The organism is Halorubrum sp. AD140 (genome assembly GCF_034497445.1).
GTDB lineage: Archaea > Halobacteriota > Halobacteria > Halobacteriales > Haloferacaceae > Halorubrum.
In genome coordinates this window covers 1-54,028 of sequence record NZ_JAXRUU010000017.1, presented here as the reverse complement: position 1 = coordinate 54,028, position 54,028 = coordinate 1, and the positions used below count along the sequence as shown (strand labels likewise).

59 protein-coding genes, 1 tRNA gene and 2 pseudogenes are annotated in these 54,028 nt (G+C 70.1%); 36 read left to right on the top strand and 26 right to left on the bottom strand.

Annotated elements, in window-relative coordinates; translation table 11 throughout:
- A pseudogene (locus U4E84_RS06545) lies at window positions 1-187 on the top strand (hypothetical protein); the annotation flags it as partial.
- A gap of 42 nt (window positions 188-229) precedes the next feature.
- Here the strand turns inward: U4E84_RS06545 and U4E84_RS06540 are convergent.
- Window positions 230-901, bottom strand: a complete 672-nt coding sequence (locus tag U4E84_RS06540) for a metallophosphoesterase family protein (protein WP_322531290.1) — start codon at window positions 899-901, stop codon at window positions 230-232.
- Window positions 902-1,035: 134 nt separating this feature from the next.
- Here U4E84_RS06540 and U4E84_RS06535 point away from each other — a divergent pair, with 134 nt between their 5' ends.
- Entirely contained in the window at window positions 1,036-2,712 is a 1,677-nt protein-coding gene (locus U4E84_RS06535) for a methylmalonyl-CoA mutase family protein (protein WP_322531289.1), read from the top strand.
- Between the two features lie 47 nt (window positions 2,713-2,759).
- On the opposite strand, the gene U4E84_RS06530 is transcribed toward U4E84_RS06535, so the two are convergent.
- Window positions 2,760-3,563 (bottom strand): formate/nitrite transporter family protein, encoded by an 804-nt coding sequence (locus tag U4E84_RS06530; RefSeq protein ID WP_322531288.1) that lies wholly within the window; start codon window positions 3,561-3,563, stop codon window positions 2,760-2,762.
- 118 nt (window positions 3,564-3,681) lie between these two features.
- Here U4E84_RS06530 and mce point away from each other — a divergent pair, with 118 nt between their 5' ends.
- The gene (mce, locus tag U4E84_RS06525) at window positions 3,682-4,068 is read left to right on the top strand and encodes a methylmalonyl-CoA epimerase (protein ID WP_322531287.1); all 387 of its coding nucleotides are present in this window, start codon (window positions 3,682-3,684) and stop codon (window positions 4,066-4,068) included.
- Between the two features lie 45 nt (window positions 4,069-4,113).
- Here mce and U4E84_RS06520 read toward each other — a convergent pair whose 3' ends face one another.
- Window positions 4,114-6,213, bottom strand: a complete 2,100-nt coding sequence (locus U4E84_RS06520) for a S9 family peptidase (RefSeq protein ID WP_322531286.1) — start codon at window positions 6,211-6,213, stop codon at window positions 4,114-4,116.
- Window positions 6,214-6,417: 204 nt separating this feature from the next.
- Here U4E84_RS06520 and U4E84_RS06515 point away from each other — a divergent pair, with 204 nt between their 5' ends.
- The 10 genes from U4E84_RS06515 (at window position 6,418) to U4E84_RS06470 (ending at window position 15,834) form a co-directional block, all read left to right on the top strand.
- A complete protein-coding gene (locus U4E84_RS06515; protein WP_322531285.1) occupies window positions 6,418-8,031 on the top strand; it encodes an ATP-binding protein in 1,614 nt (537 codons plus the stop codon).
- 124 nt (window positions 8,032-8,155) lie between these two features.
- On the top strand, window positions 8,156-8,884 hold the full coding sequence (locus tag U4E84_RS06510) for a cyclase family protein (RefSeq protein ID WP_322531284.1): 729 nt from the start codon (window positions 8,156-8,158) through the stop codon (window positions 8,882-8,884).
- 121 nt (window positions 8,885-9,005) lie between these two features.
- Complete coding sequence (locus U4E84_RS06505; protein ID WP_053771189.1) at window positions 9,006-9,287, top strand: 50S ribosomal protein L44e; 282 nt, start codon at window positions 9,006-9,008, stop codon at window positions 9,285-9,287.
- A 2-nt stretch (window positions 9,288-9,289) separates the two neighbouring features.
- Complete coding sequence (locus U4E84_RS06500) at window positions 9,290-9,463, top strand: 30S ribosomal protein S27e (protein WP_322531283.1); 174 nt, start codon at window positions 9,290-9,292, stop codon at window positions 9,461-9,463.
- Between the two features lie 18 nt (window positions 9,464-9,481).
- Window positions 9,482-10,282 carry a translation initiation factor IF-2 subunit alpha gene (locus U4E84_RS06495; RefSeq protein ID WP_322531282.1) on the top strand — a complete coding sequence of 267 codons (801 nt, stop codon included), beginning with the start codon at window positions 9,482-9,484 and terminating at the stop codon, window positions 10,280-10,282.
- A 39-nt stretch (window positions 10,283-10,321) separates the two neighbouring features.
- A complete protein-coding gene (locus tag U4E84_RS06490; RefSeq protein ID WP_322531281.1) occupies window positions 10,322-10,504 on the top strand; it encodes an RNA-protein complex protein Nop10 in 183 nt (60 codons plus the stop codon).
- Between the two features lie 90 nt (window positions 10,505-10,594).
- Window positions 10,595-11,347 carry a proteasome assembly chaperone family protein gene (locus tag U4E84_RS06485; RefSeq protein WP_322531280.1) on the top strand — a complete coding sequence of 251 codons (753 nt, stop codon included), beginning with the start codon at window positions 10,595-10,597 and terminating at the stop codon, window positions 11,345-11,347.
- Window positions 11,348-11,431: 84 nt separating this feature from the next.
- Window positions 11,432-12,577, top strand: a complete 1,146-nt coding sequence (locus tag U4E84_RS06480; RefSeq protein WP_322531279.1) for a beta-ketoacyl synthase N-terminal-like domain-containing protein — start codon at window positions 11,432-11,434, stop codon at window positions 12,575-12,577.
- Window positions 12,574-12,972, top strand: coding sequence for an OB-fold domain-containing protein (locus U4E84_RS06475; RefSeq protein WP_322531278.1), 399 nt, complete (start codon window positions 12,574-12,576; stop codon window positions 12,970-12,972). Before U4E84_RS06480 ends, U4E84_RS06475 begins: the two co-directional genes overlap by 4 nt.
- A gap of 138 nt (window positions 12,973-13,110) precedes the next feature.
- A complete protein-coding gene (locus tag U4E84_RS06470) occupies window positions 13,111-15,834 on the top strand; it encodes a PAS domain S-box protein (protein ID WP_322531277.1) in 2,724 nt (907 codons plus the stop codon).
- Between the two features lie 31 nt (window positions 15,835-15,865).
- Here U4E84_RS06470 and U4E84_RS06465 read toward each other — a convergent pair whose 3' ends face one another.
- On the bottom strand, window positions 15,866-16,633 hold the full coding sequence (locus tag U4E84_RS06465) for a VOC family protein (RefSeq protein ID WP_322531276.1): 768 nt from the start codon (window positions 16,631-16,633) through the stop codon (window positions 15,866-15,868).
- A gap of 197 nt (window positions 16,634-16,830) precedes the next feature.
- Here U4E84_RS06465 and U4E84_RS06460 point away from each other — a divergent pair, with 197 nt between their 5' ends.
- From U4E84_RS06460 to U4E84_RS06420, 9 genes are all read left to right on the top strand, one after another.
- Entirely contained in the window at window positions 16,831-17,886 is a 1,056-nt protein-coding gene (locus U4E84_RS06460) for a UbiA family prenyltransferase (RefSeq protein WP_322531275.1), read from the top strand.
- Window positions 17,887-17,970: 84 nt separating this feature from the next.
- The gene (locus tag U4E84_RS06455) at window positions 17,971-19,734 is read left to right on the top strand and encodes a histidine kinase N-terminal 7TM domain-containing protein (protein WP_322531274.1); all 1,764 of its coding nucleotides are present in this window, start codon (window positions 17,971-17,973) and stop codon (window positions 19,732-19,734) included.
- A gap of 30 nt (window positions 19,735-19,764) precedes the next feature.
- On the top strand, window positions 19,765-20,196 hold the full coding sequence (locus U4E84_RS06450; RefSeq protein WP_322531273.1) for an EamA family transporter: 432 nt from the start codon (window positions 19,765-19,767) through the stop codon (window positions 20,194-20,196).
- A gap of 107 nt (window positions 20,197-20,303) precedes the next feature.
- The gene (locus U4E84_RS06445; protein ID WP_322531272.1) at window positions 20,304-21,806 is read left to right on the top strand and encodes an MATE family efflux transporter; all 1,503 of its coding nucleotides are present in this window, start codon (window positions 20,304-20,306) and stop codon (window positions 21,804-21,806) included.
- A gap of 127 nt (window positions 21,807-21,933) precedes the next feature.
- Window positions 21,934-22,923 carry a class I SAM-dependent methyltransferase family protein gene (locus U4E84_RS06440; RefSeq protein ID WP_322531271.1) on the top strand — a complete coding sequence of 330 codons (990 nt, stop codon included), beginning with the start codon at window positions 21,934-21,936 and terminating at the stop codon, window positions 22,921-22,923.
- 113 nt (window positions 22,924-23,036) lie between these two features.
- Window positions 23,037-23,258, top strand: coding sequence for a hypothetical protein (locus U4E84_RS06435; RefSeq protein ID WP_322531270.1), 222 nt, complete (start codon window positions 23,037-23,039; stop codon window positions 23,256-23,258).
- Window positions 23,245-23,634, top strand: coding sequence for a peptide ABC transporter ATP-binding protein (locus tag U4E84_RS06430; RefSeq protein WP_322531269.1), 390 nt, complete (start codon window positions 23,245-23,247; stop codon window positions 23,632-23,634). The genes U4E84_RS06435 and U4E84_RS06430 overlap by 14 nt, the downstream gene beginning before the upstream one ends.
- A 592-nt stretch (window positions 23,635-24,226) precedes the next feature.
- Window positions 24,227-24,299: transfer RNA gene (locus tag U4E84_RS06425), tRNA-Thr, on the top strand.
- 223 nt (window positions 24,300-24,522) lie between these two features.
- Complete coding sequence (locus tag U4E84_RS06420; protein WP_322531268.1) at window positions 24,523-24,654, top strand: rubrerythrin-like domain-containing protein; 132 nt, start codon at window positions 24,523-24,525, stop codon at window positions 24,652-24,654.
- Between the two features lie 76 nt (window positions 24,655-24,730).
- On the opposite strand, the gene U4E84_RS06415 is transcribed toward U4E84_RS06420, so the two are convergent.
- The 3 genes from U4E84_RS06415 to proS all read right to left on the bottom strand — a co-directional run bounded on the left by U4E84_RS06415 (window position 24,731) and on the right by proS (window position 28,668).
- A complete protein-coding gene (locus U4E84_RS06415; RefSeq protein ID WP_322531267.1) occupies window positions 24,731-25,900 on the bottom strand; it encodes a hypothetical protein in 1,170 nt (389 codons plus the stop codon).
- A 111-nt stretch (window positions 25,901-26,011) separates the two neighbouring features.
- Entirely contained in the window at window positions 26,012-27,058 is a 1,047-nt protein-coding gene (locus U4E84_RS06410) for a hypothetical protein (RefSeq protein WP_322531266.1), read from the bottom strand.
- A 137-nt stretch (window positions 27,059-27,195) separates the two neighbouring features.
- Window positions 27,196-28,668, bottom strand: coding sequence for a proline--tRNA ligase (gene proS / locus U4E84_RS06405; RefSeq protein ID WP_322531265.1), 1,473 nt, complete (start codon window positions 28,666-28,668; stop codon window positions 27,196-27,198).
- Window positions 28,669-28,820: 152 nt separating this feature from the next.
- Here proS and U4E84_RS06400 point away from each other — a divergent pair, with 152 nt between their 5' ends.
- Together U4E84_RS06400 and U4E84_RS06395 are read left to right on the top strand one after the other, a co-directional pair.
- The gene (locus tag U4E84_RS06400) at window positions 28,821-29,423 is read left to right on the top strand and encodes a CoA pyrophosphatase (RefSeq protein ID WP_322531264.1); all 603 of its coding nucleotides are present in this window, start codon (window positions 28,821-28,823) and stop codon (window positions 29,421-29,423) included.
- Window positions 29,424-29,478: 55 nt separating this feature from the next.
- Complete coding sequence (locus U4E84_RS06395; RefSeq protein WP_322531263.1) at window positions 29,479-29,832, top strand: hypothetical protein; 354 nt, start codon at window positions 29,479-29,481, stop codon at window positions 29,830-29,832.
- A gap of 75 nt (window positions 29,833-29,907) precedes the next feature.
- Here U4E84_RS06395 and U4E84_RS06390 read toward each other — a convergent pair whose 3' ends face one another.
- Both U4E84_RS06390 and U4E84_RS06385 read right to left on the bottom strand, forming a co-directional pair.
- Window positions 29,908-30,459: a DUF371 domain-containing protein gene (locus tag U4E84_RS06390; protein WP_322531262.1), complete on the bottom strand. Its 552-nt coding sequence runs from the start codon at window positions 30,457-30,459 to the stop codon at window positions 29,908-29,910.
- A gap of 40 nt (window positions 30,460-30,499) precedes the next feature.
- Window positions 30,500-31,330, bottom strand: coding sequence for an amidohydrolase family protein (locus tag U4E84_RS06385; RefSeq protein WP_322531261.1), 831 nt, complete (start codon window positions 31,328-31,330; stop codon window positions 30,500-30,502).
- Window positions 31,331-31,455: 125 nt separating this feature from the next.
- Here U4E84_RS06385 and U4E84_RS06380 point away from each other — a divergent pair, with 125 nt between their 5' ends.
- On the top strand, window positions 31,456-31,923 hold the full coding sequence (locus U4E84_RS06380; protein ID WP_322531260.1) for a GNAT family N-acetyltransferase: 468 nt from the start codon (window positions 31,456-31,458) through the stop codon (window positions 31,921-31,923).
- Between the two features lie 30 nt (window positions 31,924-31,953).
- Here the strand turns inward: U4E84_RS06380 and U4E84_RS06375 are convergent, their stop codons facing one another.
- Window positions 31,954-33,141: a redox-regulated ATPase YchF gene (locus U4E84_RS06375; RefSeq protein WP_322531259.1), complete on the bottom strand. Its 1,188-nt coding sequence runs from the start codon at window positions 33,139-33,141 to the stop codon at window positions 31,954-31,956.
- 94 nt (window positions 33,142-33,235) lie between these two features.
- On the bottom strand, window positions 33,236-33,826 hold the full coding sequence (locus U4E84_RS06370) for a hypothetical protein (RefSeq protein ID WP_322531258.1): 591 nt from the start codon (window positions 33,824-33,826) through the stop codon (window positions 33,236-33,238).
- A gap of 146 nt (window positions 33,827-33,972) precedes the next feature.
- On the opposite strand from U4E84_RS06370, the gene U4E84_RS06365 reads away from it, so the two are divergent.
- The 3 genes from U4E84_RS06365 to U4E84_RS06355 all read left to right on the top strand — a co-directional run bounded on the left by U4E84_RS06365 (window position 33,973) and on the right by U4E84_RS06355 (window position 35,450).
- The gene (locus tag U4E84_RS06365) at window positions 33,973-34,485 is read left to right on the top strand and encodes a halocyanin domain-containing protein (protein WP_322531257.1); all 513 of its coding nucleotides are present in this window, start codon (window positions 33,973-33,975) and stop codon (window positions 34,483-34,485) included.
- Window positions 34,486-34,624: 139 nt separating this feature from the next.
- On the top strand, window positions 34,625-35,116 hold the full coding sequence (locus tag U4E84_RS06360; RefSeq protein WP_322531256.1) for an Lrp/AsnC family transcriptional regulator: 492 nt from the start codon (window positions 34,625-34,627) through the stop codon (window positions 35,114-35,116).
- Between the two features lie 79 nt (window positions 35,117-35,195).
- Window positions 35,196-35,450: a HalOD1 output domain-containing protein gene (locus U4E84_RS06355; RefSeq protein WP_322531255.1), complete on the top strand. Its 255-nt coding sequence runs from the start codon at window positions 35,196-35,198 to the stop codon at window positions 35,448-35,450.
- Between the two features lie 17 nt (window positions 35,451-35,467).
- Here U4E84_RS06355 and U4E84_RS06350 read toward each other — a convergent pair whose 3' ends face one another.
- Window positions 35,468-35,986: a hypothetical protein gene (locus U4E84_RS06350; protein ID WP_322531254.1), complete on the bottom strand. Its 519-nt coding sequence runs from the start codon at window positions 35,984-35,986 to the stop codon at window positions 35,468-35,470.
- 145 nt (window positions 35,987-36,131) lie between these two features.
- On the opposite strand from U4E84_RS06350, the gene U4E84_RS06345 reads away from it, so the two are divergent.
- Both U4E84_RS06345 and U4E84_RS06340 read left to right on the top strand, forming a co-directional pair.
- On the top strand, window positions 36,132-36,407 hold the full coding sequence (locus U4E84_RS06345) for a cytochrome C oxidase subunit IV family protein (protein ID WP_322531253.1): 276 nt from the start codon (window positions 36,132-36,134) through the stop codon (window positions 36,405-36,407).
- Window positions 36,408-36,464: 57 nt separating this feature from the next.
- Window positions 36,465-37,214, top strand: a complete 750-nt coding sequence (locus U4E84_RS06340; protein WP_322531252.1) for a GNAT family N-acetyltransferase — start codon at window positions 36,465-36,467, stop codon at window positions 37,212-37,214.
- Window positions 37,215-37,229: 15 nt separating this feature from the next.
- Here the strand turns inward: U4E84_RS06340 and U4E84_RS06335 are convergent, their stop codons facing one another.
- Window positions 37,230-38,222, bottom strand: coding sequence for an NAD-dependent epimerase/dehydratase family protein (locus U4E84_RS06335; RefSeq protein WP_322531251.1), 993 nt, complete (start codon window positions 38,220-38,222; stop codon window positions 37,230-37,232).
- Between the two features lie 58 nt (window positions 38,223-38,280).
- On the bottom strand, window positions 38,281-38,421 hold the full coding sequence (locus U4E84_RS06330) for a hypothetical protein (protein WP_322531250.1): 141 nt from the start codon (window positions 38,419-38,421) through the stop codon (window positions 38,281-38,283).
- Window positions 38,422-38,500: 79 nt separating this feature from the next.
- Here U4E84_RS06330 and U4E84_RS06325 point away from each other — a divergent pair, with 79 nt between their 5' ends.
- Entirely contained in the window at window positions 38,501-38,959 is a 459-nt protein-coding gene (locus U4E84_RS06325; protein ID WP_322531249.1) for a zinc ribbon domain-containing protein, read from the top strand.
- A gap of 77 nt (window positions 38,960-39,036) precedes the next feature.
- On the opposite strand, the gene U4E84_RS06320 is transcribed toward U4E84_RS06325, so the two are convergent.
- Both U4E84_RS06320 and coxB read right to left on the bottom strand, forming a co-directional pair.
- A complete protein-coding gene (locus U4E84_RS06320; RefSeq protein WP_322531248.1) occupies window positions 39,037-41,535 on the bottom strand; it encodes a cbb3-type cytochrome c oxidase subunit I in 2,499 nt (832 codons plus the stop codon).
- A complete protein-coding gene (coxB, locus tag U4E84_RS06315) occupies window positions 41,532-42,296 on the bottom strand; it encodes a cytochrome c oxidase subunit II (protein ID WP_322531247.1) in 765 nt (254 codons plus the stop codon). Before coxB ends, U4E84_RS06320 begins: the two co-directional genes overlap by 4 nt.
- A gap of 309 nt (window positions 42,297-42,605) precedes the next feature.
- On the opposite strand from coxB, the gene U4E84_RS06310 reads away from it, so the two are divergent.
- Window positions 42,606-43,061: a hypothetical protein gene (locus tag U4E84_RS06310; RefSeq protein WP_322531246.1), complete on the top strand. Its 456-nt coding sequence runs from the start codon at window positions 42,606-42,608 to the stop codon at window positions 43,059-43,061.
- A 63-nt stretch (window positions 43,062-43,124) separates the two neighbouring features.
- On the opposite strand, the gene U4E84_RS06305 is transcribed toward U4E84_RS06310, so the two are convergent.
- Entirely contained in the window at window positions 43,125-43,325 is a 201-nt protein-coding gene (locus U4E84_RS06305) for a hypothetical protein (RefSeq protein WP_322531245.1), read from the bottom strand.
- A 189-nt stretch (window positions 43,326-43,514) separates the two neighbouring features.
- Here U4E84_RS06305 and U4E84_RS06300 point away from each other — a divergent pair, with 189 nt between their 5' ends.
- Entirely contained in the window at window positions 43,515-44,624 is a 1,110-nt protein-coding gene (locus U4E84_RS06300) for a GTP-binding protein (RefSeq protein ID WP_322531244.1), read from the top strand.
- 30 nt (window positions 44,625-44,654) lie between these two features.
- Here U4E84_RS06300 and U4E84_RS06295 read toward each other — a convergent pair whose 3' ends face one another.
- A complete protein-coding gene (locus U4E84_RS06295; protein ID WP_322531243.1) occupies window positions 44,655-45,803 on the bottom strand; it encodes an acyl-CoA dehydrogenase family protein in 1,149 nt (382 codons plus the stop codon).
- A gap of 147 nt (window positions 45,804-45,950) precedes the next feature.
- Here U4E84_RS06295 and U4E84_RS06290 point away from each other — a divergent pair.
- Together U4E84_RS06290 and U4E84_RS06285 are read left to right on the top strand one after the other, a co-directional pair.
- Window positions 45,951-46,745: pseudogene (locus tag U4E84_RS06290) on the top strand (RIO1 family regulatory kinase/ATPase); the annotation flags it as partial.
- A 160-nt stretch (window positions 46,746-46,905) separates the two neighbouring features.
- Complete coding sequence (locus U4E84_RS06285; protein ID WP_322531242.1) at window positions 46,906-48,426, top strand: aldehyde dehydrogenase family protein; 1,521 nt, start codon at window positions 46,906-46,908, stop codon at window positions 48,424-48,426.
- A 36-nt stretch (window positions 48,427-48,462) separates the two neighbouring features.
- Here U4E84_RS06285 and U4E84_RS06280 read toward each other — a convergent pair whose 3' ends face one another.
- The 7 genes from U4E84_RS06280 to U4E84_RS06250 all read right to left on the bottom strand — a co-directional run bounded on the left by U4E84_RS06280 (window position 48,463) and on the right by U4E84_RS06250 (window position 52,434).
- Entirely contained in the window at window positions 48,463-49,425 is a 963-nt protein-coding gene (locus tag U4E84_RS06280; RefSeq protein ID WP_322531241.1) for a DUF5821 family protein, read from the bottom strand.
- A gap of 111 nt (window positions 49,426-49,536) precedes the next feature.
- Window positions 49,537-49,845, bottom strand: a complete 309-nt coding sequence (locus U4E84_RS06275) for a CGCGG family rSAM-modified RiPP protein (RefSeq protein WP_322531240.1) — start codon at window positions 49,843-49,845, stop codon at window positions 49,537-49,539.
- A gap of 10 nt (window positions 49,846-49,855) precedes the next feature.
- Window positions 49,856-50,524: a helix-turn-helix domain-containing protein gene (locus tag U4E84_RS06270; RefSeq protein WP_322531239.1), complete on the bottom strand. Its 669-nt coding sequence runs from the start codon at window positions 50,522-50,524 to the stop codon at window positions 49,856-49,858.
- A gap of 18 nt (window positions 50,525-50,542) precedes the next feature.
- A complete protein-coding gene (locus tag U4E84_RS06265; protein WP_322531238.1) occupies window positions 50,543-51,097 on the bottom strand; it encodes a halocyanin domain-containing protein in 555 nt (184 codons plus the stop codon).
- A gap of 127 nt (window positions 51,098-51,224) precedes the next feature.
- Window positions 51,225-51,446, bottom strand: a complete 222-nt coding sequence (locus U4E84_RS06260) for a DUF2249 domain-containing protein (RefSeq protein ID WP_322531237.1) — start codon at window positions 51,444-51,446, stop codon at window positions 51,225-51,227.
- Between the two features lie 158 nt (window positions 51,447-51,604).
- Window positions 51,605-52,123 carry a hypothetical protein gene (locus U4E84_RS06255; protein WP_322531236.1) on the bottom strand — a complete coding sequence of 173 codons (519 nt, stop codon included), beginning with the start codon at window positions 52,121-52,123 and terminating at the stop codon, window positions 51,605-51,607.
- Window positions 52,120-52,434 (bottom strand): DUF2249 domain-containing protein, encoded by a 315-nt coding sequence (locus U4E84_RS06250; protein WP_322531235.1) that lies wholly within the window; start codon window positions 52,432-52,434, stop codon window positions 52,120-52,122. Before U4E84_RS06250 ends, U4E84_RS06255 begins: the two co-directional genes overlap by 4 nt.
- Window positions 52,435-52,522: 88 nt before the next feature.
- Here U4E84_RS06250 and U4E84_RS06245 point away from each other — a divergent pair, with 88 nt between their 5' ends.
- On the top strand, window positions 52,523-53,917 hold the full coding sequence (locus U4E84_RS06245) for a hypothetical protein (RefSeq protein ID WP_322531234.1): 1,395 nt from the start codon (window positions 52,523-52,525) through the stop codon (window positions 53,915-53,917).
- 21 nt (window positions 53,918-53,938) lie between these two features.
- On the opposite strand, the gene U4E84_RS06240 is transcribed toward U4E84_RS06245, so the two are convergent.
- The coding region (locus tag U4E84_RS06240) for a DUF5779 family protein (RefSeq protein ID WP_322531291.1) at window positions 53,939-54,028 on the bottom strand (90 nt) is incomplete at its 5' end.

Sequence of the window (54,028 nt, the reverse complement as noted above, 5' to 3'; positions counted from 1 at the left end):
CGCGTTCGGGCTCGTCCCCGGAATGGTGCTCACGAAGGCGACCGGAATGGTCGTCATCGGGATTCCCGTCGCGGTCGCGGGCGGGACCCGACGGCTCGTCGCGACCCTGATGTGCGCCGGCGTGGGCGTGCTCTCGCTCGCGACCGCCGCGCGGAACCTCCTGCTCGTGACCGGCCTCTGGTCCTGAGCGGTCGGCTACGGCGCTTCCACACCGGACCCGGTCCCCCGCTCACTCGCCGACGTAGAGGCGTTCGGCCGTGCGCTCCGGGAGCCCCGCCTCGGCGACGGCCTCGCTCACGCGGTCGACGTCGTAGGACGCCCGGCGGAGGTCGACCTCGTCGGCCGCGGCGTCGAGGACCGCGTATCCGGCCCGGGGGTCGCCGTCGCGAGGCTGGCCGACGCTGCCGGGGTTGACGACGACGCCCCCCGCGACGGATCGCTTCCCCTGAACGTGGGTGTGCCCGAGGACGATCCCGTCGTACTCGCCCATGTGGCGGTCGAGCGTCGGGAACTCCTCGGGGAACACGTACGCGTCCTCGCGCTCGGGCGCCGGGTGCGAGTGGACCAGCAGGTACCGTCCGCCCGCGAGCGTCTCGGCGCGCGGGAGCCCCCGGAGCCAGTCGAGCTGGTCGTCCGACAGCGACGCCTTCGCGTGTTCGAGTCCGGCCTCGGCCATCCGGTTCGCGCGGTAGCGCCCGGGCGTCTCGACCGTGCGGTCGTGGTTCCCGCGAACGGTCTCGGCGGCGACTTCGCGCACGCGCTCGACGCACTCGGCCGGCCACGGGTTGTAGCCGATCACGTCGCCGGCGCAGACGATCCGGTCGACCGCGGGCATGTCGTCGAGGACCGCGTCGAGCGCCGGGAGGTTGGCGTGGACGTCCGAGATGAGCCCCACCTTCATCGGCTACCGGTTGGGCGTCGACGCCCGAATAGGTTCGGTCCGTGCGAGCGGGCGGCGAGCGCGTCGCCACCCTGCCCCGTCACCGGTCCCGTCCCCGAAAAGGGTTAAGTCGCGGTCGGCCGACTGAGTCACTAATGTACGATCCTGAGGAACTGGCCGCGATCCGGGAGGCCAAGGAGTCCTGGGAGGCGGGGACGTACGGCGAGACGGTCGACCGGTTCGGCGAGCGCAAGGAGACGTTCACCACCGACACCGGCGGGCAGGAGGTCGATCCGCTGTACACGCCGGCCGACGTCCCCGACCACGACTACCGCGAGGACCTGGGGAACCCGGGCGTGGAGCCGTACACGCGCGGCGTCTACTCGACGATGCACCGGGGCCGGCTCTGGACGATGCGACAGTACGCGGGGATGGGCACCGCCGCGGAGACCAACGAGCGGTTCAACTACCTCATCGACGAGGGGTCCTCGGGGCTCTCGATGGCGTTCGACCTCCCGACGCAGATGGGGTACGACTCCGACGCCGCGATGGCCGAGGGCGAGGTGGGTCGCTCGGGCGTCGCCATCGACACCCTGGACGACTTCGAGACGGTCTTCGACGGGATCCCCCTCGACGAGGTGTCCACCTCGATGACGATCAACGCCCCCGCGGCGGTCCTGCTCGCGATGTACGTCGCGATGGGGGACAAACAGGGCGTCCCGCGCGACCGACTGCGCGGCACGATCCAGAACGACATCATGAAGGAGTACGTCGCGCGCAACCTCTACATCTATCCGCCCGAGCACTCGATGCGGCTGATCACGGACGTCTTCGACTTCTGCGCCGCCGAGGTCCCGAACTTCAACACCATCTCCATCTCGGGGTACCACATCCGCGAGGCCGGCTCGACCGCCGCCCAGGAGGTCGCGTTCACGCTCGGCGACGGGATCGAGTACGTGCAGGCCGCGATCGACGCCGGCCTCGACGTGGACGAGTTCGCCCCGCAGCTCTCGTTCTTCTTCAACGCGCACAACAACGTGTTCGAGGAGGCCGCCAAGTTCCGCGCCGCCCGCCGGATGTGGGCCACGATCATGGCGGACCGTTTCGGCGCGGAGAACCCGAAATCGAAACAGCTCAAGTTCCACACCCAGACGGGCGGCTCCACCCTGACCGCCCAGCAGATCGAGAACAACGTCGTCCGGGTCGCCTACCAGGCGCTCGCGGCGGTGCTCGGCGGCACCCAGAGCCTCCACACCAACGGGAAGGACGAGGCGCTCGCGCTCCCCACCGAGAAGTCGGTCCGCACCGCGCTGCGCACCCAGCAGATCCTCGCGCACGAGTCGGGCGCGGCCGACACCATCGACCCGCTCGCCGGGTCGTACTACGTCGAGAGCCTCACCGACGGGATCGAGGAGGAGGCCTTCGAGATACTGGAGGAGGTCGATCGCCGCGGCGGGATGTTGGAGGCGGTCGAGAGCCAGTGGGTCCAGCGGCAGATCCAGGACGTCGCCTTCGAGCGCCAGCGAGAGATCGAGGCGGGCGAGCGGATCATCGTCGGCGTCAACGAGTTCGAGGTCGACGAGGAGCCGGAGATGGACCTCGAGGAGGTCGACCCGGAGCAGGAGCAGAACCAGCGCGATCGCCTGCAGGGGGTGAAAGACGACCGCGACGACGACGCGGTCGAGGACGCGCTCGCGTCGGTGCGCGAGGCCGCGCAGGGGTCCGAGAACGTGATGCCGCACATCGTCGACGCCGTGAAGGCGTACGCGACGGTCCAGGAGGTCTCGGACGTGTTCCGCGACGAGTTCGGGGAGTACAAGCCGGGGCGATAGGGCCGTCCGGGAGCCGGCTCGCGCCGTGGGTCGGTTCCGAGGCGCGGTCAGTTCGCGCCGCGGACGACGTGGCCGTACTTCAGCAGCGCGACGAACACCGCGCCGCCGAAGGCGTTGCCGACGGTCGCCAGCACGAGGAACGCGACGTAGTCGGCCACGGTGATCGCGGGCGAGACGAGTAGCCCGAACAGCACCTCGACGTTGCCCGCGATCGAGTGCGGGAGGTGGAGGAGGCCGATCGTCCCGGTGACGATCAACACGAGGAGGATCCGGCTCGTCGTGTCCTGAGCCGCCGTCACGAGCCACGCCAGCAGCCCCATCAGCCAGCCGGCGAAGACGCCGCCGATGAACAGCCAGGGGAGGTCGTGGTCGACGAGCTTCAGGGCGATGGTCTCGAAGGACTGCGGGTCGACGACGCCCAGTTCCGGCATCAACAGGGTCACGAGGAGGGTGAAACACAGTCCCCCGACGACGTTTCCGACGTACACCAGCCCCCAGAGCCGGCCCAGGTGTCGGAGCGACGCCTGCCGGTCGAGCACCGGGATCACCGCCAGCGTCGTGTGTTCGGTGAACAGCTCCGAGCGACCCAGGATCACGAACATGAAGCCGATGGAGTAGACGCCGGCGAGCAGCAGCTCGGTCGTGAGATCGCCGAAGCTCCCCGGCGAGAGCGTCAGAACCACCGCCATCATCAGCGGGCCGAAGCCGATGTCGAGCCCCGCCGACAGCCCCGAGAGCAGCAACCCGGAGCGCTCCCGATTCATCTCGTGGAGCCCGCTCTCGAGCAGCGAGTCGAGGACGTGGCGCGAGGACATCTGCTCCGTGGACGCGTCGGTCTGTGAGTCGCTCACTGGTGGTCTCGACCTCCGCTACTCCCGGCCGACACCCAAACCTTTGGGTCCCGGTGAGGAATCGGAGGGGCCCGCCCCCGCTCGGTCGTTATAAGTCAGCGGCGCTCGATCCGGGGATATGCGCTTCGACCACGTCGGCGTCGCGACCCGCGACACCGCCGACCTCGCCGACCTGTTCGACGGCCTGCTCGATGCGCCGGTCGCCCACGAGGAGACGTTCGACGGGATGACGGTCGTCTTCCTCGAACTCGACGGCGGCGGCTACTTCGAGCTCCTCGAACCCCGCGAGGGCGGCGCGATCGCCGACTACCTCGACCGCGAGGGACCGGGGATCCACCACGTCGCGCTCGCGACCGACGACCTCCCGGCGGCGCTCGCCCGCGCCCGCGAGCTCGGCGTCGACCTCGTCGACGAGGGGCCGCGCCCCGGCGCGTGGGGCCACGAGGTCGCCTTTTTGCACCCGCGCTCGACGGGCGGGGTGCTCGTGGAGTTCGTCGAGCACTGAGGGCGACGGGGCGCACCGCGACCCGGGTCGCCATCGGCGGCCCCCTCAGTCCTCGGCGTCGACCGCCGGATCGTGCGTCTCGTACCAGCCGAGGATCTTCTCCAGTCGGTGGATCGCGCGGTCGGGGTCCCCGATGTTGTGGTGCTCGTCGGGGTAGACGACGAGTTCGGCGTCGACGCCCTGCTTGCGGGCCGCGACGTACAGCTGCTCGGACTGGGAGGGGGGACAGCGCCAGTCCTCGCCGCCGGCCATCACGAGCAGGGGCGTCTCGACGTTTCCGGCGTCGAGGATCGCCGTCGCCGCGTCGTACGCCTCCGGGTTCTCCCACGGGAGGCCGTACTCCGCCTCGAACCACGTGTGCGTGTCGTCGGTGCCGAACGCCGACCGGAGGTCGTAGATCCCGTGTTCGGGCGCCGCGGCCGCGAAGAGGTCGGGCCGCTGCGTGACGAGGAACCCCTGAGCGATCCCCCCGTACGAGAAGCCGTGGCCGAACACGCGGTCGGGGTCGACCCAGCCGCGGTCCGCAAGCGACTCGACCCCGGCCGCGATGTCGTCGACCTCGGCGGTCCCCCACGCGCCGGTCAGCTCCGCGGTGAACTCCCGACCGCGGGAGGTGCCGCCGCGGTAGTTCGGGCGGAAGACGAGGTACCCCCGGCTCGTCAGCGCGGCGTGCGCGAAGCTGAACACGGGCTCGTCGTACGACATCGGCCCGCCGTGGATCGCTACCACGAGCGGGTGGTCGCCGTCCGCCGGGTCGACGTCGGGGTCGTGGTAGACGACGCCGTCGAGCGTCCAGCCGTCGGACTCCCACTCGACCCGCGTCGCCTCCGGCATCGCGAACTCGTCGATCAGCGACTCGTTGACGCGAGTGAGCCGCCGCAGGGAGTCGGGCTCGGTCGTCGAACCGAGGTCGGCGACGTCGACCGCGTACAGGTCGGTCCCCGCGGTCGGATCGGAGAGGACCGCCACCGCCGTCGACCCGTCGGCCGAGACGTCGAACCCGGCCAGCGCGCGGTCGCGGCCCTGCGCCGCGAAGACGCGCTCGGTGGTCCCGTCGGTCTCCACGCGAGCCAGCCGCGTGTGGCTCTCGTCCGCGATGGGGACGTAGACCGCCCCGTCGACCCAGACGGGGTCCCCGCCGCGCGCGACCGTCCGATCGAGGTCCGCGGTGAGCGAGACGGGGCCCCCTTCGCCGACGAGATAGACCTCTGCCGGTGCGGGCGGGTCGTCCGGATAGCCCGCGACGGTCGCCAGCTCGTCGGCGTCCGGACGCCAGGTCGGGGCGCCGTGCGAGAGGTCGCCGCCGGTGAGTCGCTCGGCGTCGCCTCCCTCGGGCGAGACCGCGTACACGTCGCGGACGGTGGTGTCGTCGGGCCGGTCGAGCCGGCAGGAGGTGAACGCGATTCGGCCGGCGTCGCCCCAGTGCGGTTCCATCCCGACGACGTCCTGGAACGCGCCGCCGCCGTACGCGTCGTCGAGCCGGCGCGGGTCGCTCTCGGGATCCTCGAGGTCGACGACGAAGAGGTACGGCGTCACGTCGTCGGTCCAGCCCACGCCGTTCAGCTTGTGCTGGAGGCGGGTGGTCTCGATCGGGCCGCCCTCCTCGCGCAGCCGGTCGAGATACTCGGACTCCTCGTCGGTCGGGTCGCGCGACTCGATCACCAGCCGGTCGCCGTCAGGCGACCAGTCGAAGCCGGCGACCCCCTCGTCGCGCTCGGTGACCTGTCGGGCGTCGCCGCCGAGCGCGAGGTCGAACAGCCACACCTGGGGCTTGGGCTCGTCGTCGCCGCCGGGGGACTCGTCGTCGTCTCCTCCCTCGTCGTCCTGGTCCGCCTCGCCGTCCTCGCCCTCCGCTTCCGGGTCCTGCCACCCGACGCGCCGCTCGACGTCGCGGTCGCGGGCGGCCAGGAAGGCGAGGCGGTCCCCGTCCGGTCCCCACGTCGGCGCGGAGGCGCCGGACGCGCTCGTCAGGCGGTGGGGTTCGCGGGGGCCGTCGGTCGGGGCGGCGAACAGCGAGGTGACGGCCTCCTCTTCGGCCTGGTCGTACTCGGTCGCGGTGAGGGCGACGCGGTCGCCGGTCGGGGAGACGGCGACCTCGCCGATCTGCGTCAGGTCGTAGTAGGCGTCGAGCGGCAGTTCCGACATGCACGCACCGAACGGCGGCCGGAGGAAATACGTTCGGGACGCGGAAGTCGGCGTCCGCGTGGGACCCGGAGCGCGACTCCTCGGTTCGAAAATGCACCGCGTGTACCGATGATATATTACTGCAATGGTTTGAAATATCTTCAATATAATGTATATGTATGAAAACGCTAGCCACACGTCCGCGGAACGGGCGCGACGGGTGCGATGGACCGCTCGACAGTGGGGGTGTCCGACCGCCGCGTTCTCTCGTCAGCGATGTCTGAGAGCGCCGATTCCGCCGGATACGTCGAGCCCGCGGAATCCGTCGAGAAAGCCAGACGCCGACTGTACGAGATCGTTCGGGGGCCCGATCCGTTCGAGGAGAAGGCGCGTGAGGCGCTCGCTCTCGGAGAGGAGTTTCTGCGCGTCGACAACGGCCATCTCACGCGCGTCGATCCGGAGACCGACCACTGGGAAGCGATGGTGAGTACGGACCCGCCCGACGGACCGTTTCCGCCCGGTCTGGAGCTCAGCCTCGGAGCCACGTACTGTCGGCGCACGCTCGATGCGGACGCTCCCGTCGCACTCTCAGACGCGCCGACCCAAGGCTGGGCCGACGACCCGGCGTACGAGTCCCACGGGCTCCGCTGTTATCACGGCACGACCCTCATCGTCGAGGGGGAACCGTACGGGACGGTCTGTTTCGTCGCTGAGGAGGCTCGAAGCGACGCGTTCAGCGACGCCGAGACGATGTTCGCCGAGCTGCTGACCCGGCTTCTCGAACGCGAACTCGAACGCGAGCACCACGAGGCCGAACTCACCAGACAGACCAACCTCGTGTCCGTCCTCAACCGCGTCCTGCGACACAACCTCAGGAACGACATCTCCGTCATCAGGGGGTTCACCCAACTCATAGCCGACGACAGGGAGGAGGACGAGTACAGCGAGATCGTCCTGACCAAAATCGACGACCTCATCGAGCTGAGCGAGAAAGCCCGCGAGTTGAATCGGATCGTCACCGCCGACGCCGAGCGCGAAAGCGTGGCGATAGGCGAGTTCATCGGCGAGGTCGTCGAGCCGCTCTCCGAGGCGTACCCGGCGGCGTCGATCGCGGTCGAACCCGCCGACGAGACGATCACTGTGGCCGTGCGCCCGAACTTCGAACAGGCCCTCGAGGAGCTGATCGAGAACGGGATAAAACACAGCGGCGACGGTCCGACGGTCACCGTAACGGTCGAACCCGTTCCGAACGCGGTTGAGATCCGAATCGCGGACGACGGGCCGGGGCTCGCGGACCACGAGGCCGACGTGATGGACGCGGGCACCGAGACGCCGCTCGTCCACGGGAGCGGGCTGGGCCTGTGGCTGGCACACTGGATCGTGACCAGCCACGGCGGATCCGTGGACGCAGCGGCCAGCGACGCCGGAACGACGATGACGATCTCGGTACCCCGGCGGCCTGCAACGGACGTACGAACGGAGTTGACGGACCTCACCCGGGCCCGCGACACGTATCGGGCGGCGTTCGAGGAGGCGTGCGACGCGATGGTGATCGTCGACGACGAGGCCCGAGTCGTCGATGCCAACGCGGAGACAGCGACGCTCTTCGGACCCGACCAGCGAGCGCTGCTCGGCCAACCGCTCCCGAGATTTCTCCCGGCGGGATTCGACTTCGAAGCCGAGTGGGAGCGGTTTCGACAGGCCGAACGGGTGCGCGACACGGTGACGCTCGTGGGTGCTGACGAGACGGAACATCCGGTCGAATACGCCGCGACGATGGACGTCGTCCCCGGACACCATCTCGTCGTCTATCGAGCGCTCGTCGACGGCTCGCGGTAGGACGCGTCACACGAGCTCACCACCGTCGCGTCCGGCCGCCGATCCGCGCGGCGCGCTCGCAGGCGGGCTCCGACGCGGCGGCGCGTCCCGCACGCTTAACCGCGGGCACGCCCCATCGCGACCCGTGTTCCGCGACCTCTCGCGACCGATCGAGACGGGGATGCCGACGTACCCGGGCGACCCCGAGGTGACGCTCGCGCCCGACGCGACCCACGAGGACGGCGGCTACGCGACGGGCGAGCTCCGGACCGGAACCCACGCCGGGACCCACGTCGACGCGCCGCGGCACGCGCTCCCCGACGGGGCGACGATCGACGAGATCGACCCGGGCCGGTTCGCCGTCGACGCCCGCCTCGTCGACCTCCGACCGCTGGAGCCGCGGGAGGCGATCACGGCCGACGCGCTCTCCGAGCGCCTCGGAGACGGAACGGACTCGATCGATCTCGCGGTCGACGCCCATGACCCCGCCGTCGACGCCCTCGACCCCGCGATCGATCTCCTCGTGTTGCACACCGGATGGGCGACCCGCTGGGGGACCGAGCGGTACCGCGACCACCCCTACCTGACCGCGTCGGCCGCGGTTTGGTGCCGGGAGTGGGGCGTCGGCGTCGGACTCGACGCCTTCGGACCGGACCCGACGCCGTCATCGGCCGAAACCGACGCGGCGGCCGCGGCAGACGAGCCCGACGGCTCCCCCGCCCACGACGTCCTCCTGGGCGCCGACCTCCCGATCGTCGAGAACCTCTGCGGGCTCGACGAGCTCCCGACGCGGTTCCGGCTGTACGCGTTCCCGCTCCGTCTTCGGGAGGGGGACGGATCCCCCGTCCGGGCGGTGGCGGAGTGGGAGGGGTGAGCGCGCGCCCGGAGACGACGGCGCGGGCCGCCCGGCGGTCGGTACGGCCGATCGCCGGCCGCGAGACAGACCAAACCCGTTTTAAGCGTCGGCGACGAACCGCGACTCAAGGTCGATATCCATGGAGATGCCACGTCGTTTCAACACGTACTGTCCACACTGTGACTCCCACCAGGAGCACGAAGTGGAGAAGGTTCGATCGGGTCGGGCGACCGGAATGAAGCGGGACGCGCGCCAGCGGCGCCGCGCGCTCGCGACGATCGGCAACGCCGGCGGATACTCGAAGGTGCCCGGTGGCGACAAGCCGACGAAGAAGACCCACCTGAAGTACCGCTGCGGCGACTGCGGCAAGGCCCACATGCGCGAGGGCTGGCGCGCCGGCCGGCTCACCTTCCAGGAGTGAGCATGGCGGGAGACTTCCACCGCGTCGCCTGCGGCGACTGCGAGAACGAACAGGTCGTCTTCGGCAAGGCCGCCTCGGTCGTGTCCTGTGCGGTCTGCGGCACGACGCTCGCGACGCCGACCGGCGGCGAGGCCGAGTTCCACGGCGAGATCGTCGAAACCGTTGAGGCACGGTAACCGCCTCGATACCCCGTTATGAAGTACAGCGGCTGGCCCGAACCCGGCGAGCTGGTGGTCGGCGAGGTAGACGAGATAGCCGACTTCGGCGTCTTCGTCGACCTCGACGAGTACGAGGACAAACGCGGCCTCTGTCACATCAGCGAGGTCGCCTCCGGCTGGATCAAGAACGTCCGCGACCACGTCCGCGAGGGACAGACCGTCGTCGCGAAGGTGCTCGACGTCGACGAGTCGTCGAGCCAGATCGACCTGTCGATCAAAGACGTCAACGAACACCAGCGCAAGGACAAGATACAGGCCTGGAAGAACGCCCAGAAGGCCGACAACTGGATGCTCATCGCGCTGGGCGAGGGCGTCGACGACGACCGCTACACCGCGGTCGCCAACGCGCTGCTCGTCGAGTACGACACCCTCTACGACGCCTTCGAGGCGGCGGCGATCAGCGGCGAGGAGGCGCTCGAGGGCGTCGACGTCGACGACGAGGCCCGCGAGTCGATCGTCGCGGCCGCCCGCGACAACGTCTCGGTGCCGTACGTCGACGTGACGGGCTACGTCGACCTCGAATCGACGGCCCCCGACGGCGTCGACGACGTGAAGGCGGCCCTCGAAGCGGCGGAGGGGAACGGCGAGGTCCCCGACGGCGTCGAGCTCGAGGTCGGCTACGTCGGCTCGCCCGAGTACCGCATCAAGGTCCGCGCGCCCGACTACAAGACGGCCGAGGCCCAGCTCGAGGCCGCCGCGGCCCGCGCCCGTGAGGCGATCGAGGCCGCCGGCGGCGTCGGCGGGTTCCACCGCGACCGGCGCGAGGAAGACGAGTAGCCCGTTCGACGTCCCCGCCGACTCCCCCTCCCGTCACCCGTGAAATCCGACATCCGCGTCTGTGCGAACTGGAAGCGCGTCCACGACCGGCCGGTGTACACGCTGGGCGACCGGTGCCCGGCGTGCGACGGCCCGACCGCGAACAGCGCGCCCGCGCCGTTCAGCCCCGAGGACCCCTACGGCGAGTACCGACGGCGGGCGCGGCGGCGGGAGTCGGAGTAGCGTCGCTTCAGAGCGGCGTCCACTCCCTCCGCCGCGACCGCGACGCCGGAATAGCCACCCTCTTGTGACCGCCGCTCGCACGGATCCGACATGGACGACATCGAGATCGACGCGGTCGCGACGCCGGCGCTCGACGACCCGGTGCTGGTCGAGGGGCTCCCCGGCGTCGGCCACGTGGGGAAGCTCGCGGCCGAGCACCTGCTGGAGGAGTGCGACAGCGAGCTGGTCCGACGCGTGTACGCCACGGAGTTCCCGCCGCAGGTCAGCGTCGACGGCGACGGTGTCGCCGAGCTCACGTGCGCCGAGTTCCACGCGGTCGAGACCGACGGCGCCGACCTGCTCGTGTTGACCGGCGACCACCAGGCCGGCTCGAACGCCGGCCACTACCGGCTCACCTCGACGTTCCTCGACGTGGCCGAGTCGTTCGGCGCCGCGCGGGCGTACGCGCTCGGCGGCGTGCCCACCGGCGAGCTCGTCGAGGAGTACACCGTCCTCGGCGCGGTGTCCGACCGCGACCTCGTCGCGGAACTGGAGGAGGCCGGCGTGGAGTTCCGCCCCGACGAGCCGGCCGGCGGCATCGTCGGCGTCTCGGGGCTCGTGCTCGGGCTCGGCGGGCGCCGCGGCCTCGACGCCGCCTGTCTCATGGGCGAGACGAGCGGCTACCTGGTCGACCCGAAGAGCGCCCGCGCGGTGCTGGAGGTGCTGGCGGAGGCGCTCGACTTCACGGTCGGCTACGAGAGCTTAGAGGACCGCGCCGAGGAGATGGAGGAGGTCGTCGGCAAGATCCGCGAGATGCAGGACGGCCCCGCCGTGCCGGACGACGACCTGCGGTACATCGGCTAGTCGTTCCGGGCGCCGGTCGGCAGGTGGCCCGCGAGCGCCACCCCTTCCGGCAACGATAAACCGGACCCCGGTCATCGTTCGTGTATGACAGACGTACGCGTCGCCGGGGTCGGACTCACGCGCTTCGGGAGCCACCCGGACAGGGCGGGACGCGACCTCTTCGCGGCGGCCGCGGAGCGCGCGTTCGCGGACGCCGGCGTCCCCCGCGAGGACGTCGAGGAACTGAACTACGGAAACTTCATGGGCGCGATCGCCGAGCACCAGGGCCACCAGGCCCCGCTGATGGCCGAGGCCGCGGGCGTGCGCTGCCCCGCGACGCGCTACGAGTCGGCGTGCGCCTCCGCGGGCGTCGCGGTCCGCGAGGCGGTCCGGACCGTGGCGGCGGGCGACGCCGACGTGGCCCTCGCCGGGGGGATGGAGCGCATGACGAACCTGCCGACTCCCGACGCCACCGAGGGGCTCGCCATCGCCGCCGACGACCTCTTCGAGGTCCGGTCGGGGGTGACGTTCCCGGGCGCGTACGCGCTGATGGCGACCGCCTACTTCGACGCCTACGGCGGGAGCCGCCGGGACCTCGCCCACGTCGCCTCGAAGAACCACGAGAACGCGGTGCCGAACGAGTACGCGCAGTACCGCCGGGAGGTGTCCGTCGACGAGGCGCTGGACGCGCCGCCGATCGCGGAGCCGCTCCACCTCTACGACTCCTGTCCGTTCACCGACGGCGCGAGCGCGCTGGTGATCGTCTCCGAGTCGTACGCCGCCGAACACGATGTGGACGCGCCCGTCGCGGTGACGGGGACCGGCCAAGGGACAGACCGGATGGCGCTTTCCGACCGCGAGCACCTCGCGTGCACGCCGGCGGCCTACGCGGCCGCCGGGGTGGGGCCCGACGACGTCGACGTCGCGGAGGTGCACGACTGCTTCACCATCGCCGAGGTGCTCGCCACGGAGTCGCTCGGCCTCTTCGAGGTCGGCGAGGGGATCGGGGCCGCCCGCGAGGGGGTCACGACCGCCGACGGCGACCTCCCGGTGAACCTCTCCGGCGGCCTGAAGGCGAAGGGACACCCGGTCGGCGCGACCGGCGGGTCGCAGATCGCGGAGCTGACGCGGCTGCTCCGCGGCGACCACCCGAACAGCGAGCACGTCCCCGACGCGAGCGTCGGCGTCGCGCACAACGCGGGCGGGACCGTCGCCAGCGCGGTCGTCCACGTGCTGGAGGTGGCCGAATGACCGCCGTCACCGACGCCGCCTACGGCGAGTGGCTCGACGCGCTGGCGAACGGCGCGGGGTACGCCCTCGTCTGTCCGGAGGGTCACGGGTCGCTCCCGCCGCGACGGGTGTGCCCGGAGTGCGGGTCCGCCGACCTCTCGCGGGAACCGCTTCGGGAGACGGGGACCGTCGAGACGTTCAGCGTCGTCCACGTGCCCGCGCCGCGGTTCGCGGACGACGCCCCCTACGTGACCGCGGTCGTCGACTGCGGGCCGGTTCGGGTCACGGGCGTCCTGCGGGGCGTCGAGCCGGACGCGGGCGCCGTCGCGGTCGGGCTGTCGGTGCGCCCCGGCGTCGAGGAGCGGGTCACGGACGGCGAGCGGCTCGTCGTTTTCCGCCCCCTCGACGACGAGTAGGGCCGGGAGCCGGACGGACGCCGTCGGACGGCGATCGCGGGTCGGGACGGCGGCCGATCGCGGTCGCGCGCTCTCCCCGTCTCCGGGGGTGGTCCGGCGTCCAAATCGTTATACCGTCGTCACCAGTACACGGCTGTAATGAACGACGGGATCCGCGTCCTCCACGTCGACGACGATCCCGACCTCGCGGAGCTGACGGCGTCGTTCCTCGAACGGGAAGACGACCGGATCGCGGTCGAGACCGCGCCGAACGCAACGGCGGGGCTGACGCGGCTCGCGAAGAACGACGTCGACTGCGTGGTCTCGGACCACGACATGCCCGGACCGAACGGGATCGAGTTCCTCGAGAGCGTCCGCGAGCGCGACCCGGACCTCCCGTTCATCCTGTACACGGGGAAGGGGTCGGAGTCGGTCGCCAGCGAGGCGATCTCGGCGGGCGTGACCGACTACCTCCAGAAGGCCGGCGGCACCGAGCAGTACGAGATCCTCGCCAACCGAGTCGTCGACGCGGTCGAGAAGCGGCGGGCGGAGCGCGAGGCCGAGCGGACCCAGACGCACCTGCGGGCGATCACCGACCACTCGATGGACGCGATCGTCACGATCGACGTCGAGGGCACGATCCGGTTCGCGAACCCGGCCGTCGAGCGGCTGTTCGGCTACGCGCCGGAGGAGCTGGAGGGCGAGCCGCTGTCGACGCTGATGCCGGAGCGGAAGGTCGACGGACACCACGGGGCCGTCGACCGATACCTCTCCGGCGGCGACCCAACGACGGACTGGTCGGCCGTCGAGTTCCCCGGCCAGCACCGCGACGGCCGCGAGGTCCCGCTGTCGATCTCGTTCGGTGAGTTCGAGGAGGACGGCGAGCACCGGTTCGTCGGGATCATCCGGGACGTGACGGAGCGCGAGCGACACCGGGCCTTCGTCGAGCACTCGAACGACATCGTCTCCGCGCTCGACGCGGACGGACGGTTCCAGTACGTGAGCCCGTCGATCGAGTGGCTACTCGGACACGAGCCGGCCGAGCTGCTCGGCGAGGACGCGTTCTCGTACGTCCACCCCGACGACCGCGAGCGGGTCCGCGAGCAGTTTCGGGAGTCGCTCGTCGGCGAGACGGAGGATCCGACCGTCGAGTTCCGCATCGAGCGGGCCGACGGCGAGTACCTGTGGGTCGAGTCGGTCGGAAGCAACCGGCTCGAAGACGGCGGCGTCGGCGAGTACGTGGTCAACACGCGGGACGTGTCGGACCGGAAGCGCCGCGAGCGGAAGCTGGCGCGGCTCCGCGAGTGGACCCGCGACCTCAACTACACGCGGACGGTCGAGGAGACGACGCAGCTCGCGGTCGACGCCGCGGCCGAGATCGTCGGGGCCGAGCTGAGCGGGGTCCACCTGCTGAACGACGCGGGAGACGCGCTGGAGCCGGTCGCGCTCGCCGAGTCGGTGCCCGCGTACTTCGACGAGCAGCCCTCCTACGACCGGGACGCGCCGCCGGGGTCGCGCGCCGCGCTGGCGTGGGAGGCGTATCGAGGGGACGAGCCGGTGGCGATCGACGAGCTCTCGACCTCCGGCCGGCTCGACGAGCCCACGCCCGCCGAGAGCCTCGTGCTCCATCCGATCGGCGACTACGGACTCTTCATCGTCTCCGCGTCGACGGCCGGGGCGTTCACCGACACCGACGTCCTCATCGCGGAGATCCTCGCGAACCACCTGGAGGCCGCCCTCGACCGCGTCGCCCGCGAGACCCGTTTGGAGCGGCTCCACGACGCCACGCGGAGCCTGATCCGTGCCGACTCGCGCGAGGAGATAGCCGACCGCGTGATCGAGGCCGCCGAGGAGGTGCTCGGGTTCTCCGTGGCGACCGTCAGGCTGTACGACGAGGAGGCCGGGGGGCTCGTCCCCGTCGCGGTGTCCGACATCGCCGACGACATCCTCCCGCCCCGCGGGGTGTTCACTCCGGACGACGGCAGCCTCAACTGGGCGACGTTCGAGTCGGGGGAGCCGCGGCTGTACGACGACATCGAGGTCGCGGGTGCGCTGGACTCCGGCACCGGGCTACGAAGCCTGATGATCCTCCCGATCGGCGGGTACGGGACGATGGCGATCGGCGAGACCGACCCGGACGTGTTCGACGGCACCGACGAGTTCCTCGCGAAGATACTCGCGACGGCGGCGGAGACGGCGCTGCAGGCCGAGACGCGCACCAGACGGCTCCACGAGCGGAGCGCGGAGCTGGAGCGACAGAACGACCGACTCGAGGAGTTCGCCAGCGTCGTTTCACACGACCTCCGCAACCCCCTCAACGTGGCGCAGGGACGCGTGGACCTGGCCCGCGAGGAGTTCGACTCGCCACACCTCGACTCCGCCGCGAGCGCGCACGAGCGGATGGACACGCTGATCGCCGACCTGCTCACGCTCGCCCGCGAGGGGGAGCGCGTGAGCGAGACGACGCCCGTGGGACTCCGGTCGGTCGCCGAGTCCTGCTGGAGGAACGTCGACACCGCCGACGCCACGCTGACCGTCGAACGTGACCTGACGCTGCGGGCCGACGAGAGCCGCCTCCAGCAGCTGCTCGAGAATCTGGTGCGCAACGCGGTCGAACACGGCGGAGACGACGTGGCGGTCACGGTCGGTGCTCTCGACGACGCGGCCGGATTCTTCGTCGCCGACGACGGCCCCGGCATCCCGCCCGACGAGCGGGACGCCGTCTTCGACGCGGGCTACTCCACCACCCGAACGGGGACGGGCTTCGGGCTCCGGATCGTCGAGCAGGTGGCGACCGCTCACGGGTGGGAGGTGGCGGTCACCGAGCACGATGAGACCGGCGGCGCCCGGTTCGAGGTGACCGGCGTCGAGGTCGTCGACTGAGCGCGAGAAACGAAGTGGCCGCGACGGTGGGCTACTCGCGGACGAGCAGCTCTATCTCGTGGCCGTCCTGGTCTTTCGTGAACGCGTAGTTGTGGTCACAGGAGTCGGGGTCGCGGTAGTCCGGCGCCTCTCGGACCATCAGGTCCTCCCACGCCTCGTCGAGGTCGTCGACGCGGACGCAGAGGTGGCCCCACGCGTCGCCCATCGTGTACTCGCGACCGTCGTAGTTGTAGGTGAGTTCGAGTTTCATCGCCTCCTTCGAAGCGTCCTCGGGGGCCATGAAGTAGTTCGAGAAGGTGTCGGCCTCCCAGCGACCGCGGGCCTCCGCGTACTCGAACTTCCGGGTCCAGTAGCCGAGCGCCTCGTCGGCGTCCTCGACGCGGATCATGGTGTGGTCGATGCTCCACGTCTCGCCGTAGTCGCGCTTGACGATCTCGATCTCGTGGCCGTCGGGGTCCTTCACGAACGCGTAGCGGTTCCCACAGGACTCGGGGTCCCGGTAGTCCTCGACGCCCTCCTCCCTGAGCCGGTCGTACGACTCCTGGAGCGCGTCCTCCGGGACGCGCACCGCGATGTGACCCCACGCGTCGCCCAGCTCGTAGGTGTGGTCGCCGTGGTTGTGGGTGAGCTCCAGCATCGCACCGTCCTCGTGCATCTCCCCGGGACCGAGGTAGACGTTCGTGAACGTGTCGGCCTCCCAGCGGCCCTTCTCCTCGTAGTTGAGGTGCGTCCGGTACCAGTCGAGGCTCTCGTCGAGGTCCTCGACGCGGATCATCACGTGGTCGAAGGTTCCGTCCATACCCGAGCTATCGGTCGCTCGCCCCAAAAGCGTACTGAAGGGGACCGTCGGCCCTGGGTCGCGACAGCGGATCCGCACAATTTCGATCTAAACCAACACGCCTCGCTCGTTCGTTTTAGCTTCGGCCGTGGTGTTAGATAAGACTCGCGACGAACGGGCGCGTGGCGGGCGTCGTCGACGGCGGCCGCCACGAACCAATGGCAGGAGCCTCAGACACGCCGTCGAGTCACGCCGACGGCACGCACGCGACGCATCGTTCCGAACTACCCGACGCCGCGACCGGGAGGATCGCCCGGCGGATCCGCCCGCTCGTCGCGTTCGCGTCGGGTCCCCCCTTCGTGGCCGCGATCGCCGCCGTCGAGGTCGCGATCGCGACCGTGCTGCTCGGGCTGCCGCTCACGCCGGCGCCGGCCGTCGTCGCGCTCGTCGCCTTCGCGGTGTACGCCGTCGATCACGTCGCCGACGCGGGCGCGGACGCACACTCGATGCCGGAGCGGGCGGCGATCGCGCACCGGTACGCCGACCAGCTGATGATCGCCGCCGCCCTCGCGTACGGGATCGCGGTCGCGCTGTCGATCGTCGGCGGTCCGCTCGCGCTGGGCGTCACCCTCCTCCCGGGGGCGTTCTGGGTGCTGTACGCCTCGAACTGGCTGCCGAACGCCGGCCGCCTCGCGAGCGCCGTCGCCTCGAACGGACGGACCGACGTCCTGTGGCGCCGGATCCCGCGGCTGAAAGACGTGGTCGTCCTCAACTCGGCCGTCGTGGCGCTGGCGTGGGCGATCGCGGTCACCGCGCTCCCGCTGGCGTTCGCCGGTGCCGACGGCGGGGCGTTCGCGGACGCGGGGACGGTCGCAGACGCGGGCGCGCTCGCGGACGCGGAGGCCGGTCGGGTCGCCGTCGTCTTCGCGTACTTCTTTCTCAGGTCGTTCGTCGACGTCGAGCTTCCGAACGTCCGGGACGTCGACGCCGACGCGGCGGTCGGCGTGGCGACGCTCCCGCTCGTCCTCGGCGTCGACCGGACGCGCCGGGTGCTGTACGGCGTGGACCTCCTCACGTCGGTGGTGCTGGCAGCGGCCGCCGTCGCCGGCCTGCTCGCGTGGCCGCTCGTCGCCGCGCTCGGCGCCGGCATCGCGGTCTCGCTCGGCGTCACCGCACTCGCCGGCCGGGTCGACGACGCGTCGGTGCTCGGGATCGCCCCCGACTGCAGCTACCTCGTCGTCGGCATGATCGTCGCGGGGTGGCTGGCGGGCTGACGCCCCCACTTCCGTTCGCGGCGATCCGCCGCTGTCGAATCGATAGAACAAAATGATTTATACTTCCTCCCTGTGGAATAAACCGTGATCGGCCTGAGCCCGCTTTCGGTCGCGCTGCTCGCCGCGGTCGTGACCGGCACGTCCGCGGCGATCCTCGCATGGCGCGAGCGACCGGAGGCCGGTGCGGGATGGCTGACGGCGCTCCTCGTCGGGCAGGTCTGGTGGACGGCGTTCCTCGTCTTCGAGCTGGAGGCGTCGACGCTCGCAGCGAAGGCGCTGTGGTACGACGTGCAGTGGGTCGGCGTCGTGCTGATCCCCGTCGCGTGGGTGCTGTTCGCGCTCGCGTACACCGGGAGAGACCGGTACGTGACGCCGGGGAGCGTGGCGGCGCTGTTCGTCGTCCCCGCGCTGACGGTCGCCGTCGTCGCGACCGGCGATCCGGGCGGGCTCGTCGTCGGCGACCGCGCGGTCGCCGACACCGAGGTCGGGTCGTTCCTCCGCGTCACCCCGGGTCCGTGGTACTACGCCATCGCCGGCTACACCTACCTGCTCGGCGTGGTCGGGTCCGTCCCGATCCTCCAGCTCGTCCGCGACGAGGCGTACCCGTTCCGGGGGCAGAGCGCGGCGCTGCTGGTGGGCACCGCGGCCCCGTGGGTCAGCAGCCTCCTCCACCTCGCGGGGGCGATCCCGGTCCCCGGGCTCGACCCGACCCCGCTGGCGTTCGCGGTCTCCGGCGTCGCCTATCTCCTCGCGCTGTCGCGGTTCCGGCTGCTCACCCTCGCGCCCGCCCCGAGGCGACGCGCGCGCCAGCTCGTGTTCGAACACCTCCACGACCCGGCGTTCGTCGTGGGGACCGAGGGGTACGTCGTCGACCTGAACCAGAGCGCCGTCGACACGTTCGGGATCGACCGTCGGAGCGCGGTCGGCGAGCCGGCCGACCGCGTCGTTCCGCGGTACGAGGCGATCGCGGACGAGGAGGGCGATCCGTCTCCGCTCACGATCGTGGGATCGGACGGGCGGCGTCCCTACGAGGCGACCGTCAGGGAGGTGAGCGACGCCCACGGCCGGCCGAACGGGCGAGTCGTCGTCTTCCACGACGTGGGCGAGTACCTCGGCCAGCAACAGCGCCTGAACGTGCTCAACCGAGTGTTCCGCCACGACGTTCGCACCGAGACGAACCTCATCCACGGCTACGCCGACCGGCTGCAGGCGGACCCGAGCGACGAGCGAGCCCTGTCGATCGTCAAGGAGAGCGCCTCGCGTATCCTCGAACTCAGCGAGCGCACCCGCACGGCGAGCGAGCTGTTCGACCCGTCATCGGAGCTGCACGCGGACGTGCCGCTCGGCGAGGTCGTCGACGAGGTCGCCGCCGACCTCCGCGGGGAGTTCCCCCACGCGCGGGTGTCGGTCGCCGACGACCTGCCCGCCGCGAGCGTGCCCGCGGTCCTGCGCGTCGTCGCGGCCGACCTCTGTTCGAACGCCGTGCGACACAACGACGCCGAGGAGCCGTCCGTGTGGATCGGCGCCACGTCCGAGGACGGCTGGGTCGACCTCGTCGTGGCCGACGACGGGCCGGGGATAGACCCCGCGGAGTACGAGGCGCTGGAGCGGGGGACGGAAACCCCGCTGGAGCACGGGAGCGGTATCGGACTGTGGATCGTCAAGTGGGGTGTCGACCAGGTGGGCGGGACGGTCTCCTTCGCGGCGCGCGACCCGCGCGGGACGGCCGTCACAGTCCGCGTGCCGACGGGAGACGCGGCGCCGGTCTCCGATCCCGACGTCGACGGCGGCACGGTCGATTCCACGGCCGACGAGGACGGGAGGGGAGGCGTCGACGCGGGTCGGTAGGCACTAGTTCGCCCCGTTCGATCGACGTGCATGGACGCCACCTATCTCCCCTACGCCCTCCTCGCGATGGGCGCGTACGCGCTCGTCTCCCCCCTGATGCGGGTCGCGACCACGGGGCCGGACGCGGTCCCGAGCGACGTCGCCGTCGTGGTCTCCAACACGCTCCTCATCCTCATGGCCGTCGGCGTGCTCGCGTACACGGATCAGGGGTTCGCCTCGCACCTCGGGTCGCCGAAGATCCTCCACGTGCTCGCCGCCGGGGTGTTCCTCGGGATCGGCATCCTGGCGCTGTACCGCTCGCTCGCGCTGGGACCGGTGAGCGTCGTGACGCCCATCTTCGCGATGTTCCTCGTCTTCTCGTCGGTGATCGGCTTCCTCTTTCTGGGCGAGTCGTTCACCGCGCGCAAGGCGCTCGGGATCGTCCTCGCCGCCGCGTCCGTGTACCTCGTCTCGGGCGCCTGAGAGCGGCCTCCGCGCGCGTCGGCGCGTCCGACGCCGCCCCCGATCCGGAAACGCCCGCCGCGTGACGAAATCCCTTTAGCACCGACCGGGAAAGGGTCGTACCCGCAGTGGCCCGCCTCCCGAACCCCTTCCGAGCGCTCATCCTCTACATCGGCTTCGCCCTCGCGAGGGCGGGGCTGATCGACCGCCACCGGGTGGTCCGGACGACGGACCTGGCGTGGCCGCGCATCGTCACGGGCATCGCCCGGATGTCGAAAAACGCCGTCGACGTGGCGCTGGTCGGGGTCGCCGTCGGCACCAGCGCTGTCGCCGGCGTCGGCTTCGCCGGCCCGTACTGGGGGCTCGCGTTCGCGATCGGCGGGGGCGTCGCCGGCGGCACCATCGCGTTGGTGTCCCAGCGATACGGCGCCGAGGCGTACGCCGAACTCGGCGACGCGGTCAGGGCGAGCGTCCTCCTCGTCGTGGTCGTCACGATCCCGGTGTCGGCCGTCTTCTGGACGTACTCGACGGCCTTCATCGACGTGCTGAGCGGCAACGAGCGCGCGATAGAGCTCGGGGCGTCGTACCTCCGCGTGGTCGGGCTCGGCGTCCCGTTCGCGTCGCTCAACCTCGTCGGTAGCCGGGTGCTCGTCGGCTGCGACGACGCGTACACCGCGATGCAGGTTCGGGCGGGCGGCGCGCTCGCGAACATCGTTCTCAGCGCCCTGTTCATCTTCGGGCTGGGCTGGGGCGTCGAGGGCGCCGCCGTCGGGACCGTCCTCTCGAACGTCATCGTCACGGCCGCGTTCGCGGGCGGTCTCGTCCGGGGTCACCTCCCCGGACTCGGCGCGTTCCCGATAACGATCGACCCGTTCGGTTCGTATCTGAACCCGAAAATGCTCCGCGACCTCGTCGAGATCGGGCTCCCGGTCGGCGCGCGCAACCTCGTGTGGACGGTCGCGGAGTTCCCGATGCTCGCCATCCTCGACGTGTTCGGCGAGAACACCGTCGCGGCGTTCGTCATCGCGCGGCGGATCTGGGGGATCATGAACACGCCCGGCTGGGGCTTCGGGCTCGCCTCCTCCAGCCTCGTCGGTCAGGCGCTCGGGGGCGAGGACCCCGGCGAGGCGGAGGCGTACGCCCGCGACATCATCCGCTTCTCCGTGGCGACGTACCTCGTCTCCGCCGCGCTGATCGCCGTCTTCGCGACCGACATCGTGGTGTTGTTCGCGGAGGGCCCGGAGAGCCCGGAGGTCCCCATCGCCGTGAACCTCGTGTACGCCGCCTGCGTCGCCGTCGTGTTCCAGGGCGTCTCGGGCGGGGCGGCCGGCCCCCTCGACGCGGCCGGCGACACGAAGGTCCCCTTCGCGAGCCAGTTCCTCGGGATGTTCTGCGTGTCGATCCCGCTTGCGTACGTCGGCGCCAACGACGCGACGCCCGCGATCGACGTGCCGCTGACCGGGGTCACGATCCCGGAGATCGCGCTCCCCGCGATCGGGCTGTGGGGGCTGTACATGGCGTTCCTCGCGGAGACGACGATCCCCGCCGCGATCAACTACTGGCGGTTCCGCTCCGGCAAGTGGAAGGGGATAAGCGAGGCGTACCGCCCGAAGGCGCCGGCGGACGACTGAGGTGGAACGCCGCGAGCGCACCGGCCGCAGACGCCGGAGGTGCGCCGCCGCGAGCGCACTCGACCCCGTCCGCACCCGGACGACCGAAAGCGTCAGCGTTTATGGCTCGCTCCGCCTCCTCGCGACAATGAGCGTTCCCTGCGTCGCCGTCGAGCGCGAGCGCGGCGAGGCCGTCCGCGAGCGGCTCGCCGAGGCCGGCGTCCTCGACGGCGACCACCAGATCGCGGTCGACGGCGACACGATCTACATCCCGGTGACGGACCCCGCGGCGGTTCCCGCCGACCTCGACGCAGCGGTCGTCGAGCGCGACGCCGCCGAGCGCGACCGCCCGCGGACGCCGGCCGAGATCCTCGGATACGAGCCCTCGCTGGAGCGGCTCGGCGACATCGTCATCGTCGACGAGGACGACGAGGGGCGCGCCCGCGAGATCGCCGACGCGGTGATGGCCTCCGATCTCCCCTGCGAGACGGTGTTGAACCGCGCGTCGCCGATCGAGGGCGAACTCCGCGTCCGGCGGTGGGACGTGCTGGCGGGGAACGGCACCGAGACGGTCCACCGCGAGTACGGCCACGAGTTCCTGCTCGACGTCGCCGAGGTGTACTTCTCGCCGCGGCTCGCGACCGAGCGCCACCGCGTGGTCGAGCAGGTCGACTCCGGCGAGGCCGCGATCGACATGTTCGCCGGCGTCGGCCCCTACGCGGTCCCGATGGCGTCCCGCGGCGCCGACGTCGTCGCCTGCGACCTCAACGAGCGCGCCGTCGAGTACCTCCGCGAGAACGCAGTCCGAAACGGCGTCGCCGACCGCGTGACCGCGATCGCGGGCGACGTGCGGGAGATCACCGAGGAGTACGCCGAGGCGGCCGACCGCCTCGTGATGAACCTCCCGCACTCCGCCGACGCGTTCCTCGACACGGCGGTCGCGCTGGCCGGCGACGACTGCGTGGTCCACTACTACGACATCCAGCACGAGGACGACCCGTTCGGCCCCGGGAGGCGGGCGATCCGCGCGGCCGCCGGCGACGAGTACGAGGTCGCGGTCGAGACCGAGCGCGTCGTCCGGTCGTACGCGCCCCACGAGTACAACGTTTGTCTGGACGTCAGGCTGACGCGGATCTGAGCGCGAGCGGGCCCGCTCAACGCGGCGCTCGAACGCGACGTTCCACCCGTGTTCCGCCGCCAATCGTTTCAACTAGGTAACGATTTATACCCCTGCGGGACGTACCACCACGCATGAGTGACTCAGCAGATCCCGAGGAGCGAATCGACGAAACGACGACGTGGCCCGAACTCGCTATCGGCCTCTACGACCGGCTGACCGGCCGCAACGCGGAGATCGTGTACGAGTTCGAGGACATGAACGTCGACGTCCCGAGCGGCACCGGCGACGACGTCGAACACGCCCACTGGGGGCTCGACGGTACCGTACGGGTCACGACCCGTGAACGGGACTGACGGGAGGGCCCCGCTCTCGGTCGTCACGGAGGACCTGAGGCTCAGCGTCGACGGCACTGCGCTCGACGTCCGTTCCACCGGCGATCGCCTGTTCGTGGAGGTGCCGTCCGTCCGTGACGCCTACCGCGTCGCTCGACGCCTGCCAAGCGGCAGGGTCGCACGCGGGCCGGCGATGCTGCTGACTGCGACGGACCTCACCGCCGAGATACGGGTTCGGGGACGGACCGTCGTCGTGGTCGGCGCCGACGCGCGCCCCGGACTCGTCTCCCGCGAGCTCGGTGTCGCGCCGGCGGAGATCCGACTCGCCGGCGCGCTCGGTGCGGGGAAGAGCGGACTCTCCGCGGCCGCGAACGCGGTGCGACGGCGCACCGACTGACGGCGACGCTCGCACTTCTGGCGGCTGGCGATGGCGACGTCAAGAAGGGTTCGAGCACGCAGTCGGACAGCGTGACCGCCGTCCCGCCCGGGAACGCCGACGGGTCGGGACGGCACGGGCCCGTCACATGACAAGAGGCCACGGCCGTGGACCGTCGGGGACAGAGGCGATTTCGCGCTTGACACGTCGGAGACGTAGGTCACACGACGGCCGTGGTCGACCGCTCACAGGGGTGACTGCAACGCCGGGTCGCCGTGGGGGGTGCGACCGGCGGGACTGCCGACGCCCGGTACGGGCTCCGACCGGGCACGCACCGCCGAGGGAGTCGATCCCCGCCATCGCGGCACACGATCGGTGCTGTCACGATTCGATGGAAGGTCGAACGCGTATAAATGCTTTTTCCTTATATTGTTTGAGTTATTGGCCAATTACCACCGTGATACGCACGTTCTCGGAGTCATTCCGAGACGAACGACGACGTGGGATCGGGCGGGACCCATGGGAGTGCCGGAACCCTCGCCGTGTGAGCTCGACCCCGCTCCGTCACCGTTTCGGAACCCTTATTTTTCCGTTCGGGAATGATAAGACGCGCGCCGGAGTAGCTCAGCTGGCAGAGCGATTCCTTCGTAAGGAATAGGTCGAGGGTTCAAATCCCTCCTCCGGCTCTTCTGACGGAACAGAGTGGAGCCGCAGCGCCCGACGCGTTCAACAGCCGTCCTCGACGTTTCTCCAGCCAGACCCGTCCGAAAATCGTAGAGAACAACCCGATCGGCTCGCTCTTCCTGGAATCCAAATTCGATCGTGTGAACAACCCAAATTCGATCGAAATCATATTCTATAAAGAATAATAGGGCCGTAGCTAACACACTCGCGACGAAATGGGGCAATATGCGACCAGAATCCGAGGCGAAAGGTGAAGAACTGTACGAATGTTTCGATTGCGGCGCGCGGACGGACACCGGCGGCACGTGTGAGTGCGGCGGCGAGCTTCGGCACCTCGGCCGGTCGCGAGACCTCTGAAACCCGCACGAGCCCGCAGTGGCCCGTCGGTCCGGGGCACTACCGGAGAGCGGCGTACACCGGACCTCGCTGTCGCTCACTCGGCCGTTTCGTCCCTCTCGTCGTCGGTCGCTCCGCCCGGCCCCGCGTCGTACTCGGGCAGCGACAGCACGTTCTCGCGGCCGAGTCGGAAGCCGTCGAGGTCGCCCTCGTCGCGGAGCCCCGTCACGACCTGGCTCGTCTTGGCGGCGGTCCAGTCGAGCTCGTCGGCGACCCGCTTCTGTTTCATCCGCCCGCCGTTCTCCTCGATGAGCCGGAGCACCTGCTCTTCGTTGCTCAGGAGGTCGTCGTCGAGCGGCGGCGCTCCGGCGCCCCCGTCGGCGTCGCCCTCGCCGTCCCCGGTCCGGGTGCCGTCGGACGCGTCGTCGTCCGAACCCTCTCCCTCGGCCGCGCCGGGCGCGCCGGCCGCATCCGCCGCATCCGCCACATCCTCCGATCCGGTCGCGGGCTCGTCCGCCGCGCCGCCGACGAGGGCTCCGCCCCGCCGACGGTAGCCGACCGCGGCGACGACCGCCACGAGGAGTCCGACGGCGACGAGCAGGATCGGTCCGAAAGCGCGTCCCTCCGGTTCGACCGTCACGCGCGGTTCTCCCTCCGTGAACTCGATCGGTCCGTCCCAGACGACGGCTCCATCACGCGACTCCGACGGCGACGGCGACGCGTCCCCGAGCCGGTACCCGTCGCTCCACGCGAGGATGAGCGACGTGTCCTCGTCGAGGAACAGCCCGTCGATCGCGTCGCCGACGACGAGCCGGTCGCCGTCGACGGCGGCGAAGTTGCTCCACTCGAACCGGTAGGTGAGCACGCCGTAGGACTGCGGAAGCTCGCGCCGCTCCGCGGTCACCGTGGTGTTCGTGACGTTCATCTCGCGGCCGGTCGCGTTCTCGGCCGTGTCAGCCGTCGCCGTCATCCGATCGCCGAACCGGTTCGTGTACGCGTCCGGGTCCGCCTCGACGTCGTCGCGGAGCTCCTCGAAGGCCTGCTCCTCGTCGTCGGTCGCGAGGCGGACGCGGTACTGGATCTCCCAGACCGCGTCTCCCTCCTCGTCGACGGTCGCCTCGATGAGCACGTCGTCGGGGTCGACGTCCATCTGTTCGAGGCCGCCGTCCGGTACTCCCGAGCCCTCGGCGGCGGTCCCGACCGACGCGAGCCCGACGCTGGCGACGACGACGGCGACCAGCGCCAGAAGGAGCACCCTTCGCTGCACAGACGGGTTGTTTCGCGGCTCGGGTAAATCGCTTCTCATCTCACCAGCCGCGGTCGCGTCCGAGCCGTCCGATCGGTGCCGCCGCGGCCCCGCGGCCGCCGCACCCTCAGTCTACGCACCGACACCGGCGACGAGCCGCCAGAGGAATTCGCTCCCGGCCGTCACCGATTCGGAGAGGCGGTCGGCGCGCTCGTCGAGGTGCACGGCGTCCGCGCCGGGCCTGGAGTCGCCGTCGTTCGGACGGTCGCCTCCGTCACCGCCTGCTGACGTGCCCGTCTCCGAGCCCGTCTCGATGTCGTCCGCACCGCCGCCACCGCCGTCGGCATCGTCGCCACCGTCGCTCGCGTTCGCTCCAGCACCGCCGTCGGCGTCGTCGCCACCGTCGCTCGCGTTCGCCCCGGCACCGCCGTCGGTCCCTCCGCCGCGGTCGCTCGCGTTCTCCGCCGAATCCGCAGCGTTTCCACCGCCGCCGGCGTCACCTCCGCCCGGACGCTCGTCGGCGGCGGGTCCAGCGTCGGTCGGCGGTCCGCGACGGTCACCGGCGAGCGGCCCGCCGACGCCGTTTCCGGCGACGCCGCGGGCGAGCGCCGCGACCTCCGGGCCGCTCAGGTCGCTCGCTCGACCGCGGACCTCGTCGAGCCGCTCCTCGTCGAGGCCGCGCTCCGTCCTGACTTCAGCGGGGAGCCCGCGGGCGACGTCCGCGCTCCGGTTGGTGTCGCGTTCGAGCCCCTCGGCCCGGGCGGTCGTCTCCGCCATCCTGGCGGCGAACGCGCCCTGGCTCAGGTCGCCGGCCTCGCGCCGCTCCTCGAGCTCCTGTTGCCGCCGCTCGATCTCGGCGAGGCGCTGTTCGGTCCGGTTCAGCCGCTCGGCGACCAGGTCGGCGCGCTCTTCGTCCGTCTCGCTGCGATTGAGCCCGACCTCGAACGCCCTGGAGTCGACCTCGCTCTCCACCTCCGCGCTCTGGACACCGACCACGCCGCCGAAGCGTTCGCCGGGGCTGATGTCGGCCGACGCGTTTCCGTCCTCCGTCTCGTTCGTCTCGTTCGTCGTCACCGGGTCGTCCTGGGCGGCGACCGTCCCGACGGGGCCGGCCGCGGCGATTCCGGCGACGCCGACCAACACGACCGCGACGGCGACGAGCGCGATCTTTCGATTCATTACCGGACGGTACGCGCCGTTTCGGTATATATACCGATCTCCGTTAAGCGGGATCAACGCGGATTAAACGGACGACTGCGGCGCGGTGGGCGGGAGCGGGGGCAGCGTCGGAGGGGACCGCTGTCGGCGACCGAGGCTTAGTACGACTTCGCGAAGTAGGCGGTCCGTTCCGCGTCTTCGCCGCAGATCGCGCACGTCTCCTCGTCGCCGCCGACGAGCGGATCGTCGTCCGCGAACGGGACCATCACGATCTCGGCGGCCATCGGCTCTTTGATCGGCTCCTCGCACGCCTCGTCGCCACACCACGGGGCCTTCACGTAGCCGCCATGCTGGCCGAGGGTTCCGAGGATCTCGGCGCGGTCGCCGGCCTCGCGGACCTCGCCCTCGAGGGTCTCCTCAGCGGCGGCGTACAGCTTCGCGTACACCTCGTCGAGGTGGTCGCGGACGGTCTCGGCGGCGTCCTCGCGCCCCTCGACGACGCTCTCGCCGTCGGGCCGGTGAACGAGCGTGAGCTCGCCGTCCTCGACCTCGTGGGGACCGATCTCGATCCGGAGCGGGACGCCGTTGAGCTCGTGCTCGTTGAACTTGAACCCGGGATTGCGCTCGTCGCGGTCGTCGAGCTCGACGCGGACGCCGGCGGCTTCGAGGTCGGCGGCGACGCCCTCGGCGTAGTCGAGCACGTCGTCTTTCGTGTCCGCCTGCCAGATCGGGACGACGACGACCTGCTCGGGAGCGACGCCGGGCGGGAGCACGAGCCCCTGCTCGTCGGAGTGGGTCATGATCAGCGCGCCCAGCGCGCGCCACGAGAGCCCCCACGAGGTGGTGTGGGCGGTCTGTTCCTCCTCGTCCTCGTCGGCAAAGGTGATGTCGAACGCCTCCGCGAACGACTGCCCCAGGTGGTGAGAGGTGCCGGCCTGCACCGACTTCCCGTCCGGCATCAGCGCCTCGACGGTCGTGGTCGTGTCCGCGCCGGGGAACTTGTCGTGGTCGGGCTTCTGGCCCTTGAGGACGGGGAGCGCGAGCAGGTCCTCGTAGACGGACGCGTACTGGTCGAGCCGCGTCAGCGTCTCCTCCCACGCGTCCTCGTAGGTGGCGTGGGCGGTGTGGCCCTCCTGCCAGAGGAACTCCTTCGTGCGGAAGAACGGCTTCGTCTCCGTCGCCTCCCAGCGCACGACCGAACACCACTGGTTCACGCGCAGCGGGAGGTCGCGGTGGCTCCGCACCCACCGGCTGATGTACGGCGTGATGATCGACTCCGAGGTGGGCCGGACCGCGAGGCGCTCCTCGAGCTCCTTCGTGCCGGCCTCGGTCACCCACGCGACCTCGGGGTCGAACCCCTCGACGATGTCCTTCTCGCGCTCGAGGTACGACTCGGGGATGAACAGCGGGAAGTAGGCGTTCCGGACGCCGGTGTCCTTGAACTTCGCGTCGAGGAACGCCTGCAGGCGCTCCCAGACGGCGTACGCGCGCGGCCGGGTGACGATGAACCCGCTCATCCCCTCGGGGCCGTAGTCGGCCAGTCCCGCCTTCTGTACGACCTCGGCGTACCACTCCCCGGTGTTGTGCGACTTGGACTCGGTGATGCCGAGCTCCTGGTCGTCGTCGTTCATTGTCGTGTGAAGGGTCGGTCGCGGGCTTAAAACGTCCGAAGCCGTGCGGGTCGTTCAGAGCCCGGTCCTCCCCCGACGGCCGGCACCCCCGATCGTTTCGGATCGCCGGAACGCGGAGAAACGTTAACCCCCTACGGACTCCTACCCCCGATATGGACCTGTCGGGGCTGCGTCGGCACACGCCCGAGGAAGTGGCGGTAGCGCGCCGCGAGGCGGCTGTGCTCGCGCCCGTCATCGAGCGGGCCGGCGAGGCCCACCTGCTGTTCACGAAGCGCGCGGCACACCTCGGGAAACACCCCGGACAGATGAGCTTCCCCGGCGGCGGCCGCGAACCGGAGGACCGCACCCTCACCGACACCGCGCTCCGCGAGGCGAATGAGGAGGTGGGGATGCGCCCCGACGAGGTCGACGTCGTCGGGCGGCTCGACGACACGCGGACCTCCTCCGCCTACCGCGTCCGACCGTTCGTCGCCGTCGCCCCCGACCGCGAGTACCTCCCCGACGAGTCGGAGGTCGCGGAGGTGGCCGTGCTCCCCGTCAGCGGGCTGACCGACCCCGCGAACTACGAGTCGGAGTACCGCGTCGGTCACCCGGAGTACGGCGACCACCGGGTTCACTTCTTCCACGTCGACGGCTACACCGTCTGGGGCGTGACGGGACGGATGGTCGTCCAGCTGCTGGAGCACACGACCGACTGGTGCGCGCCCGAGGAGGTCGACCGAGAGGTGGAGGCCGACGCGGAGCTGCCGATCTGACGCCGAGACGGGTCCGAATGAGCAGTTTTAGTAGGTGACAGCAAAATTCACCGGTGTGTCCGATCTCGTCGAGACCCTCCGCGGCGTCGACGGCGCCGAGGCGCGCGTGATAGCCCACCTGGACGCCCTCGATTTCAGCATCGACTACATCCGGGAGGACGTCGAATCGCGGTACTCCGACCGGGATTTGGAGGCGGTGTACCGGTTGATAATGGCCAACCAGGTGACCGGCGACGACCTCAAACAGCTCCTCGGAACGGAGTTCGAGGCCCAGACGCTGCTCTTCGACGAGGTCGTCGTGCTCCTCCTCCCCTCGGCCCGCTACGAGGCCGTCTTCGCGTCGTTCGACCGGCGGGATCCGTTCCCCGTCAGCGCCCTCGTCGAGGCCGCCTCCGACGACCGCGTCTGATCGGACGGGAGGCGGCTGACGTCAGCTCCCGGCTCACTACACGCTCGTACTCCGCTTCGTTCCTCCCGGCTCGCGTCACTCGTCCCGCGCGACGTCCAGCCGCAGCGCGACCGGTGCGCCGTCCGCGAGCGCTGACACGAGGTCCCGATCGAAGTCGGCGGCCGCGCTGTCGCCGTCGACGAGGATCGTGCGCTCGTCGTCGGTGTACCCGCTCGTTCGACCGACCATCGAGCGGTCGTCGAGCAGCGTGAGGTCGGGGTCTCCCCGGCCGACGACCTCGTCGACGTGGGCGGGGTCCGCGAGGTCGACCGAGGCGGCGCCGGGCTCCCCGACCGCGATCGTCGCCGCGATGGTCGCGGTCGCGTTCCGGCACGCCTCGCGGAACGCGGACGAGAAGTCGCGCGGCGCTCGGTCGGCCGCGACGCCGACGATGCAGTCGCCCGCGGGCGTGAGCCAGTCGTCGGTCGTGAGTTCGAACGTGCTCGGGTGCGTGGCGCTGACGTGCTCGTGGCCGGACGCGCGCACGACCTCCACGAGGGGGTCCTCGGGCCCGCCGGCGTCGCGGGCGGTCGCGTCGACGTCGGTGGTCCCCTCGTCGCCGTCCGCGTCGGCCTCGGCGTCGCTCATGCTCGTCGAGTCCGCGGCGGCGGGACAAGTGGCCGTCGGTTCAGACGTCAGCGCCCTCGGCGAGCGCGGGGATCAGCCGAGCGGGGTTCTTCGCGAACACGCGCCGCATCAGGTCCTCCGAGACGTCGAGGGTGAGCACCTCCATAACGCCGACGTTCGGGTGGACGTCCGGCGCGCCGGAGCCGAAGAGGACGCGGTCGGGGTGTTCGAGGACGCCGCGTTCGAGCACCTCGCGGTAGCGCACGGCGCTGGTGTCGACGTAGAGCCGGTCGTACTCGTCGAGCAGGTCGAGCGTCTCGTTCATCAGGTCGGCGTCGAGGGGGTACCCGCCGAAGCTCGCGAGCACGAGCGGGAGGTCGTACGCGAGCAGTTCGCGCTCGACCGCCGCGGGCGGGAACTCCCTGCCGGCGTGAACGATGAGGGGGAGGTCGGCCGCCTCCAGCCGACGCAGCACGTCCTCGTTAGGGAGCCCGTCCGCGTGCGGCACCAGCGTGAACCCGTGGAAGCGGTCGTCGTAGGAGTACTGCTCGACGTCGTCCGGCCGGGCATGGTGGTCGGCGCGCTCGGCGCGGAGGTTCCGCACCGTCGAGAGCGGCCCCGACCCCGGGTCTCGCGGGCCGTTGAGCCGCGCGAACGCGACGAACGGGCGGTCGATCGAGAGCCGCGCGACCGCGTTGTTCGCGCGCAGGTAGCTCTGCCCGGGAGCGCGTCGGCCGGGGCTCGCGACGGCGCGCACCACGCCGGCCTGGAGCATCTCGCGCTCCAGCCGCTCGGGGGAGATGTCCCGGCCGTGCGTGGCGACCGAGGACTCGTCGGGGTCCAGCGTCGCGCGGGTGTCGACGATCCGGAAGTCGTGTTCCAGCCCGAGCATCTACCGGTTCCTCACGGTCGATCCGCATGTGCCTGTCGGTCTCACGCGCGGCCCCGCGCTTCCGGACGCGACGCGGACGCACACCGAAGGAAGGCTGAAGGGGGTGGCCCGCCTCGCGGTTCGACATGGAACTCGTCGAAGCCGACGAGACCGATCTCGACGCCCTCGTCGAGCGCTGGTACGACCTCGCGACGGCGATGGAGCCGTACTCGGCGCTGAACGAGGTCGCCTACGAGGACGCGACGGCGGTCCCCGACGACGGCTTCCGCGCGCACCTCGACGACCCCTCCGTGACCGACTATCTCGTCGTCGTTGACGGCAAGACGGTCGGGTTCGTCACCGTCGAAACCGGCGACCGACCCTCCCGAGAGCTAGGACGGTATCTCGACATCGCGAACCTCGAGATCGACGCGGGACACCGGAGCCGAGGGTACGGCGAGGCGGTCGTCGAGCGGGTGGATCGGATGGCCCGCGAGGAGGGCTGCGACTACCTCACCGTCTCGTGTGAGTGGGACAACGACGGCGCGCGGCGGTTCTACCGCGACGCGGGATTCGAGCCGAAACAGGTGACGTACACGCGCCCTCTGGAGTGAGACACGGGCGGCCGGGCGTCCCCGCTCGAATCACGGCCCCGCGGTCGAGACGATCTTCACCACGTCGCCCTCGGCCAGCTCGTGGTCCTCGCCGATCCGACGCGAAGTGCGCGCGTCGACCGCGTGGAGGTACCCCTCGCCGATGTCGGTGTGGACGGCGTACGCGAGGTCCGGCGGCGTCGCCCCCGACGGGAGGAGAAAGGCGTCCGGGAGGACGTTTCCCGTCCCGTCCGTCCACTTCGAGGCGTCCTGGACCGGGTAGACGGTGATCCGGTCGAGCAGGTCGTAGACGGCGGCGTTCAGCGCGGTCTGGACCCCGGTCCCGCCGTGTTCGGTCATCGCGCCGCGGATCGCGGCGAGCCCCTCGCGCTGGCCGTCCGAGACCTCGCCGACGACCTCGAAGTCGCCGTCGCCGGGGTCGTAGTCGACGACGCCCGCCTCGACCGCGCGCCGGAGGCCGAGCTCGCCGTCGGCCGTCGCCGGGATCACGGGCTTGTCGGTCCCCTCGCGGATCCGGTCGAGCGCCCCCTCTGGCGCGGCGTCGACCTTGTTGGCGACGACGACGATGGGCTTCGTGCGCCGGCGGATCGCGCGCGCGAGCGCCTCGCGGTCGTCGCCGGTCCACACCTTCGGGTCGCCGGGGTACTCCAGCCCGCGCAGAACCGCCGTCACGTCGTGTTCCGTCGCGCCGAACCCGGTCAGCAGGTCCGTGACCGACTCCTCGAGGTCGAAGTCCGGCGAGCGCGACTTGCGCTCGACGCTCTCCCAGTTGCGCTCGACGATGCCCGCGAGCCACAGGTCCATCTCCTCCTCGACGAAGTCCACGTCGTCGAGGGGGTCGTGCGAGCCGACCGCGACGGGCTCGCCCTCCGCGTTCGTCGCCCCCGACGCGTCGACGACGTTCAACACGACGTCCGCGTTCGTCAGCTCGTCGAGGAACTGGTTGCCGAGCCCCTTCCCCTCGTGGGCGCCCGGGACGAGCCCGGCCACGTCGAGGAGCTCGACGGGAACGTATCGCTTCCCCTCGCGGCAGTTCTCGTTGCCACAGCGCTCCTCGCGGTCGAGACACGGACACTCCGTCCGGACGTGCGTGACGCCCCGGTTCGCGTCGATCGTCGTGAACGGGTAGTTCGCGACGTCGACGTCGGCCATCGTCGCGGCCGTGTAGAACGTGGACTTCCCGGCGTTCGGCTTCCCCGCCAACGCGACCGTGATCATGGTCGTGGGTGGCGGCGCGGCGAAAAGCGCCTTTCGGTCGCCCGCGCCGGGATCGGCGTTCGCCGTCGGCTCCGTCGTCCGCCGCCGGGACTCGTCACGGGAACTCGACGAGGTCGTCGTCGACGCCGCGCAGGCCCTCCGCGAGCCGCGAGTCGGGCGGCACCGCGTCGAGGAACGCCTCGGAGCCGAATCGGGCGTCGGCGTTGACCGAGAGCATCCCGAGATCTGCCGGGTCGCCGTCGAGGCCGGTGAGGAACGCGACCGTGCGGACCGCCGGGACGTCGTCGACGCGGGCCGCGACGTCGACCGAGCCGTACAGCGACCGGTGCGTGGCGACGTGGTAAACGCAGGTCGGCGTGGGCGCGAACAACAGCAGGAAGCGCGCGCCGGGCTCCGTCCGCCCCAGCTTCGGTCGGATCGCGTGGCGCGCGTCGGCGTGGAAGTACCGCTCCATGCGCCGGTACTGGCGCAGGATCTCGTTCGCGCCGGTCGCGCGGCGGACGGCGGCGTCCCCCTTGAGTTCGATCACGTGGTCGACGCGCTCCGGCGTCCGCAGTCGGACGTACGCGTCGACGACCCCGCGCCGGCCCTCGGCGTCGTACGGCTCCTCCAGCCGGACCTCAGGGTCGTCGTAAACGGCCCCGTAGTGATCGACGACCGCGGTCGCCAGCTCGTCCTCCCGCATACGTCCGACTCACGGCGCCGCCGGCGAATAAAGCCGCCGACGGCGCGGCCCCGACCGGGGCTCGTGGACGCCCTTAAAACCTCCGGCCGTTCCGGCGATACGGGGTCATCAAGGGGTTTGTAAGGCTCGGACGTCTAGAAATAGCGATGTCTGACAGACTGAGCAGACGACGGTACGTCGCCGGAACCGGAGCCGCGCTCGCCCTGGGAACGATCGCCGGCTGTTCCGGCGGTGGGGACGGCGGCGACGGGAGCGACGGCGGAGACGGCGACGACGGCTCAGCGGAGGACGACGTGCCGAGCGAGATCGACGAGTACCTCAGCGACGCCCAGCTGTACGAGGGGACGATCGCCGACCACACCGGAGAGGACGAGGTCAGCGTCGCGGTCGGCGCCGGCGACACCGGATTCGCGTTCGACCCCCCGGCGCTCCGGATCGACGCCGGGACGACGGTCGTCTGGGAGTGGACCGGCGAGGGCGGCGCGCACAACGTCGCCTCGGTCGAGGATTCGGCCGCCGAGTTCAACAGCGGCGACGCGGTCGACGATGAGGGCGAGACGTTCGAGGAGACGTTCGAGGAAGCCGGGATCCAGCTCTACGTCTGCACCCCGCACGAAGCGAACGGGATGCTCGGAGCGATCGAGGTCGTCGAGAGCTAACGCCGGTTCGAGCCCTCCTCGCGGTCGTTCGATTTTCGCGTCGGTGAATACCGTTTGAGTCGGTCTGGTCGGGAGGTGTCCCCGTTCAACGCCGACTACCGCGGAAAGCCATTTCCGTGGTGAACGCCAACGTGTAGGGATGGTTTCCGAGGAACTCGACAGCGTGGATAAGGGCATCCTGTACCTTCTCCAGCAGAACGCCAGACGGAACACGACCGAGGACATGGCCGAGAAAGTCGGCGTGTCGTCCAGCACGGTCGCCAATCGAATCAGCGACCTCGAGGAGCGCGGCGTCATTCTCGGGTATCACCCGATCATCAAGTACAGTGAAACGGGGTTGGGTCATCACCTCCTCGTCACCGCGACGGTCCCCCTGCGGGACCGAGAGAAGATGGCGGACGACGTCATGGAGGTGACCGGCGTCGTAAGCATACGCGAGCTGCTGACGAACAACGAGAACCTGTCGCTGGAGGTAGTGGGCCGCACGTCGAAAGACGTCGAGGACGCCCTGGAGTCTCTGGACTCGCTCGGCGTCGATATCGAGCGGATGGAGATGATGAAACAAGAGCGAACCAACCCGTACAACCACTTCGGGGAGGAGTTCGTGGACGAGGAGGAGGACGCTGGCTGATTTCCAGCCCCGCTTGACTCGAACTGGAAAATATCAATTAGGCAATGGATTCAAACAGGACGAGGCGATAGTGTGCGATATGGTCCACGCGCAGACCGCAACGGCGAACGTCGATACGATGATTTTCGAGATTGTTGGGAAGATAGCCGATCGAGAAGGCGTCGATCCCGTCGAACTTACTCCTCCACTCTTCGAAGCGATCGACCCCGACGCATTGGGTGAGATCGCCGCGGCTCCGCCGACGGCCGGCCAGACGGAAGTCCGAGTGACCTTCCCCTACAACGGGTACGAAGTTACCGTCGGACCCGACGACGTCAAGGTGGTGTCTGGGTGAACGGCGCAAGTAGCCGTTCACGGAAGGAACGACCAGCGCACGTCGACGATGCGGTCGTGCTCGCTCGTCACGGTCGGCCGCGCGAGGTGGTCGTTCGCGTTGACGCCCGCGTCGGCCAAATCGGTGAGCGCCGCCTCCAGCGACCGGTCGGAGCGCTCGACGGACGGGTCGCGCTCGTACGGCGCGTCGATCGGCTCCTCCGGGGAGTTCGCGACGTCGACCGTCTCCGCGAGGTCGCTCCCGATGGCGCGCGGCGGCTGGTGGAACTGCCAGTCGCCGACCGTGAGGAACAGCCAGACGTCGCCGCCGATGGCGTGGTACTCCCCGGTGACGCGCGCGTCCTCGTGAGCGACGACGCGCGAGAGGACCGCGGTCTTCGTGCGGTAGAGGGCGTCCTTGCGGGCCGAACGGACGTTGCTCTCGGTGACGTCGCCGCGGTCGTAGGCGGCGGTCGCCTCGTCGGCGAACTGCTTTGCCACCTTGTTGACGACGTACAGCGACTCGAGCAGGTCGTCCGTCGGTTCGATCGGGTCCACGGTGAGTCCTCGGGGTCCGCAACCGGACGCAGATCGGCGCGTCACGGGCATATGGGTTTCGGGGTCGCGCCGGGTGAGAGCGCGCGCCGACGGGGGGATCGGATGGTTAATTCTTTAAGCACGCGGACGAAGGTGCAGTCAACCAATGTCGTCCGACTCCCTCAAGCTGTACTCGGCGATATACGTCGCGCTCCTCGTCGCGGCGGCGCTGAATTTCGTTCTCTTCGAGGTCGACGTCCTCAACTTTACGTACGCCCAGGCGTTCGGCGGAACGATGGTCATCGCGACGGTCAAGACGCTGCTCATCGTCGCGTACTTCCAGCACCTCCGATGGGAGAACCGCTCGCTCACCTACGTGATGGCGCTCGCGCTCGCGCTCACCATGCTGCTGATGGCCGCGGCGACGTACTCCATTTCGTAGCGTCCGCCGCTTCCGCGTTCGGGTGTGTTTTTTGTAGCTCCGAGTGAATGACGCCACATGGAACTCCGCGCCGCAACCGCTGACGACATCGACGCCATCCGCTCGGTCGCCCGCGAGTCGCTGCTCGCCTCGTACGGCCACGCGGTCGACGAGACGCTGCTCGTCGAGGCGGTCGACGAGTGGTACGACGCCGACGACCTCGTCGCGGACATCGACGACGAGGAGACGGTGTGTCCCGTCGCCGTCGTCGACGGGTCGATCGTGGGGTTCGCCGAGAGCTACGTCGTGGGGCGCCGCGAGCGCGTCGGCGAGATCGACTGGCTCCACGTCCACCCGAATCACCGCGGGTCGGGGATCGGCTCCGCCCTCCTCGAGCGCGTCGAAGCGCGGCTTCGCGACGCCGACGTCGACCGCATCAAGGCGCGCGTCCTCGTCGCCAACGAGGCGGGAACCGCGTTCTACGAGAGCGAGGGGTACGAGCTCGTCGGCGAGCGTTCCGTAGAGATCGGCGGCGAAACGTTCGACGAACGGGAGTACCGCAAACAGATCAGCCGGCTCACCGGCATTTCCGAGGGCGTCGTCGAGACCGAGAGAGGCACCACCGTCTACGTCGCCTTCGACGAGAGCGAGCGGGGCTCGGCGGCGCCGTTCTACGTCGCGTACGCCGACCCGGAGCGCGAGCGCCGCTACGGCTACTTCTGTGGCAACTGCGAGGGTACCGACGTCGCCATCGACACGATGGACCGGATGGAGTGCGGCGACTGCGGGAACCGCCGGCGGCCCTCGCGCTGGGACGCCGCCTACTGACCCCGGCCGACTCGATCAGAGGGTCTCTTTCACGCCCAGCACGCGCTCTTCAGCGTCGCGTCCGGGGTCCCACTCGTTCCCGTCTCGGTCCGACTCGCGGTGGTCGGCCACGGTCCGCGCCATCGCCTCGTCCACCGGCGTCGACTCCCAGCCGAGGGCGGCGAGCGCGCACGTGTCGAGCAGATGCGGGTACTCGCGGTACAGCGGGAAGTCGTCGGGGTCGAGCCCGCCGGCCGCGAGCGCGTCCGCGCTCGCCGGCACGGCCTCGCACTCGGTGCCGGCCGCCTCGGCGACAGTCTCCACCGTCTCCGCGAGGGTGAGCGCCCGGCGGTCGCCGACGTTGTAGGCGGCGCCGGGTTCGCCGCGCTCGGCGACGGTGCGGAGCGCGCTCGCGACGTCCTCGACGTACGCGCGGTGCCAGAGGTTCTGCCCGTCCCCGGGGACGACGACGCGGTCGTGAGTCAGCACGCGGTCGATCCAGTAGTCGAGCCGCTCCGTGTAGTCGTGGGGACCGTAGACGACGCACGGTCGGACGGCCATCGCGTTCACCCCCGCCTCGGCGGCGGCGAACGCGACCCGGTCGCCCTCGGCCTTCCGGTTCCCGTACGTCTCGCCGCTCTCGTCGGTCGCCTGTTCGGGCGTACACGGCCGGAGGGGCGTCTCGCCCTCCCGCTTGGGGATCGCCTCTTCGGCGTAGCTGGAGCCCGAGGAGACGTACACGTAGCCGTCCACGTCGCCGAACACGTCGACCGCGGTCTCCACGTCGCGGGGGTGGTAGGCGACGCAGTCGATGACGACGTCGGGCTCCGTCGAGAGCTTCGCGGCGCGGAGGTCGCGTTCGTCCGTCCGGTCGCCCTCGATGTGTGTCACCCGGCCGTCGTCGGCGAACGGGTTCTCGTGGTTCCCGCGGTTCAACATTCCCACGTCGTAGCCGTTCGCGAGCAGGTCGGAGACGGTGTGTCGACCGATGAACCGCGTGCCACCGACGACGAGCGCCGTGTCTGTCATATCGACTCTCGGTCGAGGGCCCTCAAAAGCGTGACCGAATGGGACTGCGACCGGCCACTCAGTCGTCGCCGCGTGGACCGTCGCCGCGCCACCGTCTGTACAGGAGGTAGGCGATTCCGAGTCCGATGACCCACGTGCCGACCCCGAACACCGCGTAGCCGACCCCGATCAGGAACTCTCCGGCCGGGACTCCGAACATATTCCACCTCGGCGTCTCGGCCACATAAGCGCTCCGAGCGAGGGACAGGTACTCGGTCCCGGAGTCCGTGCGTGGGCGTATGACCGACCGCAGTCGCCGTCGACCGTGGCTCGCCGCCCTGCTCGCGCTCGTCGTCTCCGGGCTCGGACACGCGTACCTCCGCCGCTGGGCGCGCGCGTTCGGCTGGTACGTCGTCGTCACCGCGACGCTCGTGTTCCTCGTTCCCGACGCGGCGGTCGATGGCCTCCTCGCCGGCGACCCGCCGCCGCCGCTCGACATCGCGCCGGCCCTGCTCGCCGTGGCGGCCAGCGTGATCGACGCGTACCTCGTCGCCGTTCGGCAGAACCGCGACCGCGACCGCTCGCCGTCGTCGCCCGCGACACCCGAAGCCGACGCGACGACGGACTCGGTCGACCCCGCGGGGTCGGCCGCCTCCGACGAGGCCGACGCGGACGTGGTGTCGTGTCCCCACTGCGGTCGCGAGACCGACGCGACGTTCGACTTCTGCCAGTGGTGCGCGGAGCCGGTCTCAGAGTGATGCGGTCGTACGAGCGAGGCGAAACGGCTGCGAGAAAACGAACCGAGACGGGGTCGAGAGCGGGTCGACGATCGCCCTCAGAAGAGATAGAACAGCGGGAAGATGAACACCCAGACGATGTCGACGAAGTGCCAGTAGAGCCCGAAGTACTCCACCGGCCGTTCGTCCTCGAGGTAGTGGCCCTGGTACGCCCTGTAGAACAGGAAGCAGGCGATCAGGAGCCCGATGACCACGTGGATCCCGTGGAGTCCGGTCGTCACGTAGTAGACGGACGCCTGGATCGGCTCGCCGTGGGCGTTCTGTGACAGCGTCACGCCGCGGTCGAACACCTCGTGGTGCCACTCCCACATCTTGATGGCCAGGAACGTGAACCCGAGCGCGATGGTCGCGCCGAGCGAGGCCAGCAGCCCCTGGCGGCTCTTCCGGTGGGCGGCGACGAGCGCTAAGATCACCGTGAACGAGGAGGTGATCAGCACGAACGTGTTGATGAGTCCGGGCAGCGACTCGGTCAGCGGCTCCCACGACATCCAGCCGGCGTTGTACCGGATGAACACGGCCGCGGAGATGAACGCGCCGAAGACGATCACGTCGGACGCCAGGAAGAACCACACTCCCAGCTTCACCTTCTCGACGCCGTTGAACGGCCACCGTTCGCCGAACTCGCTCGGCGGGGCGTAGAAGTCCTCCAGCCCCCACTTCACGCCGGACCAGATCAGTCCCACCACGCCGGCGACGATGAGCACCGGGTACACCGGGTTCGCGACCGTGACGCTCGTGGTGGCGAGCGTCTCGCCGATGCTGAACTCCACGGCCTCGTTGAAGCCGGAGAGGCCGAACAGGAACACCCCGGTCATCAGCGAGAGGGCGAACGGCCAGATGCTCGCGTGGCTCGGGTGTTTGTCCCAGTACGGGTACGACGTGATGTGCTCGGAGTGCGAGTCGCCGCCGTCGGTCGCGGCGTTGCCGTCACCGTCGGCCTTCACCGCGGGACCGCCGTCCGGCACGTAGTCTTGCACGAACTCGAGCTTACCGGAGGCGTAGGAGGGGCGGTTCGGCCAGTTCTCGAGCGGCGGCGGCGAGGAGACGGCCCACTCGGCGGTCCGCGAGTAGTCCCACGGGTTGTCGCCGGCCGGCTCGCCGGAGACGTACGACTTCGCGAAGTTGTAGAACATGATGAAGAACGACAGCCCGAGGATGAACGCCCCGATCGTCCCGATCTGGTGGAAGGTCTGGAACTCGGGGTTGTACTCGAAGACGCGGCGGGGAGTCTCCCAGCCGAGGAACATCGAGAAGTACACCATGTTGAAGCTCACGAAGAAGATCACGAAGTGGATCTTGCCGAGGAGCTCGTCGTACATCTTTCCGGTCACCTTGGGGAACCAGTAGTACGCGCCGCCGAACAGCGCCGTCGCGCCCCCGAACATGACGTAGTGGAAGTGCGCGACCACCCAGTAGGTGCCGCGGAACTCGTAGTCGAGGACGATGGCGCCGAGGAACACCCCGGTGATGCCGCCCAGGATGAACAGCAGCAGCGCGCCGAACGCGAAGAGGAACGGCGTCGTGAACTGGATGCGCCCCTTGATCAGCGTGTAGATCAGCGAGAACACGACCAGGTCGAAGGGGAGCGAGATGCCGATGGTGGTCGCCATCATCAGCGTCTTGATCTCCAGATTGATCGTCGTGAGGAACATGTGGTGCATCCACACGAGGAACGACTGGACGGAGATGAGACAGATGGCGATGATCACCCACTTCCGGCCGACGAGCCGGCGCCCGGAGAACGTCTGGAACAGCTCCAGCATGACCCCCAGCGCCGGGAAGAACACGATGTACACCTCGGGGTGACCGAAGAACCAGAACAGGTGTCCCCACAGCAGGGAACCGCCCTCGGTCGCGGAGAAGTACACCGAGCCGAGCACGCGGTCGGACGCGAGGATGAGACCGACGGCGAGCAGGGCGGCGAACGCGAACAGCATCATCCACACGGTCGCGAGGGTCCCCCAGGTGAACATCGGCATGTCCATGATCCCCATCCCCTCGGCGCGCGAGTGGTGGATCGACGTGAGGAAGTTCACCGTCGACGCCGTGATCCCGATGGTGAACATCGCGAGCGCCATCACCGCTCCGGTCGACCCGATGCTCGGCGTGTACATCGGGATGTTGAGCGGGGCGTACATCGTCCACCCGGCGCTCAGCGTGCCGCCCTGGAAGAAGCTGATCCCCAGCAGCACGCCGGAGAACAGGTACATCCAGTAGGAGAGCGCGTTCAGCCGCGGGAACGCGAGGTCGTCGGCGCCGATCTGGAGCGGGACGAAGTAGTTCGCGAACCCGAAGCCGAACGGCGAGAGGAACCAGAACACCATTATCAGCCCGTGTGCCGTGACGGCCTCGTTGTACGCCATCCCGGAGAGCACCTGGTTCGCCGGGTCCCAGAGCTGGACGCGGATCAGCAGCGCGAGCACGCCGCCGAACAGCAGGAAGAACAGCGCGGTGATCGTGTAGAGGATACCGATGTCCTTGTGGTTCGTCGTCACGAGCCAGCGCTTGACGGAGGTCGTCGGCGGCAGCTCGCTCATGCGGGAACACCCCCGACGGCGGCGCCGTCGACGCTGGAGGAGTTCTCCGAGTCACCCTCCGTCTCCTCGTACCACTCCTCCCACTCGTCCTGCGGGAGGACCGTTATCTCCCCCTTCATCGCCGAGTGCCCCTGTCCGCACAGCTCGAAGCACTCCACGGTGTAGGTCGCCTCACCGCCCTGTTCCTCGACCTCCTCGGAACTCACGGAGAACCAGTTCGAGCTGTTCTCCCCGGGGATGGCGTCGGACTTTATCCGTAACTCCGACGAGCCGAAGTTGTGCCACACGTCCTGTGAGGTCACCTTGATGTCGATTCGCTGGTCGGCCGGCACGACCATCTCGTTCGTCGTGGTGTGACCGTTCGGGTACTCGTACTCCCAGCCGAACTGGTACCCCTCGACGAGGATCTCGATGTCTCCCTCCTCGTCGGTGTCCGGTCCGTCCTCGACGTAGAGGAGGATCCCGTACGCGTACACGACGAGGCTGATGACGACGATCGCGCTCAGCCCGAACGAGAGGAAGAGCTTCTTCGCTTTCGGACCGCCCTGTCCCGTCGGGAGCTCGCCGACCACCGGCGCGTCGAAGTCTTCCTTCGGCTCGCTCCCGTCGTCGCGGTACTTGTACACGTTCCACAGCGTGTACGCGACGACGATGGTACCGACGAGCGTGCCCAGCGCGAGGAAGACGAAGAAAATCTCGTCGAAGACCTCCGCCTGCGCGCGCCAGTCGCTCCCCTGTTGCAGGATAATTGAGTCTGTCATGTTCGTCTCTCTGCTCTTGTTTCCTCGTTAGCGATGGTACACTTAGCTCTTGTGTAGCGCGGCGAGAATCCGCCCGCGAAGGGCAGTTACGAGCGCCCCTCATCGTCCCGGAGCGGCCGTCGTAGGGCGCCGATCGAGTCGCGTCTCTCGAGCGCGTCCGAGAGGCGATCTGCGACGATATCAGCGCGTGCTAGAGACCGAGTTGACGCGCCCGAACGGTCCGGGCGTTCGCGCGAGCGGCAGATATATCGGACGCGCATACGAAGGCTATTTGTACACGCGAACGGACCGCCTAACAACGAACCCACCATGGTCTCACTCACCCTCTTGAGCACGGCAGTAATGGGGCTGCTCGCGGCGGCCACGTTCCTCGCCGTCGCGAAGATCGGCGCACAGCGGACGGCGCCCGGGACTGACGACTCGCCCGACAGATACGCCGCGGTGGTCGGGACGCTCGGCGACGTCGTCAGGCACCCGGCCGTCTGGGCCGTCACGTTCGTCGTCGTCGCGGTCGGGATCGGCGCCCTCGCCCTTCTCGCCGTGGGCGACTTCGGGGTCTCCGAGGGGCTCGCCGGGAGCCTCCTTGGCGTCGTCTACGCCGCGGTCGGCCTGCTGTTGACCGGCTTCGTCTTCCTCGGCGCGTACTTCAGCACTCGCGGCCGCGGGCTCGGCAACGCCCAGGGCGTCGCGGTCGGCTCGTTCGCCGCCGGACTCGTCTTCCTGGTCCTCATCGCGGTCCAACTCGTCGTCGGCGTCGTCGGCTGAGCGGATTCGCGGCGTCGACACCCTCGGCCGCCCGATTCGGCTTCTTCCGACGTGCCGCTCCGCCTACGCGACCGCGACGCCGTTCCGCGCGAGGAACTCGCTCGCCGCCTTGATCTCGACGGGACTGCCGATGATCCGACAGTAGCCGTCGGACTCGACGACGGTCACGGTGAACCGGTCACGGAAGCGGTCCCCGACTCCGTCGAGGACGTGACACGGGAGGACGATCTGGGTGCTGTCACGGAGACTCGACGGATCTGGCATTCGACGTACGAGAGAGATCGCGTGTCACCGACATAACCGTGTCGAATCGACGACACGACTGGCGGCGCGGCGGCGCGACTGGTGACGGGTCCTGGGAGCGGGGCGTGCGGCGGGGGATGACCGGGTTCGCCTCGACGCGTGCGGGTCGAAGGAACACCTTTAACGAGCCGAGCGGCCGACTGTACGCCAATGGGACTGGAGGACGAGATCGAGGACCTCCGCGAGGAGATCGCCGACACGCCCTACAACAAGGCCACCGAGGCCCACATCGGGCGACTGAAGGCGAAGCTCGCGGAGAAAAAGGAGAAGCTGGAGAACCAGTCCTCCGCCGGCGGCGGACACGGCTACGCCGTCGAGAAGCACGGCGACGCCACCGTCGCGCTCGTCGGCTTCCCGAGCGTCGGGAAGTCAACCCTCATCAACGCCCTCACCAACGCCGACAGCGAGGTCGGCTCCTACGAGTTCACGACGCTCGACGTCAATCCGGGCATGCTGAAGTACCGCGGCGCGAACATCCAGATCCTCGACGTACCGGGGCTGATCGAGGGCGCGGCGGGCGGCCGCGGGGGCGGGAAGGAGGTCCTCTCGGTCGTCCGGACCGCCGACCTCGTGGTGTTCATGCTCTCCGTGTTCGAGATCGAGCAGTACGACCGGCTCCGCGAGGAGCTGTACGAGACCAACATCCGGCTCGACACGGAGCCGCCGAACATCAACATCCGGAAGACGCACAAGGACGGGATCGGGGTGACGATGAGCGACGACGTGAGCCTCGACGAGGGGACCGTCAAGCAGGTGCTCCGCGAGTACGGCTACGTCAACGCCAAGGTGACGATCCCCCACGACCTCACGATCGACGAGCTCGTCGACGCCGTGATGGACAACCGGGTGTACCTCCCGTCGATGGTCTCGGTCAACAAGGCGGACCTCATCGACAAGAGCTACCTCCCGACCGTCAAGGCGGAGCTCCGCGAGCGCGGCCTCGACCCCGACGACGTGCTCTTCATCTCCGCCGAGAAGGAGCTCGGCCTCGACGGGCTCAAAGACCGGCTCTGGGAGGAGCTCGGGCTCATCCGCGTCTACATGGACAAGCCCGGCCGCGGCGTCGACTACGAGGAGCCGCTGGTCCTGTTCGAGGGCGACACGGTCGGCGACGCCTGCGAGAAGATCGGCGGGGAGTTCGACGAGCGGTTCAAGTTCGCGCGCGTCTCCGGCCCGAGCGCGAAACACGACGACCAGCAGGTCGGGAAGAGCCACGAGCTGGCGGACGAGGACGTGCTCCGGATCGTCGCGCGGAAGTGAGCCCGGCCGACCGCCCCCGCCGGTCGCGACCTACAGTCCCAGTTCGCGTCCGAGCACGACGTGTTGGATCTCGCTGGTCCCCTCGCCGATCTCCATAAGCTTCGCGTCGCGGTAGAAGCGCTGGGGCGCGAAGTCCGTGGTGTAGCCGTAGCCGCCGAGCGTCTGGACGGCCTCCTCGGCGACCTCCCGGGCGGCCTCGCTGGCGTCGAGCTTCGCCAGCGCGGACTCGCGCGTGACCGGCTCGCCGGCGTCGTACGTCGCGGCCGCCCGGTGGGTGAGCAGTCGGGCGCGCTCGGTCTGGCGGTGCATGTGGACGATCTTGTCGCGGATCGCGTCGAACTTCGCGATCGGCTTGCCGAACTGCTCGCGCTCGCCAGCGTACTCCTTCGCGGCCTCGTAGGCGCCCTGCGCGAGCCCGACCGAGAGCGCGGCGATGGAGATCCGGCCGCCGTCGAGCGTCTTCATCGTCTGTGTCCACCCCTCGCCCTCCTCGCCGAGCAGGCGGTCCTCGGGGAGCCGCACGTCGTCGAGTCGGATCTCGCAGGTCGGCGAGGAGTTGAGCCCCATCTTGTCCCAGACGGTCGTGACCTCGAACCCGTCGTCGTTCTCCGGGTCGACGATGAACGTCGAGATCCCGTCGTAGCCGGCGTCCGGATCGGTGACGGCCTTCACCAGCACGCTGTTGGCGACGTTCGCGTTGGTGATGAACTGCTTCGTCCCGTTCAGGACGTACTCGCCGGCGTCGGCGTCGAACTCGGCGGTCGTGTCCATGTTCGAGGCGTCGGAGCCGCTGCCGGGCTCCGTGAGCGCCCAGGCGCCGATCCCGCCGCCCTCCGCGAGCGGGCGGAGCCACTCCTCCTTCTGTTCGGAGGTCCCGAACAGCTCGATCGGCTTCGCGCCGAGGGAGGTGTGCGCGGCGTAGGAGAGTCCGATCCCGCCGGAGACGCGTCCCAGCTCCTCGGTGACGAGGGCGTACATGAGCTGGTCGCCGCCGAGCCCGCCGTACTCCTCGGAAATCGGCACGCCCATCACGTCGAGGTCGTTCAGGTCGGCGAACACCTCGTCGGGAAACCGGTGGTCGTCCTCGATCTCCTGGGCGATCGGCCGGATCTCGGACTCGCAGAACTCCCGGACCGTGTCGCGTATCATCCGGTGTTCCGCGGGTAGCTCGAAGTCCATAGGCAAGAATTGCGACCCGCCAGCATAAACGATGCGAACGACCGTGATCGATTTCCCGTCCCGCCCACGCGGATCGGGGACGCGGCCGTCGCGTCGGCTCCGTCAGCGGAGGCCACGACTTATCAGGCGCCGCCGCGTTCGCTGGGTATGGAGCTCCGCCGGCTCGTGCGCGGTCGCGTGGACTGGCCTGACATCGAGCGGGTCGTCCGAGAGCTGGCGGACCGGTACGACCGCGACGGAATGCGAGTGCGCTTCCTCGACGCCGACAACTGGCTGTCGACGCCGATGGTCGTCGACGACGACCTGTTCGTGAAGGTGATCACGAGACAGAACACGCTCGTCCACACGCTGTTCACCACCGGGCGCAATCTCGGCGCCGTCTCCGCCGGGACCGAGGGCTTCTTCGAGCGCTACGAGACGCCCTACGAGATGGCCCGCCACGAGCTCGAGGCGACCCGGAAGGTCCGCGATCTCGGCGTCAACGCGCCGGAGCCGATCGAGGCGCTCGAGGTCGGCAACTTGGGGGTCGTCGTCCTGGAGTACCTCCCCGAGTTCCGGGCGCTCGACGAGCTGGACCGCACGGACGTCGCGGCGCTCGCTCCGACGCTGTTCGCGACGCTCCGAACGGTCCACGACGCCGGGCTCGCCCACGGCGACCTCCGGGCGGAGAACGCCCTCGCGTGCGACGGCGACCTGTACGTCATCGACGCGACGAGCGTGAGCGAGGAGGGCCGCGAGTCGGCGCGGTCGTACGACCTCGCGAGCGCGCTCGCCGCGTTAGAGCCCCTGATCGGCGCGCCCGACGCGATCGAGGCCGCGCTGACGAGCTACTCGACCGAGGAGCTCCTCGCGGCGCGCCAGTTCCTCGACTTCGTCGCGATCCGACCGGACCACGAGTTCGACGCCGCGACGCTGAAGGGGGAACTGGAGAAGCGCGCGAGCGGAGAGCGCGATGGAAGCGCGGCCGTGAGACCCTCGAACGGCGCGGGCAGGCCGACCACCGGCGGCGACGCGAGCGACGCAGACGGCTCGACCGACGATGCGGGCGACCGGCCCCCGCGGTAGGGGTGACTTTTTACGGGACACTCGCAACTATTGTGCAATGGCAGAACCGTACCAACACTACATCGACGGCGAGTGGGTCTCCGGCGCGGGCTCGGAGACCTTCGAGAGCGAGAACCCGGCGACCGGTGAGTCCCTCGGCGAGTTCCGGCAGGGAACCCCCGAGGACGTCGAGCGCGCGGTCGACGCCGCGGACGCGGCGTTCGAGGAGTGGCGCGAGCTCTCGCGGATCCAGCGCGCCGAGTACCTGTGGGACGTGTACCACGAGCTTCGCGAGCGCACCGACGAACTGGGCGAGATCGTCACGAAGGAGTGCGGCAAGGAGATAAGCGAGGGGAAAGCGGACGTCGTCGAGGCCGCCCACATGGTCGAGTGGGCCGCGGGCGACGCGCGCCACCCGAAGGGCGACATCGTCCCCTCGGAGATCCCCTCGAAGGACGCGTACATGCGCCGGAAGCCCCGCGGCGTCACCGGGTGTATCACCCCGTGGAACTTCCCCGTCGCGATCCCCTACTGGCACATGGCCATCGCGCTGGTGGAAGGGAACACCGTGGTGTTCAAGCCCGCCGAGCAGACCCCGTGGTGCGCGCAGGTCATCGCGGAGATGTTCGACGACGCCGGGCTCCCGGACGGGGTGTTCAACATGGTCCAGGGGTTCGGCGACGCCGGCAACGCGATCGTCGAGCACGACGACGTCGACACGGTCGTCTTCACCGGCTCGGCCGAGGTCGGCCACCTGATCCAGGAGAAGCTCGGCGGCGTCGCCGGCAAGCGCGCCGCCTGCGAGATGGGCGGGAAGAACGCGATCGTGATCACCGAGGAGGCCGACCTCGACGTCGCCGTCCACTCGGCCGTGATGTCCTCGTTCAAGACGACCGGCCAGCGCTGCGTCTCCTCCGAGCGGCTGATCGTCCACGCGGACGTGTACGACGAGTTCAAGGAGCGCTTCGTCGAGGTCGCGGACTCGGTCGCGGTCGGCGACCCGCTCGACGAGGACACGTTCATGGGGCCGCTCATCGAGGCGGAACACCGCGAGAAGGTCGCGGAGTACAACGAGCTCGCCCGCGAGGAGGGCGTGAACGTGCTCGTCGACCGGACCGAACTCGACCCCGACGAGATCCCGGACGGCCACGAGGGCGGCCACTGGGTCGGCCCGTTCGTCTACGAGGCGGACCCCGACGCGGACCTCCGGTGTACCCACGAGGAGGTGTTCGGCCCCCACGTCGCGCTCCTGGAGTACGACGGAGACGTCGAACGCGCGGTCGAGATCCAGAACGACACCGAGTACGGCCTGGCCGGCGCGGTCATCTCCGAGGACTACCGGCAGATCAACTACTACCGCGACCGCGCCGAGATCGGGCTGGCGTACGGGAACCTCCCGTGTATCGGCGCCGAGGTCCAGCTCCCCTTCGGCGGCGTCAAGAAGTCGGGCAACGGCTACCCCTCCGCCCGGGAGTCGATCGAGGCCGTCACCGACCGCACCGCGTGGACCCTGAACAACTCGACGGAGATCGAGATGGCACAGGGGCTCTCCGCGGACATCAAGACGAGAGACGACTGAGGACGGACGCCCCCTGAGTTGCCGTCTTCGATCCCGCTATCCGGTCGCGTCCAGCGCCGCCGCGACCGCCGCGACCGGCCCGTCGGCGTCGGCGAGCGCGCCTCGTGCGACCAGCCGCTCTCGGGGGCGCCCCACCGGCTGTGAGACCGACTCCGTCCCGAGGAGCCCGACCTCCCGAAGCTCGCGTTTTATCCGCGTGAACGTCGCTCGACTCCCCAGGCCGGCGTCCTCGCAGGCGCGCCGCAGGTCGCGGTCGAGCGCGCCGCGGTGAGTCCCTACGACGTACGCGCGGAATCGAGCGCCGGCCAGGTCGAGGGGCGCGTCGGGGAGGGACACGCCGTCGAGCGTCGCGTCGGCGGCGGCCGCGGCGGCGTCCTCGGAGGCGCGCCGGTCGACGTCCTCCGCGTGCCGGTCGGCGTCGAGCGCCCGGATAACGTCGTCCGCGAGGTCGGAGTCGGACCGCTCCCGGAACGCGTCGTGAATCCGACGGCGACTCGGCGTCCGGAGCCGTCGCACGTCCGCCGCCGCGACGAGCTGGTCGTATCGCTCACGGAGCGTCGGGTCGTCGCCGACCGGGCGCCACGGTCCGCCGTCGTCGTCGGACGGCGACGCGACGAGGACGAATCCCGACGACCGCCCGGCGAGGACCGCGTTCGGCTGCGGCTCCGGGAGGGTCCGGAGGTCACAGACCCCCGCCTCCGCGAGCGCGGCGAGCCGACTCGCGGCGTGGAACCGCTCGACGACCGCGTCGACGACGCCGTCGGTCGCGAGCACGGTGAGCGCGGGAAGGTCGGCCGCCGCCGCGACCGAGTCGCCCCCGGACGACGCGTCGGTGCGCAGCGTCGCCAGGACCGGGTCGACCAGCGCCGGCGCGGCCTCGCGGTACGCCTGCACGGCGGCCCGCAAAAGCGACGGCGACGGATCGACGAGTATCGGGTCCGCGACCCTCCCGAGCGATCCGGAGCCGTCCGCGATCGGAAGGGTCGGATCGGGAGACACGGTTCCAGTCTACGAGGCCGTCGAAATAAGCGTGGTGCGATCGACCGTCGCGTCGAAGGAGCGCACCGACCGTCGCATCCAAGGAGCGCACCGACCGCGGCCGGCGGCCGTTCAGGGGACGTCGACGCGGGTGACGTGGCCGCCGCAGCCGCAGCGTTCGACGTACTCCGGGTCGATTCCCTCGCGCTCCGCGCGGAGCCTGTCGTAGAGGAACTCCGCCGGGTGGCCGAGATCGCCGTGGGTGACCAGATTGACGTGGTTGCCGGGCGCGGTGTGGTCGACGGCCGCGAGCGCGTCCCTCACCGCCAGCCCGGGGTCGTCGGCGTACCTCGGCTCCTCCAGGTTCGCCGACCAGGAGTTGTCGTGGACTCGGTCGGTGATCGGTTCGGCCGTCTCGTCGAGGTCGTCTGTGGTGGTCATGGGTGGCGTGTCACGGGTCCGCGGCCGCGAGGTCGGCGTCGAGCGGACGGCTCGGGAGGTCGTCGACGAACTCCCGGACCATCGTTCGCTCGACGCGCTGGAGCGTCTCGCTGCAGGTCGACTTCGCGATGCCGACGTGCTCTGCGACCTCCGTCAGGGTCGCCCTGCGCGGCACGTCGTAGTAGCCGAGGTCGACGGCCGTGAGCAGGAGCTCCCGCTGGCGGTCGGTCAGCAGGCGGGCGGGGTTGACGCGCTGGCGCACGCGCTCGACCTCGAACTCCAAGCCGAGCTCCCGCAGTCGGCGCCCCATCTCCGCGACGCGCTCGTGTTCCCCGGTGACCTCGATCTCCGCCACGCCGTCCTCGATGTCCAGCGGCATCTCGATCGGGAGTCCGGACCGCTTCGCGGCCAGCAACAGCAGGGGCGCGTTCGTCTCGATCCGGACGGTGGCGACGCCGTCGTCTCGCGCCATCACCGACACCGACGCGAGCGCGGCGTGGTCTCGCATCGCGGAGAGGACCGCGTCCGCGTCGCGCGCGGTGATCCGGACGAGCGCGAAGCCGGCGCTCTCGCCGGGGACCGCGGTGAGGACCCTGAACCCGGCGTCGGGGAACTCGCGCGAGACGTCGGCTATCCACGGGCCGTCGGGCAGGTCGACGAGGAGGCGTGCCTGTGGCATGGGCGGTGATCGAGTCGGTTACTCCACGTGGACGGCGCCGAGCATGCCGACCGTCTCGTGGGGAGTACAGGCGTACGTGTACGTCCCGGACTCCTCGAAGGTGTGCTCGAACGTCTCGCCCTCCTCGCCGAAGGTGTCGCTCTCGAACTCCCCGTCGGTGCTAGACACGTTGTGGTCGCCGCCCTCGCCGGTCCACTCCCAGACGACGGTCGTCCCGGACGAGACGGCCACCGCGGCCGGGCCGAACGACAGACCGTCCGCGGCGCCGACCTCCACGGTCACCTCGTCAGCGTCGGTCATGTCGACCGTCTGCTCGTAGTTGTTGGCGTCGTCGAGGAAGCCGTCGTAGTCGGGCTCCTCCGAGAGGTACTCCTCCTCGCCGCTGCCGCCGTCGCTTCCGTCGCTTCCGTCGCTTCCGTCGCTTCCGTCGCTGCCACCGTCGTCACCGCCGTCGTCTCCATCGCCGCCGTCGCCGCTTCCGCTGCCGCCGCTACAGCCGGCGATCGCCGTGGCCACGCCGAGCGCCGCGGTCGTTCGGACGAACGTTCTCCGGTCGAGTGTGTCTCGGGCCATGCAAGTCGGGGTAGGGGAGTAGGGGGAATACATTCGGCGGGAATTCCAGGACCGCGAAACGGCGGACCGAACTGTTCGGGACGGAGTATAAAAAGGAGTGACGCGGACGCGGCTCCTCCGTCGTCGATCAGGCCCGTCGGATCGCGACGTGCCACTCGTCGTCGGCGACCCGCTCCGTCTCGTGGTCGAACCCGCGGTCCGCCAGCACGTCGTAGAGGGGAACGGGCTCGAAGCTGTTGACGAGCCGCATCGTCTCGTCGGGCCCGAGGTCGTCGAGCGCCTCGCTGATGGCCGGAAACGGCGGTTCGTCGCGGTCTCGCACGTCGAGAACGGTGTCGGCGTCGCTCATGCGCGTAGACTGAACGCCTCGGGCGCGCATGGGCACTCGCGGGAACATGTTCGACGGGGTTCAACCGCGACGTCGACGAGACTTGGTCGCGACGTCGACGAGGCTCGACCGCGACGGCGAAACCGGCAGACGCGACCGCGGAGATCAGGGGGGAGGGCTCAGAAGGGGCTCGTCGACTCGTGCGAGAACCCCCCGTCGTCGGGAGGGTCCGCCGGTTCGGCGTCGCCGGACGCCAGCCGGTCGAGCCGGTCGTTGACGGACTCGCTCCCGTTGAGCTCGGGGTCGACCCGGACGCGGACCAGGTCGTACCCATGGGCGTCGGTCGCGTCGAGCGCGCGGAACGCCCCGACCGCCAGCGGCTCCGCCTGCGGACAGAAGGCGGTCGTCGGCGTGAACTCCGCCCGGAGCGTCGACGGATCGCCGGCCTCCTCGGCGTACCGGAATCCGGCGTCCGGGTGCCGCGGGTCGAGGTTGAGTCGGGCGAGGTTGTAGCCGAACGTGGCGTCGTACACGCCGTGCTCCTCGAAGGCGTCCGACGCGTGCCGGTGGACCGCGACGTGGTCCTCGCCGGCGAGCACGTCGTGGTCCGCGAGGAAGGGACCGGGGTCGGGGACGTGCTCGGGGACGAACGCGTCGGCCGGGTCGAACTCCGGCTCCGAGCCGCCGAGGAAGCTCATCGGTCGCCCCCTCCGGCCGCGCGGCCGTCGGTCGCCCCCTGGTCGGCGTCCGCGACCCAGATCGCCGTGACCACCGTCTCCTCGGTCTCGACGGTGTCGTGGGCGTAGCCGCGGTCGGCCAGCTTCGGGAACAGGAACTGTGGAACGCGGTCGTTGTACTGGACGAGCACGGCGTCGTTCGACAGATCGGCGAGCAGTTCGAGCGTTCGTCGGAGCGGTTCGGGCGGACCGAGTTCGCGGACGTCCAGCGTCTCGACCGAGCGGTCCGTCGGAGCCGCCGTTCGTTCGAGGAGCGTCGTCGCTTCGGGCATACGCGTGGCTTCGTTCCGCACGCGCCCGTCGTTTACCCCGAACAGGTTCGGGGACGTCGACAGGGGCGCGGAGAACGTATCCGAACCCATGCGAGGCGTTCCCGGCGATCTCACGACCGCGACGCGCCCGCCGACGACGGTCCCGCTGCGACACTTCCTCGTCGGGCTGGGGTTCCTCGTCGCCGGCGGGACGCTCGCGCTCCTCCGCGTCGCGGGAGCGGCGGGCGCGGGGTCGCCCCTCGGCGGCGTCGCCGCGGCGCACCTGCTGCTCGTCGGCTGGGTGTGTCTCACGATACTCGGCGCGATGACCCAGTTCGTCCCCGTCTGGTCGGGGGTCGAGCTCCACTCCGAGCGGCTCGCGACCTTCCAGCTCGTCGCCGTCGCGGTCGGGGTGGCCGGGTTCGCCGGCGGGCTCTGGCTCGGTCGCCCGGGGGACGCCGCGCTCCTCGCCGGCTGGATCGTCGTCGGCTTCGCCGCCTTCGCGTACAACCTCGGTCGGACGCTGTGGCGCGCCCGGCCGCTCGACGTCACCGAGGCGCACTTCGCGCTCGCGCTCGGCTTCCTCGCGCTCGCGGCGCTCCTCGGCGGGAGCCTCGCCGCGGACTACCGGTGGAGCGTGCTCGTCCCGCTCGGGCTCTCGCGGACGGCCGCCGTCGACGCGCACGTCACGCTCGCCGTCCTCGGCGTCGTCGTCACGACCGTGATCGGGGCGCTGTACCAGCTCGGACCGATGTTCACCCAGGCCGATGCGCTCCCGATCGAGGACCGGCTCGCCCGCGTCGAGGCCGTCGCGTATCCGGGCGGCGTCGCGCTGCTCGCCGCGGGCCGGCTGTTCGAGGTCGCGCCCGTCGCCGCGGCGGGCGGGCTGCTCGTCGCGTCGGGGGTCGGGATCGCCGGCGGGGTCCTGCTCCGTCGCCTCCGGGACGCGACCGCCGCGGCGACGCCGATGCGCTCGCGGTACGCGGTCGTCGCCGTCGCGTCGCTCGCGTGGAGCGCGACCGCGGCCGCGACGTGGATCGAGGCGCCGCTCGGCCCCGGAGTCCGGTTCGGGCACCCCGCGGTCGGGCCTGTCCTGCTCGGCGCGCTCGTCGGGTTCGTCGTCGTCGGGAGCCTCTACCACGTCGTGCCGTTCATCGTCTGGCTCGACCGCTACGCCGACCGCGTGGGGTTTGCGCGCGTCCCCGCCATCGACGACCTGTACGACGCCCGCGTCGCGGCCCTCGACCTCGGCGCGACCGTCGGCGGCGCGGGACTGCTGCTCGGCGCGGCGATCGCGCCGGCGGTCGTCGCGGTCGTCCCCGCCGCCGCGTCGCTCGGATCCGCCGTCGCCCTCGTCGGTGTCCCCGTCCGGACCCTCGGCGGCGCGCTCGTCGTCGCCGGCGCGCTGGCGTTCGCCGGCAACATGATCGCCACCGTCGTCCGTCACGACGGGACCGCGGTGCTGGGTCGGTCGGCGTCGACCGGCGAGGCGCCCGAGCGCTGAGTCGAGACCGGACTCCGTGCGCTAGTCGCTCGCGGCGGAGTCGCTCAGCCGGTCGGTGTCGATGCTCACGCCCGGCGGGGTGACGACGAGGAACCCGCGGAAGTGCATCAG

Bases quoted from the DNA above. Each gene is read 5' to 3' on its own strand.
- U4E84_RS06540 (WP_322531290.1), bottom strand. From the start codon at position 901: ATGAAGGTGGGGCTCATCTCGGACGTCCACGCCAACCTCCCGGCGCTC.
- U4E84_RS06535 (WP_322531289.1), top strand. From the start codon at position 1,036: ATGTACGATCCTGAGGAACTGGCCGCGATCCGGGAGGCCAAGGAGTCC.
- mce (WP_322531287.1), top strand. From the start codon at position 3,682: ATGCGCTTCGACCACGTCGGCGTCGCGACCCGCGACACCGCCGACCTC.
- U4E84_RS06520 (WP_322531286.1), bottom strand. From the start codon at position 6,213: ATGTCGGAACTGCCGCTCGACGCCTACTACGACCTGACGCAGATCGGC.
- U4E84_RS06515 (WP_322531285.1), top strand. From the start codon at position 6,418: ATGGACCGCTCGACAGTGGGGGTGTCCGACCGCCGCGTTCTCTCGTCA.
- U4E84_RS06505 (WP_053771189.1), top strand. From the start codon at position 9,006: ATGGAGATGCCACGTCGTTTCAACACGTACTGTCCACACTGTGACTCC.
- U4E84_RS06500 (WP_322531283.1), top strand. From the start codon at position 9,290: ATGGCGGGAGACTTCCACCGCGTCGCCTGCGGCGACTGCGAGAACGAA.
- U4E84_RS06495 (WP_322531282.1), top strand. From the start codon at position 9,482: ATGAAGTACAGCGGCTGGCCCGAACCCGGCGAGCTGGTGGTCGGCGAG.
- U4E84_RS06485 (WP_322531280.1), top strand. From the start codon at position 10,595: ATGGACGACATCGAGATCGACGCGGTCGCGACGCCGGCGCTCGACGAC.
- U4E84_RS06480 (WP_322531279.1), top strand. From the start codon at position 11,432: ATGACAGACGTACGCGTCGCCGGGGTCGGACTCACGCGCTTCGGGAGC.
- U4E84_RS06475 (WP_322531278.1), top strand. From the start codon at position 12,574: ATGACCGCCGTCACCGACGCCGCCTACGGCGAGTGGCTCGACGCGCTG.
- U4E84_RS06470 (WP_322531277.1), top strand. From the start codon at position 13,111: ATGAACGACGGGATCCGCGTCCTCCACGTCGACGACGATCCCGACCTC.
- U4E84_RS06465 (WP_322531276.1), bottom strand. From the start codon at position 16,633: ATGGACGGAACCTTCGACCACGTGATGATCCGCGTCGAGGACCTCGAC.
- U4E84_RS06460 (WP_322531275.1), top strand. From the start codon at position 16,831: ATGGCAGGAGCCTCAGACACGCCGTCGAGTCACGCCGACGGCACGCAC.
- U4E84_RS06450 (WP_322531273.1), top strand. From the start codon at position 19,765: ATGGACGCCACCTATCTCCCCTACGCCCTCCTCGCGATGGGCGCGTAC.
- U4E84_RS06440 (WP_322531271.1), top strand. From the start codon at position 21,934: ATGAGCGTTCCCTGCGTCGCCGTCGAGCGCGAGCGCGGCGAGGCCGTC.
- U4E84_RS06435 (WP_322531270.1), top strand. From the start codon at position 23,037: ATGAGTGACTCAGCAGATCCCGAGGAGCGAATCGACGAAACGACGACG.
- U4E84_RS06420 (WP_322531268.1), top strand. From the start codon at position 24,523: ATGCGACCAGAATCCGAGGCGAAAGGTGAAGAACTGTACGAATGTTTC.
- U4E84_RS06410 (WP_322531266.1), bottom strand. From the start codon at position 27,058: ATGAATCGAAAGATCGCGCTCGTCGCCGTCGCGGTCGTGTTGGTCGGC.
- proS (WP_322531265.1), bottom strand. From the start codon at position 28,668: ATGAACGACGACGACCAGGAGCTCGGCATCACCGAGTCCAAGTCGCAC.
- U4E84_RS06400 (WP_322531264.1), top strand. From the start codon at position 28,821: ATGGACCTGTCGGGGCTGCGTCGGCACACGCCCGAGGAAGTGGCGGTA.
- U4E84_RS06390 (WP_322531262.1), bottom strand. From the start codon at position 30,459: ATGAGCGACGCCGAGGCCGACGCGGACGGCGACGAGGGGACCACCGAC.
- U4E84_RS06385 (WP_322531261.1), bottom strand. From the start codon at position 31,330: ATGCTCGGGCTGGAACACGACTTCCGGATCGTCGACACCCGCGCGACG.
- U4E84_RS06380 (WP_322531260.1), top strand. From the start codon at position 31,456: ATGGAACTCGTCGAAGCCGACGAGACCGATCTCGACGCCCTCGTCGAG.
- U4E84_RS06375 (WP_322531259.1), bottom strand. From the start codon at position 33,141: ATGATCACGGTCGCGTTGGCGGGGAAGCCGAACGCCGGGAAGTCCACG.
- U4E84_RS06370 (WP_322531258.1), bottom strand. From the start codon at position 33,826: ATGCGGGAGGACGAGCTGGCGACCGCGGTCGTCGATCACTACGGGGCC.
- U4E84_RS06365 (WP_322531257.1), top strand. From the start codon at position 33,973: ATGTCTGACAGACTGAGCAGACGACGGTACGTCGCCGGAACCGGAGCC.
- U4E84_RS06360 (WP_322531256.1), top strand. From the start codon at position 34,625: ATGGTTTCCGAGGAACTCGACAGCGTGGATAAGGGCATCCTGTACCTT.
- U4E84_RS06355 (WP_322531255.1), top strand. From the start codon at position 35,196: ATGGTCCACGCGCAGACCGCAACGGCGAACGTCGATACGATGATTTTC.
- U4E84_RS06345 (WP_322531253.1), top strand. From the start codon at position 36,132: ATGTCGTCCGACTCCCTCAAGCTGTACTCGGCGATATACGTCGCGCTC.
- U4E84_RS06340 (WP_322531252.1), top strand. From the start codon at position 36,465: ATGGAACTCCGCGCCGCAACCGCTGACGACATCGACGCCATCCGCTCG.
- U4E84_RS06335 (WP_322531251.1), bottom strand. From the start codon at position 38,222: ATGACAGACACGGCGCTCGTCGTCGGTGGCACGCGGTTCATCGGTCGA.
- U4E84_RS06330 (WP_322531250.1), bottom strand. From the start codon at position 38,421: ATGTTCGGAGTCCCGGCCGGAGAGTTCCTGATCGGGGTCGGCTACGCG.
- U4E84_RS06325 (WP_322531249.1), top strand. From the start codon at position 38,501: ATGACCGACCGCAGTCGCCGTCGACCGTGGCTCGCCGCCCTGCTCGCG.
- U4E84_RS06320 (WP_322531248.1), bottom strand. From the start codon at position 41,535: ATGAGCGAGCTGCCGCCGACGACCTCCGTCAAGCGCTGGCTCGTGACG.
- coxB (WP_322531247.1), bottom strand. From the start codon at position 42,296: ATGACAGACTCAATTATCCTGCAACAGGGGAGCGACTGGCGCGCGCAG.
- U4E84_RS06310 (WP_322531246.1), top strand. From the start codon at position 42,606: ATGGTCTCACTCACCCTCTTGAGCACGGCAGTAATGGGGCTGCTCGCG.
- U4E84_RS06305 (WP_322531245.1), bottom strand. From the start codon at position 43,325: ATGCCAGATCCGTCGAGTCTCCGTGACAGCACCCAGATCGTCCTCCCG.
- U4E84_RS06300 (WP_322531244.1), top strand. From the start codon at position 43,515: ATGGGACTGGAGGACGAGATCGAGGACCTCCGCGAGGAGATCGCCGAC.
- U4E84_RS06295 (WP_322531243.1), bottom strand. From the start codon at position 45,803: ATGGACTTCGAGCTACCCGCGGAACACCGGATGATACGCGACACGGTC.
- U4E84_RS06285 (WP_322531242.1), top strand. From the start codon at position 46,906: ATGGCAGAACCGTACCAACACTACATCGACGGCGAGTGGGTCTCCGGC.
- U4E84_RS06275 (WP_322531240.1), bottom strand. From the start codon at position 49,845: ATGACCACCACAGACGACCTCGACGAGACGGCCGAACCGATCACCGAC.
- U4E84_RS06270 (WP_322531239.1), bottom strand. From the start codon at position 50,524: ATGCCACAGGCACGCCTCCTCGTCGACCTGCCCGACGGCCCGTGGATA.
- U4E84_RS06265 (WP_322531238.1), bottom strand. From the start codon at position 51,097: ATGGCCCGAGACACACTCGACCGGAGAACGTTCGTCCGAACGACCGCG.
- U4E84_RS06260 (WP_322531237.1), bottom strand. From the start codon at position 51,446: ATGAGCGACGCCGACACCGTTCTCGACGTGCGAGACCGCGACGAACCG.
- U4E84_RS06255 (WP_322531236.1), bottom strand. From the start codon at position 52,123: ATGAGCTTCCTCGGCGGCTCGGAGCCGGAGTTCGACCCGGCCGACGCG.
- U4E84_RS06250 (WP_322531235.1), bottom strand. From the start codon at position 52,434: ATGCCCGAAGCGACGACGCTCCTCGAACGAACGGCGGCTCCGACGGAC.
- U4E84_RS06245 (WP_322531234.1), top strand. From the start codon at position 52,523: ATGCGAGGCGTTCCCGGCGATCTCACGACCGCGACGCGCCCGCCGACG.